The following is a 57,229-nucleotide window of genomic DNA, read 5'->3' on the forward strand; positions in this document are numbered from 1 at the left end:
AAGGTGACCAGCTCACACGGCTCATCCGCTTCGCTCAGCAGGACGCGGCGCATCATGACCGGAGCCTTCTCCGGCAGCGAGAACACCGCCGCGACGTTGGCCGGCGCAGGATGCGGCCCCACGGCGATGACCACCCCGGCATCAGGGCCTTCGACCCTGTCGAGGACCGCACGGCCAGGCCGGGAAGGGGTGTCGTCGGTGGCCGGCGGTGAGGTCTTCACATAGGAGCCCTTGCCGTGCTCCCGATCGATGATCCCGCGAAGCTGCAACACCTGAAGCGCCCGCACCACGGTAGGGCGGCTGACGGCGAACTCCCGAACAAGCTGCGTCTCGGAGGGGAGCTGCGAACCGGGGGGATAGGTGCCGTCCGCGATCTTGCGCCGGATCGCCGTGACGATCTGCGCATACTTCGGAGGGGCGTATTCACCATCAGAAACGGACATGACAACAACCCAACTACTCGACTTATCGTCAGCATAGATCAGTTCCGACTTGCAAAAGCTGACCGCATCATACGAATGGAGAGTGCGGCGGTGCGGGACTTTGAGGCCCCTCCTGCCTCGTCAGCCGCACCGCCGCACTCGTTCTACCGAGCGTGCCCGGACAGGATGTCCGTCCAGACCGCCCGAGCTTCAGCGATCGACCACCGATGGGTCTCATGGATCTTGTAACCGTCATCGAGCTGGAGGGTCCGCCGGATGAACGCCCGTCCCCCGCCCTCGCACAGCTCGTACACCGTGGCCCGGCACGCGCACGTCCACCTCGTGGAGCGAACGCGCTCAAGCGTCTGGTACGGCTCCCGCCAGTCCAGCCGCACGTGATCGCGTTGCGCCATGGCCACGTGCGGGCTCAGGCACTCTTGGAGTGGAAGCACCGCGCACCTTCAGCGGTCACCCCGGACGACGGGTGCGCGTCGTGAAGATCTTCGTAGCGGAACGCGATGCGGCGCGCGGCCCGAGCGGGCTCGATCGCCGGGTGCCATGCGTAGGTGAAGCGCTCACGCCGGTCATCCCATCCGGTGCGCCACCAGAACCGGTCACCGTCACACCACACGACGAGTCCGACCACGACCGACACCAGGGCCAGGCCGTACCCGGCATGGACCTCGGAGGAGATCCCGTTCAGCTCAAGCTCAGCGTGCAGGAACCTGGCCGTGTCCAGTGGGGAGAGGCCGTCCGCCGGCATCGCTACGTCGCTCACGGCGTCGTCTCCCGCACGGCTTCCGGAGACTGGGCGCCCCAGCACGTCGAGCAGACGGCGCGCACCCGGGGAGAGGGCTTGGCCTCAGATGTTCCGGCGAGCAGTTCCCGCCGCGGGCTCACGTACTTCCACCCCCGATCCCCGCAGGACACACATTGACCGGTCACGAGATCCCGCCCTTTCCAAATCGCCGAACCCTGCTAGCCTGGGATGAAATTACATACCTAGCATGTTCCGCTAGACCTGGTATGTCAATCCATACCAGGCAATTAATTGGGACGGGAGGATCGCATGAGCCGCAGCAGCACAGACAGCACCGGGCAGCCGAAGAAGCCGGCATATGTCCGCATCGCCAGCACGATCAGAGAGCAGATCAAATCCGGGACGTTGCAGGCCAACGACCCGGTACCGAGCGCGGCCACGATCTGCGAGCAGTACGACGTCAGCATGATCACCGCAAAGAGCGCGCTGAACCTGCTTCGCACCGAGGGCCTGGTCTACGGCATCGCCGGTAAGGGCACGTTCGTCGCCCCGAACCGGCGCATGATCCGGACGGCTCCACATCGGTACTTCCAGAGCAAGGAACGCACATACGTCCAGGAGGCCGAACGAGCCGGCCTCAAGCCGGAGGCCAACCACTCGACCCGCGTGGTGGCCGCCTCCGAGTCCGTCGGGCAGCGGCTGGAGATCGCCGCGGGAGAGGACGTGATGGCGACGGAGTATCGGATCTTCGCCGATGGACGACCGATGAGCATGTCCATCTCATGGGAACCGCTCTCGATCACCAGAGGTACCGAGATCGAGCACCCGCACCGGGGCCACTACGCGGACAGCGGCCTCAACGCCAGGTTCTCCGCCATCGGCTGGACGATCGAGCAGGTCGAGGAGCATCTGATCATCCGACCGCCCACGCCCGAGGAAACCGCGGAGCTGATCATCCCCGAGAACGTTCACGTCCTGGAGGTGCGGCAGACCGTACGGGCGACCCAGAACGGCACCGACAACTTGGTGCCGGTCGAAGCGGCCGACATCGTGTTCCCGACCGACCGCTACGAGTTCACATACTTGATGGATCGGCCCCGATGACGTGAGGATGCGCCTATGACCGAAGACCCCCACCTGGTCGACGAGTTCGGCGAACCTATCCCACTCAGGCCCGGAGGATGCCCGAACTGCGGCCAGCAGTTCGCGACACGACAGGCCCAAGCGTGCTGGAAGTGCGGAACTCCGTTTGATGCTGTAGAGCAGCCCGACCCGAGTCCGGACCGACTGTCCGAGCCCGACGACTGAGGCACCTCTCTTCGGAGGGGTGCCTTTGTCGTACTGCGATCATTGCCGAATTGTTCTTATGGGTATCAAGGCGGCGGCGCGGCGCGCCGCCGCACGGCCCGCCGCCCGAACGCCGCCCGAGCGTGCGGCGTGGGCGCCGGTCTCGGCCGGCGGCGGGACTGCGGGCCGCCCGCCGTACTCACCCCACGCCGCGCCTACACGAACACGCCGACCGTGGTGCCACGCCGCCGCACCAATGCAGCCCTACGATCGCCACGTCGTGGCCGGTCGCTGTACGTGGTCGGGGGCGATCGAAGGTCCGGGGCTTCGTTCCTCAGCCCCGACCCACCGAGCATCATGGCGCGGGGGAGATCAGGCGGGAGGATCGCACGGCATGACGCCACTCATGCTTTCGGGTTTGGAGCATCGCTGGTGATCCGCGTACCGACGTCCTCACCCTGGCAGATCGCTCTCATGACACTTGTTGCCGCTACGTCGAACACGTGCATGAGAAGCCCCTGCTCATCGGCGAGCACGAAGGCGCTTTGGTCCATGACCCTTACTCCGGCCGACAGAGCTTCTCTATAGGTGAGATTGGTATAGCGCTTCGCGTCCGTGTTGAGGTTCGGGTCACTGTCGTACACCCCGTCAACGCCACGCTTGGCCACCAGCAGCGCATCGGCGTCAAGCTCCAACGCGCGCTGGACGGCTGGATAGTCGGTGGTGACGTACGGCTGACCGATCCCGCCGGCGAGCAGCACGATCAGGCCGCGACGAAGATGCCGGTCGGCACGGAGCCGGATGAAGGGCTCTGCCACGCTCTGCATGGGCACCGCGGTCATTACTCGCACGTCCGTTTCCGAGCGGGCGGTCAACACCCCACGCAACATCAGCGCGTTCATGACCGTGCCGAGCATGCCAATGTTGTCGGCTTCGGCCCTGCCGATGCCCCATCCTTCGGCCATCCGGCCACGGAAGTAGTTGCCGCCCCCGATCACTACGGCGATCTCGATACCAAGCTCGTGCACTGACAAGATCTCATCCGCCAGCTGAGCCAGGCTGGCCGGATCCGTCCCCCAGCCGGCCTCTCCCGCGAGCGCCTCACCGCTGAGCTTGACGACGACACGTGAATAACGACGCACACTCGTTCCCTTCACGGCCGCACGGTCGGCGACCTGATCAAGGATACGAGGAGCCATCCTCAACCAGAAAGAAGCGGTCACAGACTTGATCAGCGTGCCACAGGCGTGCCAGATCTCACGGGAAACGGCGGGGAATCACGGGGACTCAGAGGCAGAGAACGAAGAAGGCCCCGCACCGCGTTTCCGCTGGTGAGAGGCCTCTTCCTGCTGGTGTGGCAGGTGCAGGACTTGAACCTGCGTAGGCTGAGCCGACGGTTTTACAGACCGCTCCCTTTGACCACTCGGGCAACCTGCCGCGTCATCCGCTCCAGGCGGCGACATGAGAAAGAATAGCGGACTTCGGGGTGTGACGTGACATCGGCGGGATCCAGCCCGTACGGGCCCGCCACGCGGGGATCCGGGTCCCTGTACGGACGCCCCGCCATGCGGGGGTCCCACCGCCACGGGATCCCGGATGCGGAGGCCTCGCCGTACGGGGCTCTGCCGCACGGGATTCCGCGGGGGCGGGCCGACCGCGACGGAAGGACGATCACTGTCACCTTCGTCGGGGTGTTGACGGTGACGTTCGATGTGTGCCGACCGGTGAAAGCGCTAGTGTCGGCGGGAGACTTAGAGAGGACAGCCAAGGCATGGCCGACAGCAGTTTCGACATCGTCAGCAAGATCGACCACCAGGAGGCCGACAACGCGCTGAACCAGACGGTCAAGGAGGTCGGGCACCGGTTCGACTTCAAGGGCACCGGCGCGAGCATCGCCTGGGCGGGCGGGCAGAAGGCCGTCGAGATCCGGGCCAACAGCGAGGAGCGGGCCAACGCCGTCCTCGACGTCTTCAAGGACAAGCTGATCAAGCGCGGGCTCTCCCTCAAGGTGCTGGACGCCGGTGAGCCCAAGCTCTCCGGCAAGGAGTACCGGCTCATGGTCAACCTCAAGGAGGGCATCGACCAGGAGCACGCCAAGAAGATCTCGAAGATCATCCGGGATGAGGGTCCCAAGGGCGTCAAGGCCCAGATCCAGGGCGAGGAGCTGCGGGTGAGCTCCAAGAAGCGGGACGAGCTGCAGGAGGTCATCGCCCTGCTCAAGGGCAAGGACCTGGAGATCGCCCTGCAGTTCACGAACTACCGTTGACGCCCGGGGAACCAAGGCCCTGATCTTCGGCGTCAGGGCCTTGCGCTCCCGGGAGGGCGCACCGGACGCACCCAGGCCACGCGGGCAGCGCACCTGACAGAGTCCACCCTCCCGCTTCCCGTCCGCCGTGGGAGAAGGCACACGCCGTACAGAGCCCACTCTCCCGCTCCACGCCCACCGAGCAGGAGGGCACGCGCCGTCAGAGGGCGCGACGCCACCGGCCCGTCTCCGCGTCGGTCGCCCGCGCCGCTCGCAGTCCCTCCTGGGCGGCTTGATCGCGCGCCTCGGCCTCGGGGGGCCGGGCGAGCGTCACTCCGGCGTTCGTCAGAACGCCCAGGTCGAGTTTCCAGGTGAAACGCGAACGGTGCCGCCAGAGCTCGAACGCCTCATCGACATGACGCCGGGCCTGGACGGAGGTCATGCCGGTCACCGTACAGAGGTGGGCCAGGGCCTGCGCGTCCACACCGCGAACGGTGGCCAGCCCGAAGTGCGTGGCCGTGTGGCAGTCGCTGCAGAGGCAGATCAGCCGGCGGAGGTGCTGCGTCAGGGTGGCGTCGTCGTAGGCCCATCGTTCATGGGCTTCGAGGTAGCGGCGTGCGCCGCGGTCCTCTCCGCGGCCGCACGCCTCGCAGCGCCGTCCGGCGCGCTCGGTGATCATCCGGCGGAGTCGTTCCCAGTCCTTCTCGCTGACGCAGGTCCGGACGTTCGTGAACCAGCACGAGGAAGGCACGAGATCGGCGAACAGCCCCGTTCCCCATGAACGGTCCTCCCCCGGCAGCAGGTCCGGCACCGGAGGCATGGCCGTCCATCGGTCGAGGGCGGCCATGCCGTGGCGAGGGGCGTACCAACGGCGTGCCTGCGGGTCCCATCGCGCCCCGAGCGCCTTGGCTTCGTCTTTCTGACCGTAGGGGACGTCGAGCCAGATCCGCTCCACCATGTCCGTCCTCCCTGCGACACAGGCTTCCAGGATGAGTTTTTACCGTGGAGCGGAATCAGGATACCGAGCGCATCCCTCCGTGAGGGAGAACCCCGGCGAAGGGAGCCGACGCGACGAAGCGGACGGTGAACACCGAGACCGGCGTCGCTCGTGAGCCGGACTCCTTCAAGCCCCGGCGGGATTCGCGGAACCGGCGAGTGCCTGGAGAACAGCCACTCGCTATCTTCCCTTTTATGGGGAAAATTCATGACAGGATCGACGATCGGCTGCGCGCGTTCATCGAGGCGCAGCCGGTCTACTTCGTCGCCACCGCCCCCGAACAGGGCGGACACGTCAACGTCTCCCCCAAGGGATACGCCGACACCTTCGCCGTCCTCGGCGACACCACCGTCGCCTACCTCGACCTGGACGGCAGCGGCGTGGAGACCATCTCCCACCTCCGCCAGAACGGCCGCATCACGATCATGTTCTGCGCCTTCTCCGGGTCGCCCAACATCGTCCGCCTGTACGGCACCGGCAGGGTCGTCGTCCCGGGCGACCCCGACTTCCCCGAGCTGATCCGGAACTTCGGCCCGCACCCGGGCGTCCGGACGATCGTCGTCGTCGAGTGCGACCGCATCGCCGACTCCTGTGGCTACTCGGTGCCGTTCATGTCCTTCGACCAGGACCGGACGCTGCTGGACGAGTGGACCGGACGTAAGGACGTCCAGCGCAGACGTGCCTACCGGGCCAAGCACAACCGCGAGAGCATCGACGGCATCCCCGGCCTCGCCCCCGAGGAGACCGACCCTGTCGCCCACCATTCCTGAGAGCGGGGTTCCAACCCGGCGGTCCTCATCCGCGTTCATTACGGGTGAGAGGAGACCGCATTGGATCGCTATGACGGCTTCCGTGAGTTCGTCCGCGCCCGTCAGCAATCGCTGGCCCGCAGCGCGTACCTGCTCACGGGAGACGCCCATCTCGCTGAGGACCTGCTGCAGAGCGTCCTCGCGAAGGTGGCCGGACACTGGCCGAAACTCCGACTGAACGGCAACCCAGAGGCGTACACGAGAAAAGCACTGGTCAACGAGTACCTTTCGTGGCGGCGCCGTATCAGGAGGGATCTGCCGAGCGCCGATCTCCCCGACCATGGATGCTCCCATGACGATGCCACGCTGAACCGGATCGTCCTCGGCCAGGCCCTCCGGCGGTTGACCGCCCGGCAACGCGCCGTGATCGTCCTGCGCTTCTATGAGGACCGGACGGAACGTGAGACCGCCGAGTTGCTCGGCTGCTCGGTCGGCACGGTCAAGAGCCAGACCCACCACGCCCTGGGCCGCCTACGCGCGCTCGCGCCCGAACTGGCCGGGCTGTTCTCCGACGCCGCCCCCCAGGAGGTGACCTGATGACCCGGCTGCACGACGTGCTCGCCGAGATCGCCGACGAGGTCCCGGCCATGGATCTGGCCGACCGCGCCATCACCCGGCACAGACGCAGACGGCGGATCACCGTGGCGCTCACCGCGACCGCCACGGTGACGGTGGCTCTGCTGGGCGTCGGGGTGGGTACCGCCCTGTCGCCCTTGCCGCGGTTCCGGGAGAGTCCGATCACCGCCGCCTCCCAGGCTGAACCGTACTGGTGGGAGATCAAGTCCGTACCGCTGCCGGATCGGGGCGCGGCCCAGGTCCGTTACGCGTACCTGGGGTCGTGTGCCGGAGGAGCGGCGACGCCGGATTGCAAGGGCGGCTGGCGGGTCGTCACCCAGGACGGCAGGACCTACGACGTGGTTCAGGCGAACGGAGACTCCGCGGTGGACACCGGCCCGTTGGCGATCACCCCGGACGGCCGGACGATGGCCTACTACAACCGGCAGAAACAGGCATTCGAGGTGCGTGACCTGAAAAGCGGGAAGGTGCTCACCGCCCCGCTCAAGGTTCTCCCGAGACAACTGCAGGGCGATGTGTTCCTGCGTCTGTCGGGCAACGGACGTTACCTGGCGTTCGCCGCCTTCTCCGGCGGGAACGAGCCCGGTGCGCTGGTCGACATGCACAACGGCCGGGTGACGACGCTTCCCGCCGACTGGATGCCGGTGAGCGTCGGCGACGACGGGACCGTGCCGGTGGCGAACTGGTGGGACATGTCGTCCCGGATCCGGCTGGTATCCCCGGCCGGTAGGGGGCGCAAGGTGACGATCCCCGAGTACGGTCAGAACTTCAGTCCCCTCGCCCCGGACGGCCACACCATGGCCATGGTCGGAAAGGCGACGGGCAGCGGACCGTCCTGGAAGGACAGCACGCTCCTGCCTTTCGACGCCGTGACGGGCGAAATCGGGAACAGGGTGACGGTGCGCGGGCTGCCGGAGGGCACCGGCGCGTCCAAACTGGGCGCCTGGTTGAACGACACCGAGGTCACGGCGCTGGTACGCCGAGTCGACGGGATGGGAGGGAGACCTGGCGCAAAAAGCCCGGAGGTTCTCTACGCAGTGGACATCCGGACGGGTCATGCCCGTCCGCTGGCGACCTACCGGCCCCCGGGCTTAACCGCCGCTCTCTTCCTGCCCGGCGTCGTCTACTGAAGGACGGGGGCACCGATCACGGTCTCCCGAGGGGCGGGACAACGCCCATGCCCCGCTCGGTCGCCCCGGCTCCGGTGCTCCGAGCCGGGACGGCATCGGTGCTCCGGGCCGCCGGGCCGGGCCGGCGCCGGGTCGGCTCATCGGCCCGGAACATGGGCTTCGAGGTTCGGCTTCCGGCGGTGACGTGCCATCGGCCCGGTGGTCGAGCCCCGGAAGCCAGGCTGACCCCCGAAGGTGGTCAGCCTGGCCCCGGAGACTCAGCGGCGGTAGCCGGCCATCCGCTCCAGGCGGGCGACGCGGTCGGCGGTGGGCGGGTGGGTGGAGAACAGGCGGCCGATGCCCGCCCCCCTGAACGGGTTGGCGATCATCAGGTGGGAGGCCGAGGCGATGCGGCCGTTCTCCGGGAGCGGCAACTGGCGGGCACCCATCTCGATCTTCCGCAGGGCCGAGGCGAGGGCCAGCGGGTCGCCGGTGAGCCGGGCGCCGGACTCGTCGGCCTGGTACTCCCGGGAGCGGGACACAGCCATCTGGATCATCCCGGCGGCGACCGGGCCGAGCACCATCATCAACAGCGCGCCGACGAAGCCGGGGCCCTCGTCGTCGTCCCCGCCGCCGAAGAACATACCGACGTAACCGAGATAGGTGATCACGGTGGCCAGCGCGGCGGCCACCGAGGAGATCAGGATGTCGCGGTTGTAGACGTGGGACAGTTCGTGCCCGATGACGCCGCGCAGCTCCCGCTCGTCGAGGAGCCGGGTGATGCCGTAGGTCACGCAGACTGCGGCGTTGCGGGGGTTGCGGCCGGTCGCGAAGGCGTTGGGCTGCATCGTCGGCGAGACGTACAGCCGTGGCATGGGCTGACGGGCCTCGGTGGAGAGCTGACGCACGATGCGATAGAGGGCCGGCTGCTCGACCTCGCTCACCGGGCGGGCGCGCATCGCCGACAGGGCGATCCGGTCGGAGAAGAAGTAGGCGAAACCGTTGGAGGCCAGCGCGATGAGAACGGCGATCTGCACGCCCGCGCCGCCCCCCAGCCAGGCGCCCACCGCGATGATGATCGCCGACAGCGTGCCGAGGAGGACCGCGGTACGCAGACCGTTGTGGCGCACTGCACCATCCTTCCGGTTGATGCGATCCGGCTGATGCCGATTCACCAGTGCCAACGTTTTCGGCCAGGTCGAACGTTCCCCTGCCAGGCCGGACGTTCCCCGAGCCGTCCAGCCGACGGTGGTGAGGCGGTCTCCGGGGAGATCCGGCCGATGGCGACGGACGGTCTGCCCGCAGGCCCGGCGAAGGCGATGGGCGTGCCCCGCACGGGCCCGGTCGACGACGATGCGGAGTCCGGAGCACTCCACCGGCGGCGGCGATGCGGGAGCCGGAGCACTCGCCCGCCCACGGCGATGCGGGAGCCGGAGCATTCACCTGCCCACGGCGACGCGAGAGCCGGAGCATTCACCTGCCCACGGCGACGCGAGAGCCGGAGCATTCACCTGCCCACGGCGACGCGAGGGCCGGAGCACTCACCCGGCGGCGACGAGCGCCTCGGGCAGAAGAGCGAGCACCGTCTGCGGGGCGACGGAGAAGAGCACGGCGACGGCGGCGGCCAGGGCGATCGCTACACCCGCCGTCACCTGTCCGGTGCGGCCCCCGTTCCCGTCGGCCGGAGCCGGGGCGGTGGGCGCGGCGGGAACGGGGGCCGGGGTGAAGATCCGTACGACCCAGGCGATGTAGTAGTACAGGCCGATCACCGTGTTGACGGCCATCACGGCGGCCAGCCAGCCCAGCCCGCCGCCGACGAGCTCCCGGAACACCACGATCTTGGCGAACAACCCGGCCAGCCCCGGCGGAAGACCCGCCAGGCAGATCACGAAGAAGGCCAGCAGCGGGCCGGCGATCCGGCTGCGGGCGGCGAACCCGCGATAGCCGTCCAGCTCCCCTGATTCACCGCGTCGCGCCGCCAGCATGACGACCGCGAAGGCGCCGAGGTTCATCACCGCGTAGAACACCAGGTAGGCGACGGAGGCGTTCATCGCCCGCTCGTCGCGGATCGCGAGGGGGGCGAGGATGTAACCCGACTGGGCGACCGACGACCAGGCGAGCAGCCGTACGGCACGGCGCTGCCGCAGGGCCAGCAGGTTTCCGGCGGTCATGGTCAGCGCCGCGACGACCGCGACCAGCGGCGCCCAGACCGGCGCCAGGCCCCGCAGGCCGCCGATCAGGACGAGGATCAGCCCGGCGAACCCCGCGGCCTTGGAAACCACGGAGAGAAGAGCCGCCACGGGGATGGGGGCGCCCTCGTAGACGTCGCCCGCCCAGGCGTGGAACGGCACCGCGGCCACCTTGAAGGCGAACCCGGCGAGCACCAGGACCGCGGCGACGGCGAGCACGGGCGGCAGGTCGTAACCGATCTGGAGCGAGGACACGTACGCTCCTCCGGCGTCGCCCGCCGTGACGGCGCCCGGCCCGGCCGCCCCCGCGCCGGAGCCGGATACGGGGCCCACCGCGGCCCCCGGCACCGCGTGCAGCGCCCGGGACAGCCGTTCGAGGTAGACGGTGCCGGTCAGGCCGTACAGCAGGGATACCCCGAAGAGCATCACGGCCGTGGAGACCACCGAGACGAGGAAGAGCTTGACGGCGGCCTCGGAACCGCGGCCGTCGTAGCGTCTGAGCGCGGTGAGGGCGAAGACCGGCAGCGAGACCAGCTCCAGCGCGATCACCAGCATGACCAGGTCACGGGAGGCGGGCAGCGCGACCGCGCCGGTCAGCGTGCAGAGCAGCAGGAAGTGCCACTCACCGGCGGGGATGTCACCGAACGACAGCTCGCTCATCGACAGCAGCACCACGATGATCCCGGCGGCCAGCGCGAGCCCGGCGAAGACCAGGGTGAAGCCGTCCACCACGAACGAGCAGGGGGGCGCGGCGCCCGCCTCCGGCACGGTGACCGGGAACGACGCGCCGGGTCCGGGGGCGGCGGCGCCCGGCAGGCCGGGGGGCACGCAGAAGGTGCGCAGCGGTCCCGTCGCCCGCACGGCCTGGGAGACCACCACGGCGAGGGCGCCGCCCACCCCGGCCAGCGTCACGATCCCGAGCAGCGGCCTGGCGTACGGCCTGCGGGGCAGGAAGACGTCCAGAAGCAGCACGAGCCCGGCGGCGAGCGCCAGGATCAGCGGCGGCGCGACGGCGTAGTAGTCGATCGGCTGGATCACGGCGCCCCCAGGAGGCTTCGGGCCACCGGGCCGATGACGTCGAGCAACGCCTTGGGCCACAGGCCGAGCAGCAGGATCAGCGCCATGAGCGGCACCCAGGCGACGAGTTCGTGGGGCTCGATGTCCCGGATGCCCCGCATGCCCCGCCGCCCGTGCTCCCCTCCGCGGCCGGCGTTGTCCACGGCCGCCGAGTCCTCTCCGTTCTCGGCGTCCGCCGGGGCTCCGGCCGTTCCCACGTCTGTCGTGCTCTCACCGCTTCCGGAGGCTCCGGCGGCCCGGGAAGCTCCGGCGGCTCCGGAAGCGCCCTCGTCCGCCGCGCTCATCTCTCTCCCCGCGTCCTCGGTGCCGGCGCGCCCCGCGTCGCCGGCGCCGCCCACGTCCGCCGGGCCGACGGCGGCCAGCACCGGGGCGTGGACGGTCTCGACGGGCCGGCCGTGGGTGACGCGGGAGAGCATGGACAGGAAGTACGCGGCGGTCAGGACGGTGCCGAGGCCGCCGAGGGCCATGAATACGAGGTAGAGGAAACGCGGCAGGCCCGCCGCCGGCCGGAACGCCCCCAGAAGGGAGAGCATCTCCCCCCAGAAGCCCGCCAGACCGGGCAGCCCCAGGGAGGCGACCGCGGCGAAGGTGAGCACGGAGCCGAGCCGGGGCAGGCGTGCCGGCATCCCGCCGCCGAGCGACGGGATCTCGGCGGTGCCGTAGCGCTCCTTGATCGAGCCGACGACGAAGAACAGCAGCGCGGTGATCAGGCCATGGGCGACGTTGCCGAACAACGCCCCGTTGAAGCCGGCCGGGGTGAGCGCGGCGAAGCCCAGGAGGACGAAGCCCATGTGGCCTATGGAGGAGTAGGCGATCATCCGTTTGAGGTCGCGCTGGGCGAGGCAGGCCAGGGAACCGTAGATGATGCCGATCACCGCGAACGCGCCCAGCCACGGGGCCAGGACGGCGGCGCCGCCGGGGAGCATCGGGATGGCGATGCGGGCGAAGCCGTACGTGCCCATCTTGAGCAGGACTCCCGCGAGGAGGACCGAGCCGACGGTGGGCGCCTCGGTGTGGGCGTCGGGCAGCCAGGTGTGCAGCGGCCACATCGGGGTCTTCACCGCGAGGCCGGCGCCGACCGCGAGGAAGGCGAGGATCTGCGCGGTACGGGACATGCCGGTTCCGTGGGCGCGGGCGAGGGCGGTCATGTCGAGGGTGCCGGTCTGCGCCCAGATGAGCAGCAGGCCCAGCAGGAGCACCACCGAGCCGAGCAGCGTGTAGAGGATGAACTTGGTGGCCGCCACCCGGCGGCGACGGCCGCCCCAGACGGCGATCACGAAGTACATCGGGATGAGGACGACCTCGAAGAACACGAAGAACAGCAGCAGGTCCAGCGCCAGAAAGGCGCCGATCATGCCCACTTCGAGGACGAGCAGCGTGAACACCAGGGCACGCGGGCGGCCGGAATGATCGGAAAGGCCGGAACGGTCGGAGCGGCCTCGGCAGAGGTAGGCGAAGCAGAGACAGGTCAGCAGCGTGGTCAGCAGGACCAGCGGCAGTGAGACGCCGTCCACGCCGAGGTGGAACCTGAGGCCCAGGCCGGGGATCCACGGCAGGTCCGTGACGAACTGCATCCGGGCCGGGTCGTCGTGGTCGAAGGCGACGGCCAGGGCGGCCGACAGCGCGAGCGTGATCCCGGACACCACCAGGCCGTACCGGGGGAACCACCGCTCCCGGGCCGTCGGACCCTGAGCCGTCGAGCCCCGGGCCGTCGAGCCCGCCGGAACGGCCAGCAGGGCCGCTCCGGCGAGTGGGATCGCGAGCAACGCGACAGGCAACCAGCTCATCTCAGCATCACCGCCCCCACCGCGAGAAGCAGGACGCCCGCGAGCAGACCGGTGACGTAGAGCTGGGCGTTGCCGTTCTGCGCCCGGCGGACCAAGCCCGCCAGTCCGGTGATCGTCCGGCCGGAACCGCGCACCGCTCCGTCCACCACGCGGCCGTCGGCACGGGCGACCACGTACGCGAGGAGCAGCGTGGGACGGACGAACACCGCGCGGTACAGCGCGTCGACGGAGAACGCCCGCTCGCAGGGTCCTCGCAGGGGGCCGAGCAGCCGGGCCGGGTCGCGCCGGGGGGCCGCGCGCCACACGGCGTGGACCGCGCCTGCGCCCAGCAGCGCGAGCGCGACGCTGAGGACGGCCGTGCCCCAGTGGATGTGGAGCACGCCGGGCAGGCCCAGGAGCAGGGCGGGAACGGCGAGGATGATGATCGGCCAGCGCATCACGGCCGGCGCCTCGTGGACGGCGGGCGGTGCGGCCTCGGAGACGGCGGACCCCGGAATGGCGGGCTCGGGGACGGCGGACCCCGAAACAGCGGACGATGCGGGCCCGGGAACGGCGATACCGGATGGGCCGGACGGTGCGGGCCCGGGAACGGCGGTATCGGGCAGACCGGAGGGGGCGTGCTCACCGAAGAACGTCCGGAGCCACGCGCGGGCGGCGTAGGCGCCGGTCACCGCGACGGTGGCGAGCGCGCAGCCGTACAGGAGGAGGGCAGCGGGGGTGGCGAGGGTGCCGGCGGACAGGGAACGCTCGACCGCCGCCAGCACCTCGTCCTTGCTGAAGAAGCCGCTGGCCGGTGGGAGACCGGCCAGGGCGGCGAACCCGATCGTCATCGCCGTGAAGGTGACGGGCAGCTCCCGGCGCAGGCCGCCCATCGCGCTCATGAGGTTGGAGCCGACCGCGTGGATCACCGCCCCCGCGCACAGGAAGAGCAGGGCCTTGAAAGCCCCGTGGGTGATCAGGTGGAAGATCGCCGCGTCACGGGAGCCGGCGGCCAGGGCCCCGGCCATGTAGGCGAGCTGACTGATGGTGGAATAGGCCAGCACCCGCTTGAGGTCGTCCTGCGCCAGGGCGGCCAGCGCGGCGCCGAGCATGCCGAGCGCGGCCATGACCGCCAGCACGTCCAGGGCGGGCCCGGCGGCCAGGAAGACCGGGTAGAGGCGGGCGACGACGAAGATGCCGGCCGCGACCATGGTGGCCGCGTGGATGAGGGCGCTGATCGGGGTCGGACCGGCCATCGCGTCGGGGAGCCAGGTGTGCAGCGGCACCTGGGCGCTCTTCCCGGCGACCCCGGCCAGCAGCAGGAGGGCGGCGGCGAGGATCGTGCCGGGAGGCAGCTCCGGGAGCCTGGCGAGGACGTCGGCGATCCGGAAGCCGCCGGCCGCCGTGCCGAGGACGAAGACGCCGAACAGGAATCCGACGTCACCGATCCTCGTGACCAGGAACGCCTTGATCGCCGCCCGCGAGTTGGCCCGGTCCTCCCACCAGTGCCCGATCAGCAGGTAGGAGCACAGGCCCATGACCTCCCAGCCGACGTAGAGGACGAGGAGGTCGGCCGCGTAGACGACCAGGAGCATGGCGCTGGTGAACAGGCTGATGAACGCGCTGTAGGAGGGGTAACGCCGGTCGCCGCGGAGGTAGCCCACGGAGTAGACCTGGACGGCGAGCGCCACCACGGTGACCAGCACCGCGATCGTCGCGGCGAGACCGTCGACGAGCAGCCCCACGGAGATCGGCGCCGAGCCCGTGTCGACGGTCACGGACGCCGTGGCGACACGGCCGGTGTCGGCCGAGCCGGTGAACCGGGAGAGCCAGTCACCTCCCCCGGCGGCCCGGCCGGTCCGTATGGAGTACGCCAGCCAGATCGTGAGCAGCGTCGAGACCGCGGTGGGCACGATCGCGATCCAGGCGGCCCTCCGGTTCGCGGCCGTGTCCGCCGCCGCTCCGCGGAGCCCCTTCGGGAAGCGGGAGCCCAGCAGGCCGATGGCCGAGGCGGCGAACGGCAGCAGGACGGCGAGGACGGCGGCGGTGCTCACGGGCCCTCACCGGACCTGGGGGAAGACGGGGACGGAGAGGTGGCCGGAGACGACGGAGGCACGGGTCTGGTGGGAGACGGAGGCCCGGTTCTGACAGGTTGGGAGCCCGGGGAGGACCCGGCGGAGGCCGGTCCGGCGGTGGGTGCGGACTCGGCGGGAGAGGCGGATCCGGCGGGGTCGTCGGCCAGGAGGCGGAGGCGGTCGAGATCGATGGTCCGGCGGTTGCGGTAGAGGGCGAGGACGATCGCCAGGCCGAGACCGACCTCCGCCGCGGCGATCACGATGACGAACAGGGTGAGGACCTGGCCGGCGTGCAGGCGGTCGCGCAGCCACACGTCGAACGCGACCAGGTTGAGGTTGACCGCGTTGAGCATGAGCTCGACGGACATCAGGACGAGGATCGTGTTGCGCCGGGCGAGCACGCCGTACACGCCGATGGAGAACAGCAGTGCCGAGACGACCGCCGGATAGACGATGTGCACGTCAGTCCCTCCCCCGGATGTCGGTGCGGGACAGCACGATGGCGCCGACCAGGGCGGCCAGCAGGAGGACGGAGAGCGCCTCGAAGGGCAGCACCCAGTTGCGGAAGACACTGGAGCCGAGCTCACCGGCCGAACCGCCGCCGGCCCGGAGAGGGGCGTAGGCGGTGCGGAAACCGTCGACCACGACGGTGACCAGGACGGCGGCCGTGGCGAGTGCGACGAGCGCGGCGGCGGGACGGTTCCCGCTGTCGAGGTCGGCCGACCTGCCGATGGGGGCGCGGGTGAGCATGATGCCGAACAGCAGCAGGACCACGATCGCGCCGACGTATATCAGCACCTGGACCCAGGCGACGAACTCCGCCGTCAGGACGAGGTAACACCCCGCGAGCGCGCCGAACGTGACGACCAGCCAGAGCGCCGCGTGGACGAGCTGCCTGGTGGTCACCACCAGCAGCGCCGCCCCGACCGCCACCGCGCCGAGCAGCAGGAAGACGATCTCCTGCCCGGTCGGTGACAGATAGGACGGCGCGTCGGTCACTTCTCCTCCTCGGACTCCTCAGCCTGGTCCGTGGCAGAAGTCTGCTCCGCCGGGCCTTCGTCCGGGGGCACACCACCCTGTTCTGTGGATGACTTTCCGGCGGGCGAGCCGCCTGTGGACGAATCGTCGCGCCCGGAACCACTCCGCGGAGGCTCTCCGGGCGGCTCTCCGGCGGGAGGCGCGTCCTTCTTCGGGAGCGCGCCCGGCGGACGGATCGACCGGACGTCCGCGCGCCGGGTCGAGGTCCTCCGTTCGGGACGGCGCGGCTCGGACGCCCCGCCCGGCTCGGAGGACGCGGACGGTCCAGACGGTCCAGACGGCCCGGAGGAAGCGGACGATCCGGAGGAAGCGCCCGGCCCGGGAAGCCCAGACGGCTCGGATGGCCCGGAGGGCCCGGGAGACGCGGACGCCTCGGACGGCGCGGGGGACGCGGCCGGCCCGGAGGGCGCCGGCGGCGTCCCGGTCGCGCCCGCTCCCGGCCGGGCCGGCCCCGCGGTGGTGCGGGGACGCGCGGGACGCGAGGAGGCCGCCAGCTCCTTGGGCGGTTCGGCGTTGGGCTCGTGGGCCGGGGGCGGCGGAACCGTCTGCACCCAGGCCGCCAGCCTGTCCTTCTCGTGGAGGAGGTTGCGGATGTCACCGTCGGCGTACTCGAACTCCGGTGACCAGAACAGCGCGTCGAACGGGCACACCTCGATGCAGATGCCGCAGTACATGCACAGCGAGAAGTCGATCGCGAACCGGTCGAGCACGTTACGGGCACGGGGCCGGCCGCCCTCAGGAGCGGGGAGGGTCTCCTTGTGCGAGTCGATGTAGATGCACCAGTCGGGGCACTCACGGGCGCAGAGCATGCAGACCGTGCAGTTCTCCTCGACCAGGGCGATCACCCCGCGGCTCCGGGCGGGCAGGTCGGGCCTGACGTCGGGGTACTGCTGGGTCACCGACCTGCTCAGCATGTGGCGAAGGGTGACGGAGAGCCCTTTCGCCAGCCCCACTCCTGGTATCCGTGCCACAACACCACATCATGACGCATGGGAGCGCGCCCGGGAATGCGGCGCCCAGCAAAGCGCCCATATCGGACACCGATCCGGCCCGGAAAGTTATCCACAGAAGTTATCCACAGACTGTGTGTTCGAGTATCGGACCCCATCCGAAGGCCGATACGGAAAGGACACCCGCGGAGACTGCGACTGACGGTGGAAATACGTATTGTTCGCGGCATGTCCCACCAGTACGGCCCCGGCCGGTACCCGCAGACGCCTCCGCGGCCCTCCACGGGATGGAGCGTGGCCTGGGCCCTGGTGCCCCTGTTCACCTTCGGGATCGGCACGCCGTTCGTCATCGGCCACGCGGCGCGCCGCCTGCGCAGCCCCGGGCTGGCCTTCGCCACCGTCCTGTACGGCATCGGCGTCGCGACGTTCATGGTCGGGGCGGGCACCTACGGCGACTCGGAGCTGATCCCCACCTGGCTGGACGCCACGATGATGGTCGGCTTCTTCGGCGCGTGGATCGGCGGCCTGGGACACGCGCTGATCATCCGGGGCACGGTGTTCCGGGGGGACGGCTCCGCGCGGCCGGTGACGCCGTACAGGACGTACGAACCGTACGGCGAGCGGTACGGGACGGCGCGCGGCGCGCGGCACGGGTCCTCGCACGAGACGACGCGTCCCTCGCGGCACGGGTCTCCGTCCGAGGCCCCGCGCCGGTCACCGCACGGATCGCACGGATCACACGGATCCCCCGCCCAGCCACCGCCCGGATCGCCGTACAAGCCGCACGAGCCGCGTGAACCGTACGAGCCGTACGAACCGTACGGGTCGCGTGAACCGTACGAGCCGTACGGGTCGCGTGAGCCGTACGAACCACACAAGCCGCGTGAACCGTACGAGCCGACTTCCCGCGGGTCGCGGTACGGCTCGCCGCCCGGCCCGTACGCGCCACCGAGGACGCCTGCGGGACCGGCGGGACCACCGGCCGGGCCGGTCCCGGCTTCGCACGGAGCGGGCCCCATGGCGCACGGGCCGGCCCCGGCGTCACACGGACCGGTCCCCGAGACGCGCGGGCCGGTCCCCGGCTCGCATCGACCGGCATCGGCACCGCACGGGACCGGCCCGGCGTCGCACGGGACCGGCCCGGCATCGCGCGGAGCGGCCTCGGCGTCGCATGGAACGGGCCCGGGGTCGCACGGAGCAGGCCCTGTGACGCCGTACGGGCCGTCGGGGTCGCACACCCCGGTCCACACCCCGGCCGCCGCCGCGCCGTACCCGACTTCCCCCGCCCCCGGCCGGGAGCCCGCCGCCCCGTGGGGGTCCCGGTCCGGCGAACCGCGGGGCGGCCGCGACCGCGAGGAGGGCCGGCTGGGGCCGTACCGGCTGATCGGCACCCTCGGCAGGGGCGGTCAGGGCACGGTCCACCTGGCGCTCACCCCCCAGGGGGAGAAGGTGGCGATCAAGGTCCTGCACGAGCACTTCACCGGCGACCCGATGGTCATGGAACGGTTCATCCGGGAGGTGGAGGCGACGCGGAGGGTGGCGACGTTCTCCACGGCCCGGGTGCTCGACGTGAACATCACCGACGACCAGGCCTACGTCGTCAGCGAGTACGTCGACGGGGTCTCCCTGGAGGAGCTGGTCCGCGAGCAGGGGCCCCGCACCGAGGACGGCCTGACCCGGCTGGCCCTGGCCACGGCCGGAGCGCTGGCCGCGATCCACCGGGCGGGCGTGGTGCACCGTGACTTCAAACCGGCCAACGTGCTGATCGGCGGGGACGGGCCGCGTGTGATCGACTTCGGCATCGCCCGCGCCCTGGACCAGGCGACGGCCACGGCCACCGGCAGCGTCATCGGAACCCCGGCCTACATGTCCCCGGAGCAGATCTCCGGCAAGCCCGTCGGCCCGGAGTCCGACGTGTTCAGCTGGGCGTCCACGATGATCTTCGCCGCCTCCGGCCGGGCGGCCTTCGGCGCGGACACCATCCCGGCGATCCTGAACCGGGTGATCACCCACCACCCCGACCTGTCCTCGCTGCCGTCGTCGCTGCGCCCGCTGGCCGCCGCCTGCCTGGACAAGCGGCCCGAGGGCCGGCCGACGGCCGCCGACATCATGCTGCGGATCGTCCACTAGCGATCACCGGACGACGGGGCGGCGGACGGTCGGAGGCCGGAGCGCGGACGGCGGGGCGGCGGACGGAGCGCGGGCGGCGGGAGGGCCGGTGACGGTCCGGTTCCGGGTCAGGGCACCGCGTCCGCGACCCGGCTCGTCAGGTCGAGATACTCCTCACGGCTCAGCGTCCGGGTCTCCAGCTCCAGCCCGTTCCGTACGGCGAAGCGGCGCGCCGCCTCCGGGTCCCAGCGTCCCGGCAGGTGGAACCGGTCGTCCCCGACGATCAGCCCGGTCGTCCCGGAGTCGGTCGAGTAGAGAAGCAGCCGGTCGGCCTCGATCTCGCGGGTCCTGCGCTCGGTCTCCAGCAGCAGCCGGTCGTGCGTCACCGCGAGCCGGCAGTGCGGCTTGCCCTGCCGCTGCAGCTCGCGGCTGTCGGCGGTCTGCCTGCGGGTCCGCCGCCTGCCGATCCCGACCAGGAAGACGGCGGCGGCGCCGGTGGCGGTCAGTCCGGCCAGCACCAGGGAGGTGATCCCGAGCGTGTCCATGCCCCGGGTGACGTCGGTGAAATTCGTCATGTTGAGGACGACGAGGGCGGCGAAGGCGGCGCCGTAGGCGAGCACCAGCCACATCAGCGCGTACAGGAGCTGCTCGCGCCACCAGACCTGCGCGGGCCCCTTGGGGGGCCGCAGGCTCCGCGGGCCGGGGACGCGCAGCCGGGGCAGGGCGGGGGGCGCCATGCGCCAGCCCACCATGCGCCACCCCGGTGACCGGCGGGCGAGCGCGACGCGGGCCTCCTCGCCGGTGGTGAACCGCCGCTCCTCGAACGTCAGGCCGTTCCGCCGGGCGAACGCCTCCAGGTAGGAGCGCGAGCGGGGACCGGGGGCCTGCATGATCACCAGGCCGGACTCGTCGAGCAGCGCCAGGCCGTACCTGGTCCTGCTCCGGCCCGGGTAGCCGAAGAACAGCAGCGTGCACACCCGGGTGCCGCCCGCGAGCGGCAGCCGTACCGGCGGGTGTTCCGGAACTTCGACGACGAGGTCGTCGTGGTCCACGGCGAGTGCGAGGGTCATCGGTTCCGTCCTATTGCCGTGCCGTCTCACATGCGGGTCCTCCCCCTGCCCAGCCTGCACGTTTTGAAATCCCGGCGGCCGTATCCGGTGGCGCGACACGTGGCCGGAACCGGCCACGGCGCCCGGGAACCGCCGGACGCACCGGGATCAGCCCGCCAGGACACGGACGATCCCGGTCAGCGTGAGCTGGACCAGCGCCAGCGGCACCAGTCCCACCCAGGCGAGTCTCTGGAGCTGGTCCTCACGCAGCCGGGGGTAGCTCACCCGGACCCAGATGACCACGAAGACCAGGGCGGCCATCTTCAGGAGCGTCCAGACGGGCCCGGGGAGCAGCGGGCCGTGCCAGCCGCCCAGGAACAGGACCGTGGTCAGCGCGGACAGCACGATGATCCCGGCGTACTCGGCCAGCATGAACAGGGCGAACCGCATGCCGGTGTACTCGGTCATCGGGCCCATGATGATCTCGGACTCGGCGATCGGCATGTCGAACGGCGGGCGGCGCAGCTCGGCGAGCCCGGCGGTGAAGAAGACGACCGCGCCGATCGCCTGCCAGGGCAGCCACCACCACCGCCACGCCTCCACGATGCCGGGCAGGGAGAGGGTCCCGGCGGCCATCGCGACACTGGAGGCGGCCAGGACCAGCGGGAGTTCGTAGGAGACGAGCTGGGCGGCCGAGCGGATGCCGCCGAGCACCGAGTACTTGTTGCCCGACGCCCAACCGGCCATGATCGAGCCGAGCACGCCGATCCCCATCACGGCGAGGACGAAGAACAGCCCGGCGTCGAGGTCCACCCCGACCAGGCCGGGCCCGACCGGGACGACCACCAGCACCACGAGGTACGGGATCAGCGCCACCGCGGGGGCCAGGGCGAACACCCGGCGGTCGGCGGCGGCCGGGACGATCTCCTCCTTCTGCGCGAACTTGACCCCGTCGGCGATCAGCTGCGCCCAGCCGTGGAAACCTCCGGCGCGCATCGGGCCCAGACGCGCCTGCATGTGGGCCATGACCTTGTGCTCGGCCTGCCCGGCGATCAGCGGGAGCACCAGGAACGCCGCCACGATCACGGCCAGCCGGACGGCGACGTCGAGCACCACGGCCATAACGCCTCCCAACGCCACGCCCCGGGGGCCGGGGCCGGGCCTCTCGCCCTGCGCGCCCGCGGGCGGGGGCGGCCGGGTCTGCGGGTCTCCCGGTCATCATGCCCCGGCGGGGCCCGCGGCACCCCCGCCGCCGCGAGAATCGCTTCCGCCGCCGGGATTCCCGGTCATCGCGACCGGCCGGTTCCCCCGGCGGACGGCCCCGTCGCGATGACCGGGGATCCCGGCGGACGTCCTCGCCGCGACCGGTCACCCCGGCACGGCCCGGCTACCGCTCCCCGGCGTCGCGGCCCCAGCCTGCGGCGGGCACGCCGGGCGGGAGCGTCTTGCGGCGGCTCGGCGATCCGTGGCCGGACTCGCCCGGCTCCTTGGCGCCGGGCCATGCCTTGGCGACCCGGGCGGCCAGTACGAAGTCCTTGCGCAGCGGGTGTCCCTCGAAGCCCTCGGGCAGCAGCAGAGGCACCAGGCCGGGGTGGTCCTCGAAGACCACGCCGAACATCTCGAAGGTCTCGCGCTCGTGCCAGTCGGCGCCCCGGAACACCCCGACCGCGCTGGGCAGGCGGGGGTCGGCGCGCGGCACCCGGGTGCGGGGCAGCAGGTGGGCGCGGGTCACGGGGTCGTAGAGGTGGGCGACCACCGAGAAGGCGTCGGGCGGCTCGTCCACGGCGGTCAGCCAGTCGAAGAACACGTAACCCCGGGTGCGGGCGAACCCCAGCAGGTCGGTCCAGTCGCCGGGCGGGACGTCGGCCGTGGTCTCGCCGAAGGACTCCGACACCTGGACGCGCTCGCCGTACCGGGCGAGGAGGGCGTCCCGCACGGGGGTCGCGGCCCGGTCGAGGGAATCGCCCCGCACGGGGGTCGCGGCCCGGTCGGGGGAGTCGCCGGGTTCCCGGCGAGCGGGTCCAGGGCGCGCGGGCGGCTCGGGGGTCGACGGCCCGGCTCCGGCCTCCGGGCGCGCGGGCGGCTCGGGGGTCGACGGCTCAGACATACCGGTCACCCAGATTCTCGGCGGCGATCTTCTCCTGGAGCATCATGATCCCGTGCAGCAGCGCCTCGGGCCGGGGCGGGCAGCCCGGGACGTAGACGTCCACCGGGATGATCTGGTCGACGCCCTTGGTGACGCAGTAGGAGTCCCAGTAGGGTCCGCCCGAGTTGGAGCACGCGCCGAAGGAGATCACGTACTTCGGGTCAGGCATCTGCTCGTACAGCCGCTTGACCGCCGGCGCCATCTTGTCGGTCACCGTGCCGGAGACGATCATCAGGTCGGCCTGGCGGGGGCCGTTGGCGAACGGGATGACCCCGAACCTGATGAAGTCGTGCCTGCTCATCGAGGTCGCGATGAACTCGATGGCGCAGCAGGCCAGACCGAAGTTGAACGCCCACAGCGAGTAGCGCCGGCCCCAGTTGAGGACGAAGCGCATGGGTTTGGGAGCCAGCCGGGAGACCGGCCCCACGGTGGGCATCGGGAGATCAGCCATGTGATGCATTCTCCCTTCCGTGCCGGGCGGCCGGCGACCGGCCGTCAGGCCCAGGTGAGCACACGCTTACGCCAGGCGTACAGGATGCCGAGCGCGATGAACCCCAGGAAGACGAACATCTCCACCAGCGTCGTCATTCCGAACCCGGGGGCGGCGAAGACCGTCGCCCAGGGGAAGAGGAAGACCGCGTCCACCGCGAAGATCACGTAGAGGTAGACGAAGACGTAGTAGCGGACCTGGGACTGCGCCCAGCCCTCACCCACCGGGTCGACGCCGCACTCGTAGGTCGCCAGTTTCTCGGGGGTCGGCCGGGCGGGCCTGAGCATCCGGTTGACGGACAACGCCCCGGCGACGATCAGCACCCCGGCCACGAGCAGGGCGAGGACCACGGCGTAGGAGCCGAGATACCCGAGAGATACGGTCACGGCCTCCCCTCCCCTTTCCTCGTCGGCGCGCCCGGCGCGGACCCTGCCGCACGCACCGCTCCATCGGCCCCGGACGCTCGCGCCGGGCCCTCCCGCACGCGCTCCTCCACCGGCTCGGGAGCCCGCGACGGTCCCGCACGCACGCCCTTCCGACCAGCTATATCAGCATCCGCGGCGTCGGTCACCCCGTGGCGAACTGAAACCTCCGTGCGGCCAAAACCTCTCCGTTGTTATCCCAAAAAAAGGCAAACGGGTATTTATCACCCCTAGCCTGGCACGCATGCCCAGTCTCCGACTCACCGGAGGAATCGCACTGGTCGTCGCTTCCGTGGCGGGTTGCGGCGCGGTCACCTCCCCCGCTGCCGAGGGTCCCCTTCCCTCGGAGCCCACGATGATCGACTACGTCTCCCCCGCCCGGGTGCGGGGGCTCGACGTCCGCACCGTCTCCCGGCGCGACCCCGGCGGGCCGGAGATGCACGCCGCCTACCCCGCGGTCGCGGACGCCCCCCGCCTCACCGAGGAGCTCCGGCGTACGGTGACCGAGCGGCTCGGCCTGTTCGACCGGAGCGTGCGGGCGAGCCGCAAGGGCACCGCGGGGCAGCCTCCCCGCGGCGAGTTCAACGTGGGCTGGCAGTTCGCCGCCGCCTCCGGCGAGGTGCTCGGCGTACGGCTGCGCACCGGCGAGTCCGCCGGCGGCGGCTGGACGGAGTCCCGCACCACCCTCTGGTACGACCGGGTGGACAAGCGCGCCATGGGCTCCGCCGCCCTCCTGCGGGACCGCGCGGCCCTGACCGAGCTGGCCCGGCTCGCCAGGCGGAGCCTGCTGGCCCGGGGAGCGGCGGTGAACCCGCAGGCGGTCACCCCGGACCCGAAGATCTTCGACTCCATCGCCTTCAACATGCACGGCGACCTCGTCGTGGAGTTCGACGACTCGCAGGTCGGCCCGGCCTTCCTCGGCAGGGTCGCGGTGTACGTACCGGCCGGGACCGCCGGGCCCATGCTGTCGCCGACCGGTCTGCGGGCGCAGCGGGCGGCCGTCGAGGAGGCGGAGAGCCGGGCAGCGCCGCCACCGGTCTCCGCCCTGAAGGAGGCGAACGACGGCCGGCCGGACGCGGTGAGCTCGGGCGGCGGCGTCGACTGCGCGAGGACCAAATGCGTCGCGCTGACCTACGACGACGGCCCCGGCGCCGGCACCACCGGGGTGCTGGACGCCCTGGCCGCGCAGGGCGCGAGGGCCACCTTCTTCTGCGTCGGCTCCAGCGCGGTGGCCCGCCCCGACCTGCTCCGGCGCATGACGGCCGAGGGGCACCTGGTCGCCGGTCACACCTGGTCGCACCGCGACCTGACCACCTTGTCCCGGAACATGATCACCGACCAGCTCGTCCGGGGACGGGACGCGGTCGCCCAAGCCTCCGGGCAGGTCCCCACGCTGGTGCGCCCGCCGTACGGCAAGGTCGGCGACCAGGTCACCGCCGTCGCACGTGAGCTGGGCATGCCGGTGGTCCGGTGGAGCGTCGACACCGGCGACCTCAAGGACCCCACCCCCGCGGACGTCGCCGCGCGGGCCGTCGCGGGGGCCGCGCGCGGCGCGATCATCCTCATGCACGACACGGGCAGGTCGACCGCCGAGGCCACGGCCGAGGTCCTGCGGCGTCTCAGGGCCGAGGGTTATACCTTCGTCACCGTCCCCGAGCTGTACGGCTCGCACGGGATGCGGCCGGGCGCGGTCCACGACTCCGCCGAGTCCGGCGACCGCGCCCGGGCCCTCGCCCGGCAGACGATGCTCTGACCGGCGGCTCCGTCCGCGGCCCTCCGCCCGGCGGGCACGCCGCCGCCGTACGGCCGGCACAGCGGTCGCCGGAGCCGCCCCGGCCGGCGGGCGACGCCGTGACCTGGAGCCCCCGGGAGACGGCCACGGGGAAGAAAGTCCGACTCGAGGCGGGACATATAGTTGAGGATCGTGACCACAACCGTCCTCTTCGGCCGCCTGCACGTCGACCTGTGCCGGATCACCGCCGGGCTGTGTCGGGGTCGCTCGCGGTCGTGACCGTCCCCCAGGCCCTTCACGACCCCCTCCGAAGCCCGACTCCGCGACCCGCAGAGGACGTGTGACGCGAGCACGCGTCTTTCCGCCGTGCGGGACGCGGAACACCCGAAGCGTGACCCCGAGGGATCTAGCATGGAAAGAAGAACGTGCCACCAGCGACGGCGCCCCACCGCGTCGAGGAGGACTGAGCTGTGACCAAGCAGGTTCAGCAACTCGACCGCGTGATCATACGCTTCGCCGGAGACTCCGGCGACGGCATGCAGCTCACCGGTGATCGCTTCACGGCCGGGACCGCGGAGTTCGGCAACGACCTGTCGACCCTGCCCAACTTCCCCGCCGAGATCCGCGCCCCCGCAGGGACCCTGCCGGGCGTGTCGAGTTTCCAGCTTCACTTCGCCGACCACGACATCCTCACCCCCGGCGACGCGCCGAACGTCCTGGTCGCGATGAACCCCGCGGCACTGAAGGCCAACCTGCCCGACCTGCCGCGCGGCGGCGACATCATCGCCAACACCGACGAGTTCACCAAGCGCAACCTCCAGAAGGTCGGCTACACCGCCAGCCCGCTGGAGGACGACTCGCTGGCCGAGTGGCGGGTGCACGCGGTGCCGCTGACGTCCCTGACGGTCAAGGCCCTGGAGGGCTTCGACCTGTCCAAGAAGGACGCCGAGCGTTCCAAGAACATGTTCGCCCTGGGCCTGCTGAGCTGGCTGTACCACCGGCCGACCGAGGCGACGATCCAGTTCCTGGAGACCAAGTTCGCCAAGAAGCCCGACATCGCCAAGGCCAACATCGCGGCCTTCCAGGCGGGCTGGAACTACGGCGAGACCACCGAGTCGTTCTCGGTGTCCTACGAGGTCAAGCCGGCCAAGCTGGCCCCGGGCGTCTACCGCAACATCTCCGGCAACCAGGCCCTGGCCTACGGCCTGATCGCCGCCTCGGTGCAGGCGAGGCTGCCGCTGTTCCTCGGCTCGTACCCGATCACGCCGGCCAGCGACATCCTGCACGAGCTGTCGAAGCACAAGCGGTTCGGCATCCGCACCTTCCAGGCCGAGGACGAGATCGCCGGCGTCGGCGCCGCGCTCGGGGCGGCGTTCGGCGGCGCCCTGGGCGTGACCACCACCTCCGGGCCCGGCGTGGCGCTGAAGGCCGAGACCGTCGGCCTGGCGGTGACCACGGAGCTGCCGCTGATCGTGGTCGACGTGCAGCGGGCCGGCCCGTCCACCGGCATGCCGACCAAGACCGAGCAGACCGACCTGCTGATGGCGATGTACGGCCGCAACGGCGAGTCGCCGGTGCCGATCGTGGCGCCGGCCACCCCGTCCGACTGCTTCGACGCGGCCGTCGAGGCCGCCCGGATCGCGGTGAAGTACCGCACCCCGGTCATGCTGCTGTCGGACGGTTACCTCGCCAACGGCTCCGAGCCGTGGAAGGTGCCGAGCGCGGCGGAGCTGCCCGACATCTCCGTCGACTTCGCCACCGCGCCGAACGGCGAGGACGGCACGACGTTCCTGCCCTTCGCCCGTGACCCGGAGACCCTGGCCCGCCCGTGGGCGATCCCGGGCACCGCGGGGCTGGAGCACCGGATCGGCGGCATCGAGAAGGCCGACGGCACCGGCAACATCTCCTACGACCCGAACAACCACGACAAGATGGTCCGGCTGCGCCAGGCCAAGATCGACGGCATCGCCGCCGACATCCCGCCGCTGGAGGTCGACGACCCCGACGGCGACGCCCGGGTCCTGGTGCTGGGCTGGGGCTCCACCTACGGCCCGATCGCCGCGGCGGTGCGGCGGATCAGGAAGGCCGGCGGCAAGGTCGCCCAGGCCCACCTGCGCCACCTCAACCCGCTGCCCGCCAACACCGGCGAGGTGCTGCGCGCCTACGACAGGGTGCTGCTGCCGGAGATCAACCTCGGCCAGCTGGCGCTGCTGCTGCGCGCCCGCTTCCTGGTCGACATCATCAGCTACAACCGCGTGCGCGGACTCCCGTTCAAGGCCGAGGAGCTGGCGAGCGTGATCCAGGATGTGATCGACAGTGAGTGACCTCATCACCAACGGCAGGGGCCTGTCCCTCGTCCCCAAGTCCGACGTGGCGCAGGGCATGAAGGACTTCAAGTCCGACCAGGAGGTCCGCTGGTGCCCCGGCTGCGGCGACTACGCCATCCTCGCCGCGGTCCAGTCCTTCGTGCCGGAGCTGGGCCTCAAGCGCGAGAACATGGTGTTCGTCTCGGGCATCGGCTGCTCGTCGCGGTTCCCGTACTACATGAACACCTACGGGTTCCACTCGATCCACGGCCGCGCCCCGGCGATCGCCACCGGCCTGGCCGCCTCCCGCCCGGACCTCAGCGTGTGGGTGATCACCGGTGACGGCGACTCGCTGTCCATCGGCGGCAACCACCTGATCCACGCGCTGCGCCGCAACGTCAACCTCAACATCCTGCTGTTCAACAACCGGATCTACGGGCTGACCAAGGGCCAGTACTCCCCGACCTCCGAGGTCGGCAAGGTCACCAAGTCCACGCCGATGGGGTCGCTGGACAAGCCGTTCAACCCGGTGTCGCTGGCGCTCGGCGCGGAGGCGTCGTTCGTGGCCCGCACCCTCGACTCCGACCGCAAGCACCTGCAGTCGGTGCTGCGCCAGGCCGCCGAGCACCGCGGCACCTCCCTGGTGGAGATCTACCAGAACTGCAACATCTTCAACGACAACGCCTTCGAGCCGCTCAAGGACCCGGCGCAGCGCGACGACATCACGCTGCGGCTGGAGCACGGGCAGCCGATCGTCTCGGCCACCAAGGCGGTCCGCCGTTCGGCCGACGGCGGCATCGAGGTCGTCGCCCGCTCGGAGGTGCGCGAGGAGGAGATCCTCGTGCACGACGCCCACCGTGCCGACCCGTCGCTGGCCTTCGCGCTGTCGCGGCTGGACGAGCCGGCGTTCGAGCACGTGCCGGTCGGCGTGTTCCGCAGCGTCGACCGCCCGAGCTACGACGAGCTGATGAGCTCGCAGCTGGAGGAGGCCACCGCCCAGGGCGGCCCCGGCGATCTGGACGAGCTGCTGCTCGCCGGGGACACCTGGCGCATCGGCTGACCGCGTCCGGCGCGAAGGAGCCGCCGAGGGCGGCTCCGGAGCCCGGGGCCGGCGGAAGGCCGGCGGAAGGCCGGCGGAAGAAGGCACAACCACGGGGCTGCTCCCATGCGGGGGCGGCCCCATGGCTTTTCTCACTGAAGAACCAGGGAGAACTTCCCGATACATCAGTTACCCGGCACATCGCCGGGTCCGTTGCGGTATGAAACGCGTGTGCCCCTCCGAGGCCCGGCCGGAGCGTCCGGCGGCGCCGTCATCGACCCCTGGGAGACGCCCATGCCGACCGTCCCGGAATCCGAACGGCCGAGCGCGCCCGGGGATGAGGGCCCCGGCGGTTCCACGGGCTCCGGGGGCCCAGGCTCCGAGCGCCCCGGGGGCTCCCCGGCCTCCCTGGGCTCCGGAGGCTTCACGGGTTCCGGGGATTTCACGGGCTCCGGTGTCTTCACGGGCTCCGAAGGTCCGGGAGGCTCCGGGTCCGCCGGGTCCTCCGGCTGGCACGATCGCCGCGTGCTGGTGACGGGCGCCACCGGGTTCATCGGGACCCGCCTGGTGGAACGCCTGGCCGCCCTCGGCGCGCAGGTGCACGCGGTCAGCCGCAGACCCGGCCGGACGGCCGGGCACGGCCGGACCTGGCACGTCGCCGACGTCGGCGACACCGAGGCGGCCGGGGCGCTGGTCCGCTCCGTCCGGCCCGACGTCGTCTTCCACCTCGCCAGCGAGGTCGCCGGAGCCCGCGACCCCCGGCTCGTCCCGACGATGCTCCGCTCCAACCTGGCGAGCGTGGTCAACCTGCTGACCGCGGTCGCCGAGGACCCCGGGGCGCGGGTGGTGCTGGCCGGGTCGGTGGAGGAGCTCCGCCCGGACGAGGGCGACGCCGTGCCGTCCTCCCCCTACGCGGCCGCGAAGTCGGCCGCGCGCGGCTACGCCCTGATGTTCCACCGCCTGTGGGACGTCCCCGTGACGAACCTGCGCGTCGCGATGGTCTACGGCCAGGGCGAGCGGAACCTCGCCCGGCTGGTGCCGTACATGGCGCTGTCGCTGCTGCGGGGGCGGGAGCCGGCCCTGAGCAGCGGCAAGCGCGAGATCGACTGGATCCACGTGGACGACGTCGTCGAGGCGTTCCTGGCCGCGGCCGCGACCCCGGAGGCGGCCGGCCGGAGCCTGGACGTCGGCTCGGGCACGAGGACGACGATCCGCGACACCGCCGAACTGCTGGTCCGGATCACCGGCGGCGTGGCGCGCCCCCGCTACGGCGCGCTCCCCGACCGGCCGCTGGACAGCGCCCGGATCGCCGACATCGGCCCCACCGCCGACGTGCTCGGCTGGCGACCCGTCATCGGGCTGGAGGACGGCCTGCGCCGTACCGTCGCCTGGTACGCCGACCGGTTGCGGGCCGGCGAGTTCCGGGACACGCCGGGTCCGTCCTGATCCACCGGCTCCTTCCGGGGCCCACCCGGCCCGTCCGGCGGCCGGTGCCGTCCGGCGGTCGGCGCCACGCGACAGCAGACGTCCTGCGACGCCCGGTGCCGCGCAGCGTCCGAGGTCGCCCGGTCCGCCTCGGCCGCGTCGGCCCGGTGCCCGGCCAGTCCCGCGTCCGCCGCCTGTAACGGGGGACGCGGGCGGCCCCGATAACCCGGACGGAGCCGGAAGACCGCACGCCGCCCCGCCGTCCGGTGTGGCCGGGGACCCCGGCCGGAGAAGGGGACGCTGGTGGAGTCGGTCGTCAACCTCACGGTCCACGGCGTCGGCCCGGCCGTCCGCCCGCTCGACGAGGGCGAGGACGAGACCTGGGTGGATGTGGAACGGTTCGAGCGGGTGCTCGACGCCGTGGCGGGCCGCTCCGACGTCCGCATCACCTTCGACGACGGCAACGCCTCCGACGTGGAGATCGCCCTCCCCCGGTTGCTCGAACGCGGCCTGACCGCGGAGTTCTTCGTGCTGGCCGGGCTCCTGGGCGAACCGGGCAGGCTGGACGCCGACGGGGTCCGCGAGCTCGCCGCGGCGGGCATGCGGATCGGCTCGCACGGCTGGGCCCACCGCGACTGGCGGCGGCTGGACGCCGGCCGGGCGCGGGAGGAGATCGACGGCGCGAACCGCCTGCTCGGTGAGCTGGTGGGCGGGCCGGTGACGAGGGTGGCCATCCCGTTCGGGTCCTACGACCGCCGGGTGCTCGGCATGCTGAGACGGGCCGGGGTGACCCGCGCCTACACCAGCGACGGGGGGCGGGCCCGCCCGGGTTCCTGGCTCCAGGCGCGCAACAGCCTGCGGCACGACATCGACCCGGGCTGGGCGTCCCGTGTCGTGGACGGCACCCCGCCGCTGCCGCTGCGCGCCCGCAGGGCGGTCGCCCGGGTGGTCAAGCGGGTCCGCGGCTGACCGGCTTCCGGCGGCACCGGTCACACCGATCACACCGGCCGCGCGGAGCCTCGCCACGCCCCCGGCGTCCGGCGGCGCCGGCCGCGCAGAACCTCACCACGACCCCCGGCGTCCGGCGGCACCGGTCCCACGGAGCCTCATCACGACCCCGGCGTCCTCCGGGATCCCACGGGCGGGCCCCAGCGCCTTTTTGGAACGCGGTAACGGCGTCCCGCTGCGGCGCGATGAGCCGTACATGACGTCTGGTGCCCCCAGGATCGCCGTGGTGGTCGTCACCTACAACAGCGCGGAGGTCCTCCCGGGCTGTCTGCGCTCCCTCGCCGAGGGTGCGCGCGGGACGAACCTCGTGCGCGTCGTCGTGGCCGACAACGCCTCCCGGGACGACTCGCTGCGGATCGCCGGGGAGGCGACGGACCTGCCGATCCGGACCGTCCAGCTCGGTCGCAACGCCGGGTACGCCGCGGCGGTCAACGCCGGGGTCGCGGAACTCGCGGAGCCCGCGGAGCCCGCGGAGCCCGCGGAGCCCGCGGAGCCCGCGGAGCTCGACCTCGCCTCGCTCGACGCGGTGCTGGTGGTCAACCCCGACTGCCGGCTGCGGCCGGGCTCGCTGGCCCCCCTCGCCGAGGCCCTCCGGCGGCCCGGGTGCGGCATCGCCGTACCGCGGCTGGTGAACCCGGACGGCAGCCTGCAGCCCTCGCTGCGCCGTACCCCGACCGTACGGCGGGCGCTGGCCGAGGCGGTGATCGGCGGCGGCCTCGCGGGCCGGATCGGCACCCTGGGGGAGCTGGTCACCGACCCCGCGGAGTACGAGCGGGCCGGTCCGGCCGCGTGGGCGACGGGCGCGGCCATGCTCGTCTCCACCGACCTCATCCGGGAGATCGGCCCGTGGGACGAGTCGTTCCTCCTCTACAGCGAGGAGACCGAGTTCGCGCTGCGCGCCGCGGACCGCGGATGGACGCTGTGGTACGAGCCGTCGTCGGTGTTCGAGCACATCGGCGGCGACTCCGGCGTCAACCCCACCCTGGCCGCGCTGCTCACCGTCAACCGGGTGCGGCTGTTCCGGCGGCGCCGGGGCCCTGCCGCCGGGTCCCTCTTCTTCACCGTGGTCGTCCTCGGCGAGGCGGTCCGCGCGCTCGCCGGCCGCCGTACGGCGCGGGCGTCGGTCATGGCGCTGCTGCTGCCGTCACGCCGGCTCCGCAAGCTCGCCGACTGACCGGCGGCGGGAGACCACGATGACCATGCCCTCGGACGCGGCGCCGCCCGCGCGAACCGCTCAGGCCGCTCAGGCCGCTCAGGCCGTTCGGGCCGCTCAGGCCGTTCGGACCGTCCGGACGGTGGGCTTCGACGCGCTCACCGCCGAGGAGCTCGACGTCTGGCATTCGCTGCGGGCGGCCAACCCGCTGCTGGACAGCCCCTACTTCCACCCGGGCTTCACCGCCGCCGTGCACGCGAGCGGCTTCGAGGTGCGGGTCGCCGTCGGCCGGGACGGCGGCGGCGCGGTCCGCGCCCTGCTGCCCCACCACCGCGAGGGGTCGCTGGCCAGGCCCGTGGGCTGGCCGGGCGCCGACTTCCAGGGGCCGGTGCTCGCGGCCGGGTCGTCCTTCCCTCCTTCGGCCCTGCTCACCGGCGGGGTGCGCGGCTTCGCGTTCGACCACCTCGTGGAGAGCTGCCCGGACTTCGCCCCGTGGGTGGAGTCGCGGCGGGCGTCGCCGTACATCGACGTCACCGGGGGGCTGGAGGGGTATCTGAGCCGGGCCTCGCGCAGCGGCCGGGACAACATGGCGCAGGCCCGGCGCCGCGCGAGGCGGGCCGAGCGGGACCACGGCGCGGTGCGCTTCACCGCCGACGTGGCCGACCCGGAGATCCTCGGGCGGGTGGTGGCGCTGAAGCGGGCGCAGTACGCCGCCACCGGCGTCCGCGACCACTTCGCCGAGCCGGGCCGCCGCGAACTGCTGGAGCGGCTGCTGCGGGTGCGGGACCCCTCGTTCGGCGGGATCCTGTCCGCGGTGCACGCGGGTCCGCACCTGATCGCCGCGCATTTCGGGATCCGCTCGGGAAACGTGCTGCACTGGTGGTTCCCCGTCTACGATCCGGCCTTCGCGGGCCTCGCCCCCGGGTGGATCCTGCTGCGTGAGATCGCCGCCGCCGCCCCGTCCCTCGGCATCACCCGCGTCGACCTCGGGCGGGGGGACGACGAGTACAAGCGGCGGGCCAAGACCGGTGAGACGACGGTGTGCCAGGGGCTGGTCACCCGGAGCGCGGCCCGGCGGGCGCTGCGGCGGGCGCGCGACTCGGCGGTGGCCGCGGCCAAGGCGTCTCCCCTGGGACCGGGGTTACAAAATATGACCCGAAAAATCCGCACATTAATGAGAAATTAATGCCATAAGAGCCAGAGCTTCCATTTTTCACTTCGTAACGCTCGCAGAAAATCACCTGATCAAAGAACGAGCAGTGCGGGGCGCGGAAAACGCCTCCCGCCCGCGGACGGCGGACGACCCCATGGAGGCGGTCCCCAGTGAGAATCAGCGTTTTCGGGCTCGGCTACGTCGGCTGCGTCTCCGCCGCCTGCCTCGCCTCCGCCGGGCACGAGGTGGTCGGCGTCGACGTCAACCCGTCGAAGGTCGACCTGGTCGCCCGCGGCCTGGCCCCGGTCGTCGAGGAGCGCATCGGCGAGCTGACCGCGGAGGCCGTGCGGAGCGGCGCGCTGCGGGCCACGGCCGACGTCGCGGAGGCGGTCGCCGCGACCGACGTCTCGCTGGTCTGCGTGGGCACGCCGTCCGCGCCGAACGGCAGCCTGTCCACCGCCTACCTGGAGCGGGTCGCCGAGCAGATCGGCCGCGCGCTGGCCGCCAAGGCACCCGCCGCCGGGACGCCCGCCACCCGAACGCCGGCGGCCGGGACCCCCGTGGACGGAGCCCGGCGGCACACCGTCGTCTTCCGCAGCACCATGCTCCCCGGCACCTGCGAGGACCTGCTGGTCCCGATCCTGGAGCGGGAGTCCGGCCTGGTCGCCGGGACCGGCTTCGGCGTGGCGGTCAATCCGGAGTTCCTCCGCGAGGGCACCAGCGTGCGCGACTTCTTCGACCCGCCCAAGACCGTCATCGGCGAACTCGACCGCGCGAGCGGCGACGTGGTCGCCGCGCTCTACGAGGGGCTGCCGGGCGAGGTGTTCCGGGTGCCGATCACGGTGGCCGAGATGACGAAGTACACCGACAACGCCTTCCACGGCCTGAAGATCAGTTTCGCGAACGAGATCGGCGCGATCTGCCAGGCGCTCGGGCTCGACTCCCACCGGGTGATGGACGTCTTCCTCGCCGACCGCAAGCTCAACATCAGCCCGGCCTACCTGCGGCCGGGCTTCGCCTTCGGCGGCTCTTGCCTGCCCAAGGACCTGCGGGGCCTGGTGTACGCGGCCCGGCGGGCCGACGTCTCGGTGCCGCTGCTGGCGCACGTCCTGCCGTCCAACGAGGACCACCTGCGCCGCGCCTTCGAGCTGGTCACCGCCGCGGGCGGCCGCCGGGTCGGGTTGTTCGGGCTGTCGTTCAAGCCGGGCACCGACGACCTGCGGGAGAGCCCCATGGTCGAGCTGGCCGAACGGCTCCTGGGCAAGGGCTACGACCTGCGCATCTACGACGCCAACGTCTCCCTGTCACGGCTGATGGGGGCCAACCGCGACTACATCGCCGGCAGGCTGCCGCACCTGGGCGACCTGCTGAGCGGCTCCGCGGACGAGGTGCTCGCGCACGCCGACGTCTGCGTCGTCGGCTGCAAGGACCCCGCCGTGCTGGACGCGCTGGCCGGAGCAGGAGACCGCGCGATCATCGACCTCGTCCGCCTCCCCGACGCCGCCGCGCGCCGGGCACACCCTGGATATGTGGGCCTTGGCTGGTAGGAAAGCACTCATCCTCGTCGAGAACCTCTCCGTGCCGTTCGACCGCCGGGTCTGGCAGGAGAGCACCGCGCTGCGCGACGCCGGCTGGGAGGTGCACGTCATCTGCCCGCGGGGCGCGAAACGGGACACCGAGCCGTACGCCGAGGTGGAGGGGGTGCGCATCCACCGCTACCCGCTGCGGGCCGCGACCGGCGGCCCGCTCGGCTACCTGCGGGAGTACGGCACGGCTCTGTGGCACACCTTCCGGCTGGCCCGGCGGGTCGGGCCTGTGCACGTCGTGCACGCCTGCAACCCGCCCGACCTGCTGTTCCTGGTGGCGCTGGCGATGCGGCGGCGCGGCGCCCGGTTCGTCTTCGACCAGCACGACCTGGTGCCCGAGCTGTATTTGTCGCGCTTCGGCCGCGGCGAGGACCTCCTCTACCGGGCCGTCCGCCTCCTGGAACGGCTCACCTACCGCGCGGCCGACGTGGTCATCGCGACCAACGAGAGCTACCGCGACGTCGCGATCCGGCGGGGCGGGAAACGGCCGGACCGGGTGTTCGTGGTGCGCAGCGCCCCGGTGGTCGAGCGGTTCCACGAGGTGCCCGTCGAGGAGGGGCTCAGGCGGGGCAAACCGTACCTGCTGTGCTACCTCGGGGTGATGGGCCCGCAGGACGGGGTGGACTACGCGCTGCGGTCGCTGGCCCGGCTCCGCGACGAGCTGGGCCGTACGGACTGGCACGCGGTGTTCGTCGGCGCGGGCGACACCTTCGACGACATGGTGGCCCTCTCCCGCGAGCTGGGCCTGGCCGGCCAGGTGGAGTTCACCGGCCGGATCCCCGACGACGACCTGCTGCGCTACCTGTCCGCCGCCGACGTCTGCCTGGCGCCCGACCCGCTCAACCCGCTCAACGACGTGTCGACCATGAACAAGATCATGGAGTACATGGCGATGGCCCGCCCGGTCGTCTCCTTCGACCTGCGGGAGGCGAGGGTGTCGGCCGGGGACGCCGCGCTGTACGCGCCGGCCAATGACGAGTCGGCGTTCGCCAAGCTCGTCGCCCGCCTGCTCGACGACCCGGAGGAGCGGCGGCGGATGGGCGAGATCGGCCGGGCCCGGGTCGCCGGACCGCTGTCCTGGGAGCACTCCCGGGCGGCGCTGCTGGCCGCCTACGAGGCCGCCCGTCCCCGGCGCGCGGGGTCGTGACCTCACCCATGACGACGAAGGAGTGGTCATCGTGAGCGTGCTCGTCGAGACCGTCGTGTCCACCGAGGCCGCCCCCGTCGCGGAGGCCGTCGCCGACGCGGCGGCGGCGGTGACGGGCGCCCTGCTGGGCGGGTTCGGGCGGGCCCACCGGTGGCTCCGCCGCGCCGCGGGGCGGCTGCTCTTCGAACGCCGGTACGGCGTGCGGACCGCCGAGGTCGTGAGCCTGGAGGACTTCGGGCTGGCCCGCGACGACCGGGTCTACTACTCGGCGGCGAACTGGCGGACGCTGCGCCGGGCGCTGCCCGGGGACGAGGTCGGCGAGCGCGACGTGTTCGTCGACCTGGGGTCCGGCATGGGCCGCATGGTGCTGGAGGCCGCCTCCCGGTACCGGTTCGGGAAGGTGATCGGCGTCGAGCTGTCGGAGCAGCTCAACGACATCGCCCGGCGGAACCTCTCGAGCACCCGTCTGCGCCTGCGCTGCCGGGACGTCGAGCTGGTCCGGTCGGACGTGCTCGACTACCGGATCCCCGACGACGTCAGCGTGGTGTTCCTCAACAACCCCTTCCGGGGGGAGACCTTCGAGACCGTGATCGAGCGGCTGCTCGCGAGCGTGGACCGCAGCCCGCGCCGGGTCACGGTGATCTACTTCAACCCCACGGAGGAGGAGTTCCTCCTGGGCACCGGCCGTTTCCGCCCTCTGCGCACGGTGACGCACGGGCGCGGGACCCGGCAGGAGGGCCCGTTCGGCCTGACCCGGGTCTACTCGATCACCGAGAGGCCCGATGCCCCCTACGCCTGAGCCCGCCGAGGCGGGCCCGCGGAGCCCGGTCCGCCCGGCGACGGCGGCCGCCGTACGGCACGGCACGGCACGCGGAACCGGGGCGGTCGCCGCGCGGCGTGGCGCGGTGCGCGGGTCAGCGGGCCGGGCGGGCGCGGCTGCCGCCGTCCGTGCCCCACTGGACCCGGCCGTCGCGGCGGGCGCGCACCCGGGTCAGCACCCGGTCCGCGAGCAGGACGGCGAGGTAGCAGGCCGCGTCGAGCGGGCTCACCCGGCGCCCCCGCACCAGGGCGGCCAGCGAGCCGAGCCGCAGGCGTCCCTCGGCCGCGGACCGGCCCAGCCCGGCGAGCTGCCGGTTGCCGAGCCGTACCCGTACCCGCCGCCTGAGGTGCGCCGCGACGGTCGGGGCGGGCCGGACGACGGTCCGGGCCTCGGGCACGGTCACCCGCTCGTGCGGGGCGAAGCTCCCGTGCACCCAGCCGTCGTCGGAGATCACGTCCGGCATGGGGAAGACCCTGGCGTGCCCCCGCTCGGTGAGGAGGTAGGCCCCGGCCCCGGCCAGCCCGCGCAGCGGCGCGATGAGCCGGTCGTGCACCCGGTGCACGCGCCGGGCGACCGGGCCGGTCCCGGTGAGGTCCCAGTCGGGCACCGGGGCGCAGGCGAGCACCCCCGGCCGGGCCGCGGCCGCGACGAGCGCGCGCACCGCCGCGGCGTCCAGCTCGACGTCGGCGTCCAGGTAGAGACGGGGGAACGTACGGCAGGCCGCGTCGCCGAGCCGCAGCGCGTGGGCCTTGCCCGGGACCGGCGTCTCCAGGACCCGCACGCCCGGCCGCCGGGCGGCTTCCGCCGTACGGTCGGAGCAGGCGTTGGCCACCACCACGACGTCGAACTCACCGGGCGCCGAACCGTCGAGCAGCCGGGCGAGGCCGCCCGCGATGACGGCCTCCTCGTCGTGCGCCGGGACCACGATACTGACCACCGGGGCCTCCGGACCGCGCGCCGGGGCGTCCGGGCCGTGCGAAGCGTGCGCCGGAACGGCCGGATCGCGCGAAGCGTGTGCCGAGGGGTCCGGACCGTGCGAACCGCGCGCCGGGGCGCCTGGATCGCGCGAAGCGTGTGCCGAGGGGTCCGGACCGTGCGGACCGTGCGCCGGGGCGTCCGCCGTACCCGGCGCAGGATCGTTCACCTGGTCGCTCACCGGAACGCCTCCCGACCGACCGTGAAACCGCGAAAGGGGATGACGCCTTGAGAGTAGAGCGAACCGCCATCGACGGGGTGCTGTTGTTCGTACCGACGCCGCACCGTGACGACCGGGGTCTGTTCACCCGGACCTTCGACACGGTCGTCGCTGAGCGGGCCGGGCTCGACCCCGCCGCGTTCGTCCAGGACAGCCAGTCGCGCTCACGCCGGGGCACGATCCGCGGCATGCACGGCCGTTCCGGCCGGGGCGAGGCCAAGCTGGTGCGCTGCGCGCGCGGGGCCGTGCACGACGTGCTGGTGGACGCCCGCCCGCACTCGCCCACCTTCGGCGAACGGATCTCGGTGCTGCTCGACGACGAGAGCTTCGTGACCCTCTACGTGCCGCCGGGGCTGCTGCACGGGTTCCAGGCGCTGACCGGGCAGACCGACGTGTGCTACCGCATCGACCGCGAGCACGACCCGGCCGAGGACCTGTCGGTCCGCTACGACGACCCGGCGCTGGGGATCGACTGGCCGCTTCCGGTCTCCGCGATCAGTGACCGGGATCTTTCCGCGGGATCGTGGGAACGACTCCGGGACCGGCTCGGAACCCCGGAAGCGACGAGGTGAACGACGCGATGCGATGGGGCAGGCTGCTCGCCGCCGTCCCGGTGGCCGCCGTGACGCTGCTGGCCGGATGCGGCGCCCCCGCGCAGGCTCCTCCGGCGAGGAGCGGCCCCACCCCCGGGCCGGCCGTGTCCACCACCGGCCCCGCTCCCGGGGCCGCCGGCCGCTGCCCCGGATATCCGACGCCGGCGTGCACGGGCGTGCCGTCCGGTGTGAAGCTGCGGACCCTGGCCCTGAACGAGGACGGCGCCGCCTACCGCGTCACCAAGTCCGGCACCGTCCTCGACGGCGTGCACATCCCCGGCGTGCTGCTCGTCCACGCCGACGACGTCACCGTCAGGAACAGCCGGATCGACGGATACGTCGTCAACGCCGACGGTGACAAGACCTTCCGGTTCACGATCGCCGACTCCACGGTCGGACCGGCCTCCGGCTGCCAGACCCTGCCCGGCATCGGCCAGGACAAGTACACCGCCCTGCGCGTCCACGTCCGCGGCCACGGCGACGGCTTCCGCGCCTCCGGCGACGACGTCACCATCCGCGACTCCTACGTCGACCTCTGCTCCAACCCCGGCGACCACTCCGACGGCATCCAGACCTACAACACCGGGAAAAACCTCACCTTCCACCACAACACCGTCGACCAACGCCACGCCAAAGACATCACCGCACCCATCTTCCTCACCGACGACCAGATCGTGAACGCCACCGTCACCGACAACCTCATCATGGGCGGCACCTACAGCATCCAACTGAGGAACGGGCGCGGGAAAATGGTCATGCGGGACAACAAGCTGGTCGACAGGTCGTGGGTCTACGGGCCGGTCGACTCGGAATGCGCGAAGATCGACTGGTCGGGCAACTCTCTGGTCACCATCGACGAGCAGTACCGCGTCACCTCGACCGTCGGCCCGCTGCCCTGCGCGGGCTGACCCGGCGGGGAAGGCGGGGCGCCGTCCACGCGGGCGGGACGGCGGAAACGACCTGGTGCGAGCGGCCCCGCCTCCCCGCACGGACCACCGCCCCGGGCGCTCCGGCGCCGGGGGCCGGCGCGATGATCGGAAAATCGCGCGACATGTTCACCTTTTCCGGCGCCGTTTTCGATGTCGTTTCCGGTTCCATTTCCGGCCTGTCGGATAACCGTTCGCCGGTCCGTCCACATGGACGCTCACCGAGCATTCCCGGACCGTTCGCAGACCAATACTCGTGAAAACGGTGCGTATCTGTGACCCCAGCCGCAACAATGTCCCCTGTGCGAGGACCAAGCGGACACATCATCGAGCCGGGCGAGAACCGGCGCGGAGGTCACAGGAATGTCCAGTACGAGCCCCCCGCGGCACGAGGGGAATAGCGAGAGCGCACCACCCGCACCATCCCGGCGGCGACCGCCGGTTCTGACGACGGCGCTGGTCGCCGTCCTCGCGGCGGCGACCGGCCCGGCCGTCTGGGCCCTCACCCGCGACGGCGTCGCCTTCCGGGAGGCGGCCGCCGGACGTCCCGCCCCCGCCGTCTTCACCCCGGTCCCCGGCGACGCCTCCGATCCCGGCGCGTCCGGCTCCGGCGGCGCGGACTCCCGCGCGTCCGGCTCCGGGACCTCCGACTCCGGCACCGGCTCCGGCTCCGGCTCGAAGGAGACGAGCCTGTGGCGGCCGGACACCCCGGTGCGGGCCGGGACGCACGCCGACCGCTCGCCCGTCGAGCTCGGGACGCGCTTCACCGCGGCCCGCGGCGGCTGGGCGACGGGCGTGCGGTTCTACAAGGCCCGGGGCGAGCAGGGCGAGCACACCGGAAGCCTGTGGGACGCCCGCGGGCAGCGGCTGGCGCGGGTCACCTTCGATGACGAGACCGCGTCGGGCTGGCAGGAGGCCCGCTTCGCCTCACCGGTACGGCTGGCCGCCGGGCGGACGTACACGGTCTCCTACCACAGCGTCCACGGCACCTACGTGGGCACCGACGGCTCCCGCCCGGCCCGCTCCGGCCCGCTGGCCACGACGCGGCGCGACGCGGGCGTGTTCGGGTACGGCTCCAGCGCCTTCCCCCGGCGGTCGAACCCGAAGCAGTACAACTACTGGGTGGACGTCGTCTTCCGCTGGCGTCCCCAGACCGGGGAGCAGCGGGACACCGGGGCGTCCACCCCCCGGCCCTTCCCCGGGAAGACGACCCCGGCGCCGGACCGGGGAGGCTGGGAGGACAGGGGCTACTGGCCGGACCAGATCCCGTGGGACGGCGAGACCGCGTGGCCCGGAGACGACCCGTGGCCCGGCGGGAGCCCGGCACCGGACGAGGGCCGGGGGCCGGACGACGACCGGCGCTCCGGCGACGCCCGGCGCTCCGGTGGCGACCGGTGGCCGGGCGTCACGCCCTCCCCGTCGCCCGAGCCGGACGGCACCGCCACATCCGGCCCGTCCCCCGATCCGGGCGGGGACGCCACGTCCCTTCCGGACGACGGCTCCGGCTCCCCGGGCGGCAGGACCCCCCGGCCCGAGCCGACCGGCAAGGGCTCGGACGGACCGGGCGACACGCCCGGAACAGGCGGGCCCACGCCCACGTCGAAGCCGGTCCCGCCGCGCGACCCGGACCCCGTCCCCGACCCCAGGGTGTGCGCGGGGTATCCGACGCCGGCGTGCACGGGCGTGCCGCCCGGTGTGAAGCTGCGGACCCTGGCCCTGAACGAGGACGGCGCCGCCTACCGCGTCACCAAGTCCGGCACCGTCCTCGACGGCGTGCACATCCCCGGCGACCTGCTGATCAACGCCGACGACGTCACCGTCAGGAACAGCCGGATCGACGGATACGTCGTCAACGCCGACGGTGACAAGACCTTCCGGTTCACGATCGCCGACTCCACGGTCGGACCGGCCTCCGGCTGCCAGACCCTGCCCGGCATCGGCCAGGACAAGTACACCGCCCTGCGCGTCCACGTCCGCGGCCACGGCGACGGCTTCCGCGCCTCCGGCGACGACGTCACCATCCGCGACTCCTACGTCGACCTCTGCTCCAACCCCGGCGACCACTCCGACGGCATCCAGACCTACAACACCGGAAAAAACCTCACCTTCCACCACAACACCGTCGACCAACGCCACGCCAAAGACATCACCGCACCCATCTTCCTCACCGACGACCAGATCGTGAACGCCACCGTCACCGACAACCTCATCATGGGCGGCACCTACAGCATCCAACTCAAGAACGCCCGCGGGCAGCTGGTCGTCCGCGGCAACAGGCTCGTCGACCACTCGTGGGTCTACGGGCCCGTCGAGGCCGACTGCGCGAAGATCGACTGGTCGGGAAACTCGCTGGTCACCATCGACCAGAACTACCGCGTCACCTCGACCGTCGCCCCGCTGCCCTGCCACGGATGACGGCGACCGGACGGCGACCGGACGGCCTCAACGGCCGCCCGCGCCGTCCGGACGAACGCACCGTCCGGCCGTGAACCGCCCGCGCCACCCCCGGACACGAACCACCCGCGCCACCGGGCATGAACCGGTCGCCCCCGGGGGTGCTCAGCGGCCGCCGGTGCCGCCGGGAACGCGCAGCGACTCCCTGGCCGCGCCGCCGGTGCGGGCGGGCCACCGTACGGCGCCGGTGTCCTGGCCCGCGTCGTGGCCGGAGGCGCGCGGGCGCGTCTCCCCGGCCGCGGTGCGCAGCAGCGATCCGGAGGCGCCGATCAGCAGGAACGACAGGCCCGTGACGGTGGCGAAGGACAGCAGGTCGAAGGTGGCCGCCCCGACCAGCGGGACCACGAGGCAGGCCGCGAGGGTCAGGCCGAGGTCCCGGGTTGCGGGGTCGGCGCTCAGGTGACGGGCCCGCAGCCCCGAGTAGATCGCGCACACGAACAGCGCGACGACCACCGTGACGCCGATCAGCCCCGTCTCCACCGCCGACAGCAGGTACTGGTTGTCGAAGACCTGGTACTTGGGGGCGTACCAGGTGCCGGCCCCGCGTCCCAGCAGCATGTGCCTGGAGACCTCGTAGGCGGCGACGTCGTAGTCGTGCGTGCGGTAGCGGACGCTGTCGTCGGTGCCGGCGTTGGCGAACAGGTTGTAGAAGGTGCTGATGAGTCCGGGCGCCGTGAGCCGCATCAGCGCGAGGAACGCCAGCCCGACGAGCACGGACTGGATCCGCCGCCGGGCCGGCCAGCCGAGGAACAGCACGACCCCCACGGCTCCCAGGCTCAGCACCGCCGACCGGGAGACGGAGAACATCAGGCCCGCCCCGATCAGGGCGGCGCACGCCCACCAGCGCAGCGCTCTCCGTCCCAGCCGCCGGGCCTGGAAGCCGTAGTGGGCGGCGAGCGGGAGGAGCATCGCGCACACGACACCGAACTCGATCGGGTGACCCGTGGTCGCGGCGACCCGGCGGAAGTCGGACCTGGCGGTGACGAACCCGTCCTCGGAGGTGTAGCGGAGGATCGGGAGCTGGAGGTACCGGGTGAGGTCGAGGTCGAGCAGGAACTGGCAGGCGCCGATGACCGCGATGACCGCCCCCGCCACCACCGCGGTCTTCAGCACGAGGTCGAGGCGGTCGGCGCCGCGCACCCCGTCGCACACCATCAGCGCGAGCCCGGCGCCCGCCACCAGCAGGATCAGGGCGCGGTCGGCGAGGTTGAGCTCGTCGGAGGGCAGGTAGCCGTAGGTGGCGTACCCGTAGGAGACCACCATCGCGGTCAGGTGGACGAACAGCGCGGTGCGCACCGGCGTGCGGCCCTTGGCCATCCCCAGCGTGAGGGTGAAGTGCGCGCACAGCCAGCAGACGGCGGCGACCAGGGCCAGGATGTTCGCCGGGGTCAGCGACAGCGGCAGCCCCCGCAGGACCAGCCGGGCGGGGACGATCATCAGGGCCACGACGAAGAAGCAGACCAGGGTCGCGCCGTCGGCGCGGCGGCGGGCCGGCGGAGCGTGCACCGACGCGTCCGGGACGGGTACGGCGGGCACGGCCGGAGCGGAGGCGGCGCGCACCCCCGGAACGGACCCGGCGGGAGCGGACCCGGCGGGCGCTTCCGAAACGGATCCGGCGGGACTGGAGGCTGAGGCGGGGACGGTCGTCACGAGGCCGGTCCCCGCCGCCGGGCCGCGCGGGCCCGGGCGAAGCTCTCGGTCCCGAACGCCGCGCACAGGCTCGCCACGACGCCGATGCCCACCGCGGCGGCGACGCCCCGCAGCTTGCGGGTCCGCTGCGGCTCGGGGGTCGTCGCCGGCACCGCCTCGTAGGTGGTGATGTACGTCGCCTGGGGGGCCTTCACCGCCCGCTGCCGGTTGGCCAGTTCGAGCTTGACGCGCGCGAGGACCCGGTTCACGATCTCCCGCGCGCCGTCCGGCGACGGGCTCTCCCCCTCGACGAAGAGGTACGGGCCGGTGGCCAGCGACTCCAGGTTGTTGCTGCCGTTGGTGACCTTGTAGGAGGTGTCGGCGTCCTCGGCGACGCCCAGCTCGGCCGCCATGTCGGGTGTCGCCATCACCGCGATGAGGATCGAGGCCGAGACGTTCAGTCCCTGCTCGAAGTTGAGCATGGGGTTGGTCAGGCCGTTGGGGTAGCGCGGGTTGCTCGGCAGGCTCCCGCCGGTCACCGGCGTGGTCAGGATGAGGACCGCGCTGGAGATGTAGGTGGTGGGAATCGTCGAGTAGACGCCCGCCGCGATGGCGAGGGACAGCACGAAGGCCGGGGCGGCGGCGTACCAGCGCCGGAACAGGACGAGAACCGTCCCCCAGAAGTCCATGCGTTTCCTCTCGAACCGGGACGGCGGCGGGTGGCGTGGGGCCCCACCGGCTCGTCCCTCCTACTCCTCGCCGCGACCGCCGGCGCGCGTGAAGACGACCGTGTCCGTCGCCCGCTCACCGTGGTCGTCGTCGAGGTCCCCGTCGAAGTCCTCGGCGAAGTCCTCGTGGTCTCCACCGAGGCCCCCACGGCCCGCGTGGCCCCCGCCGGGAGGCTCAGGCGGTTCCTCCTCGTCCAGTACCACCACGAGCTGCGCGGGCTCGTCGTGGAACGGTCCTTCGGCGGAGCCGCGGACGTCCTCCGGCGGATACGGCGAGTACGGCGGGTACGGCGGATAAACGGTCAGGGACGGCTCCGCGCCGGCCACCGGGGCCGCCGCCTTCGGGGAGGGCGGGCCCGCGGAGAACGGGCCCGCGGGTGCGGCGGCACGGCGCCGTCTGCTCGCCCGCGCCTCCGTCACGCCGTACGCGACGCCGAAGCCGACGGTCAGCACCGCGAACAGCACCCCGCCCGCGGCCATCAGCTTGCTCGTGATCTTCGCTTCCGGGGTGGACGAGGGCACGACGTCGACGACCGAGATGAAGGTGGAACGCGGGGCCCTGAGCGCCTGCTGGCGGGTGAGCAGTTCCTTCCGGATGCGCTGCTTGGCCTTGAGGACCACGCTCTGGGCCTCGGCGGCGGACCGGCTCCGCACCTCCACGTAGACGAACGGGCCGTTGGTGCTGATGCCCAGCAGGTCCGGGTTGGTGCGTCCGTCATTGATCGTGATCTCGGTGGTGCCGCCCTGCACCAGGCCCAGTTCGGCCGCGACCTCGGGGGTGTTCATCGACAGGATGAGGATGCCGGCCGTGACACGCAGACCGTCACTGAACTGCAGCAGCGGGTTGGTCAGCCCGATCGGCCTGGTCGGGTCGGCCGGGAGCGTCCCGCCGGTCGCGGGGGTGGTCAGCACCATCGACGTGGTCGAGACGTAGGTGGTGGGCACGAGGTTGAACGCCAGCGCGGCGGCGACGAGCGACAGGACGAGCAGCGGGGGGCCGATGAATCTCCGTCTGACCAGAGCGAAAACGGCCTTCCAGAAATCCATAGGTCTCCGCCCCTATTTGTGCCGGGGCGTCACCGGGCCCCGAGACAATACAGTCACCAATCGGAAAACGCGGGTTCCTCGTTACGTCGGTCGGCTGGGAGACCATTCCGGTCGGCATCCCCTTCCCGGATGTTACGTCTGGCGACCATACAGCGATAGACCCGTCGACAGGCCAAAAAAGGCCCAGATAACGGGGCCGTGCCGCCCGAGACGGGGGTTGATCGGATGGGGGCCTCGCCCGGGGACGACCAGGACGGATCGACCGGGCCGGGTCCGGCCGGGGCGTCGGTGGCACCGGTCCGGGCGGTGAGCCGGGGAGGCCCGGGACCCTCGGAGGCCGCGACCCCCACGGAAGCCACGGAAGCCACGGAAGCCACGGAAGCCACGGCGGCCCGGCCCGGGGAACGCGGCCGGCTGCCGGGGCTCGACGGGATCCGCGGCGTGGCGGCCCTGTTCGTGCTGGTGCACCACTGCCGGCTGCTCGCCTTCCCCGGCTATCCCGCCGACACCGGGCCGGGCTGGCTCTCCTGGCTCGTCTACGGCCACTTCGCGGTGGTGGTGTTCATCGTCCTGTCGGGTTTCTCGCTGGCGGTCTCCCCGGCTCGGTCCGGGTGGCGGCTGGGCGGCGTGCGCCGGTTCGCCCGCCGCCGCGCCTGGCGCATCCTCCCGCCCTACTGGGCGGCCCTGGCCTTCAGCCTGGTGGTCGCCTGGACCCTGGTCCCCCAGCCCGGGGAAGGGACTCCCACCGCGAAGTCGGTACTGGTCTACGGCCTGTTGCTGCACGACGTCTTCGGCGCGCCGAGCCCCAACGGCGCCTTCTGGTCCATCGCCGTGGAGGCGCAGCTCTACCTGGTCTTCCCCCTCCTGCTGCTGGTGCTGCGCCGGGCCGGCGCGTTCGCGATGCTCGCGGCCGTCACCGCCGTCGTGGTGGCGGTCGGACTGCTCGCCCCCGTGTCGCACCCGGTGGGCCTGCTGCTCCGGCTGACCCCGCAGTTCGCCGGGCTGTTCGCGGCGGGTGTGGTCGCGGCGGGCGTCCTCGCCGCCGGGGAGCGCGTGCGGCGGTTCCCCTGGCACCGGGTGGCGGCGCTCGCCTGCGTCCCGGTGCTGGCGCTGGTCGTCGCGCGCGGCCCCGCCTGGACCGTGGAACGTTACTTCTGGGTCGATCTCGCGCTGGGTCCCGCCGTGGCCCTGCTGCTGGCGGGGGTGGCGACGGGCCGCCCGGCCGCGCTGGTACGGCTGCTGGACACGCGGCCGGTGCGGAGCCTGGGTTCCTTCTCCTACACGCTCTACCTGGTCCACGCGCCGATCGTCGTCACGATCCACCGGCTGGTCGTCGCCCCGCACGTGCCCGGCGGCGTCCCGGCGTTCCTGGTCACCCTCGCGGTGGCCGGGCCGGTGAGCCTGGTGGCGGCCCGCTCGTTCGCGGCGGTCTTCGAGCTGCCGTTCCAGCGTCACCGCGGCTGGCCCGCGCTGCGCGAGGCGATGCGGGGCCGGATGTCACGGGCGCGCGCGGCGCTGCGTCCCGCCCCCGAGCGCCCCTGACGCCTTCGTCCCGACCACCCCGCCGGTCCTTCCGGTCCGTCCCGCCGGTCCTTCCGGTCCGTCCCCGCGCCGAACGCACCCGGCGTCCTCGCCGGCCCGGACGAGCCCGCCGTACGGCGGCGCCGTCACGGGTGCGGGCCGGCCGCCGGACGCCCGGCGACCCGGCCGGAGGTGACCAGGTTCGCCGCCATCCGTGCGAGTCTGCGTCCACGCCGGGCCGCGACCACGCGCTGGCGGCGCGCGTACATCCGGTGCACGGCGGCCCGCGCGCGGCGGAGCCGGTCGTCGGTGAGGCCGCTCCGGTCGAGCCAGCGCAGCAGCTCGCGGTACTGCAGGGTGGAGGAGAACCGGGCCTGCCAGGCGGGCACGTCCAGCCGGCGGGCGATCGTCCCCATCCGCTCGTGCTTCCAGTTGCGGTGGGCGAGCAGCTCGGGCACGTGCCCCCACGGCCCGGCCAGCGCCAGCTTCGCCGCGAACACCTCGTCCTCCCGGAGCATGTTGCGCCGGGGGATGCCGACCGCGACGGAGCGGCGCATCAGCCCGTAGAGCGGGTCGATCAGCAGGTGGCTCTCGTTGAGCAGGCGCAGCATCTCGGCGAACCGCTCGACCGGGTCGTCGGAGCGCAGCCCGGTGCCCTCGTAGACGCCGGTCCGGGTGGTTCCGTCCGGGTCGGTGTAGGCGACCTGAGTGGTGACCAGGATGAGCCGCTCGTCCTCGGCGAAGGCCCGCAGCGACCGGGAGACGCATCCGGGCTCCAGCCGGTCGTCGTCGCCGACCCAGCGCAGGAACTCGCCCCGGGCGAGCCGCCCGACGCCGATGAAGTTGTTGAGCAGCCCCACGTTCTCCGGCTGCCGGTGGTAGACGATCCGGTCGTCGGCGCGCGCCAGCTCCCGGCAGATCTCCTCCGTGCCGTCCGTGGAGGCGTTGTCGCAGATCACCAGCTCGATGTCCGGATGGTCCTGGGCCAGCACCGACCGGACCACCCCCTCCAGCCGCGCGGCGCCGTTACGCACCGGCAGCCCGACGGACACCAGCGTGCCGGGACCGGTCATCGCTCCTCCTCAACTCGATGGGTTCGGGGCCCGGCGTCACCGGGCGGGGTCCGGGGGTTCGGCGTGGGTCAGGGGTCGGGCGTGGGCCGGCGCTCCCGGACGGGAGCCGGATGATCGGACGGGCTCGGCGTGGTCGGAGGGTTCGGCGTGGGCCGGCGTTCCCCGGCCCGGACGGCGGGACCCGGCGGCCGCCGGTCCGGCCACCCGGGCGGCGAGCCTTCCCAGCTCGGCCCGCGGCACGACGAGGAGCACGAAGACGAGCGTTCCCGCGCCACCCGCCACGCAGAGCCGTACGAACGGGACGTCCGGGGTGACGTGCGCCAGCGCGGTCATCACCGCCGCCGCCAGCGCGCCGCTCAGCAGCGGCCGCACCAGGGCGGAGGCGATCGGGGCGATGGCCACTCCGGCCCGGTGCAGGACGAGCGCGGTCAGCGGCAGCGCCACCAGCAGCGCGACCGCCGCGTGCGCGACCGCCGCCCCCCGGATGCCGTCCAGGCGCGCGCCCGCCATCAGGGCGGGCACCAGCACCACGGCCCAGCCCAGGTTGAGCCACACGGTGGACCGGGTCGCGCCCATGGCCGCAAGGATGTCCACCGCCAGGGCGGCCAGCATCCGCACGACCATGAGGATCGCGAGGAACCGCAGCACCTCGGCGGCGGGCGCCCAGCGCTCGCCGTACAGGAGGACCACCACCGAGGGGGCGAGCGTGCCGAGCACCACGGCGATCGGCAGGACGACGGAGACCAGCAGCGGTACGGCCCGCCCCACCCCCCGCGACAGCGACTCCCGGTCCTCCTCGGCCAGCCGGGAGAAGCCGGGCAGCGCGACGTAGCGGATGGCGGTGCCGACCAGGCCGGGCACCCAGCTGGAGATGTTGAAGGCCAGCAGGTAGAAGCCGAGCGGGGCGGCGCCGAGGGTGTCGCCGACGATGACGGAGTCGGCGTTCAGCAGCACCCCCTCGATGCCCAGGCTGACGCACAGGGGGAGTCCGAACACCAGGAGCCGGCCGGCGGCCGCGCGGTCCAGCCCGACGCTGATCCGCACCCGGGCGAAGACGACCACCAGCACCCCGGTGACGGCGGCGCCGGCGAGCTGGCCCCAGGCGAAGCTGTAGGCGCCGGCGCCCGCGGCGGCGAGCCCGATGGTCACCGGGGCGTTCACGCAGAAGCCCGCCAGGTTGGCCCGGGTGAGCCGGTCCTGCTGGAACCTGCGCATCAGCGCCGCGCTGCGCACGGCGGTCAGGCCGTAGACGAGGTTGGTGGCGCTGAGCACCCGGATCACCCCGGTGGCGCCCTCGTTGCCGGACATCTCCGCGAAGTACGGCGCGACCACCCAGAAGACCCCGTACAGGGCGACGCTTGAGGCGATGGCCACGACGGTCGCGGTGGGCGCGATGTCCTCCAGCCGGCCCCGCCACTGCACGACGGCCGCGATGACGCCCGCGTCGTTGACGTAGAGGACGAACTGGCTTGCGGCCAGCGCGATGGCGTAGACGCCGAAGTCCTCGGGCACCAGCAGGCGGGCGAGGACGAGGCTCATGGTGAACGAGCCGGCCTTCATCACCAGGTTGCCGAGCACGCTCCAGCGCAGCCCGCGCCCCGCCTGCCTTCCGATCTGCCCGGCCTGGCCGCCGCCCGGATCCGCAGTGTCCGAACCGGGGTGAACCTCCTCCCGGAGCGCGGGGCCGCCGTCCGAGTCCGCGGCTCCGCCGGGCCGCCCGGGGGCGACGCCGGTGGCCGGCGTCGCGCCCTGACCGTCTTCCATCTCTCGCCTCTCACCGTCCGCCCACCGGCCGACGCCCTTCTCCGGCGTACGGCGGGCCAGGCGGATCGCTCCCGGGCCGGTTCCTCGCAGGCCGACCCCTTTCCGATCGGATCCTCCCGGCCTGTTCCTCCCAGGCCGGTTCCTCCCAGGCCGGTCCCTCACGGGCCGGTCCCTCTCAGGCGGGTTCCTCGACCCGTTCCAGCCAGATCTCCCGCCAGAACGGGATGAACGCCCGGGGGCAGCTCACGGTGTAGGCGCCCGCGCAGACGATGCCCTCGAGGACGATGCAGGGGCTCTTCATCGTGAGCATCCGGCCGGTCCGCTCGTCGATGCAACGGTCCACCCGGGACAGCACCCGCGCGGTCCGCCCGCAGTACCGCGACATCTCCTCGTCGAACCCCATCCCCCGGTTGAGCCGGTCCTGGTTGAGGGTCCTGAGGATCTCCGCCTTCGACTTGATCCGGACGAGCTCGCCCGGTCGCAGGCCGAGGGTGGCGCCCGGCGTCGCGCCGGTGAGCCGCCCCGCGACGAACCCCCACCGCATGCCGTCCCGGAACCGCAGCCATCGGGGCAGCTTCCGGCTGCGGTCCTGGACCCGGTTGAAGATCCCGATGAGGAGGGCGCGGAGCACGAACAGCGGTCCCGCGTTGCCGGTGCGCACGTCCATGACGTACTGCCGGACGTCCTTGAGCGGCAGGCAGGACGGCGCGGCGCGCAGCATCTCGGTCCCCTGGCAGGAGAACCGTTCCTCACCGTCGGGACCCGGCTCCTTCCTGGCGGCCGCCTCAAGGAGCGGCAGCAGGCGACGCCCCGGCGCGGGACCGGGCGGCACGGCCGGCCCCGAAGCGGCCCCGGACGGCGCGGGCCCGGACGGCACGTCCGAGCCCAGGGCGCCGAGCGCGGCGAAGGAGCCGTCCCCCCGCTCCGGTACGGCGGCGCCGGGCGAGGCCCCCACCGGATCGGCGGGGGCCCCCGGTTCCGGAGGGGCGTCGGGGTCGATCCGTCTGAGCCACGCCTCCTTCCAGTACATGAGGCAGGCCGTCTGGCAGCCGCCGTGCGCGCCGCCGTCGCAGCGCGCGCCGGTGAGGTGGACGGCGCGCTCCATCCGCCGCATGCCGCTGCGGCCGATGGTGTCGCACACCTTGTGCGCCACCTTGTGCACGGTGAGCCGCCGCCCGCAGTAGGCCAGCATCTCCGGCATGAAGGGCAGGCCCTCCAGCTCGCCCCGCTCGTCCAGCGTGGCCAGGATCTCGGCCTCGCCGCGCACCTCCACCAGATCCCCCACCCGGAGGCCGAGGGCGCCCGCGTCCGGGGCGGTCCGTGTCGCCGTCATCCCAGCTCCTTGAGCAGTCCGGCGTCGCGGAGGTCCCGCGCCGCGTCCTCCACCACGTGGAACGGCAGGCCGGACCGTTCCGCGACGTCCAGCAGGCCGTGGTCGCCGTCCGAGAGGTTCAGCACCCACAGCATCGCCATCTGCGCCTGTTTCGCGTCACTTCGCCCGCCCAGCGAGCCGTACAGGCCCCTCCTGCCGAGCTGCGGCTCGCCGTACGGGCTGAGGTTGAGGTACCGGCGGTCGCCCTCCAGCACCCGGGTGATCTCCCAGCAGGCTTCGAGGGTGTCGGCCATGGCCTCCGGCGTCACGAAGCCGGGGTCGTCGCCCGAGGTGTGGTACTCGGGGTAGCCGGCGTACGGCGTGCGGGTCAGGCAGCCCACCGGCAGGTCGAACCCCGGGGAGCAGAACTGCCGTTCGTCGTAGCCGTACGGGGAGAAGTCCACGACCTCGTGGGGCCGGTCCGAGGCACGCAGCACGTGGGCCGCGGCCCGGTCCACGGCGGCGCCGCCCCGCCTGCTGCGCTTGTAGGTCAGGTGGCCGCGGTCCCCGGCGCAGGCCAGCACGAGGCCGTGCCGGATGTTTCCGGCGCGCTCGCGGTTGAGGGCCAGCCAGGTGATCGCGCCGATGGTGCCGGGCGCGAACAGGAAGCGGTAGGTGTGGCGGGGGTCGGTCCCGGCCAGCCGCCGGGCGAGGCGGGTGGCCACCGCGATGCCCGCGAGGTTGTCGTTAGCCAGCGACGGGTGGCACACGTGGCAGGAGACGAGCACCTCCTCGGAGGTGCGGCCGGGCACCACGTGCTCGCCGTAGGTGAGGTGGCCGTCGGCGAGGGTCGAGTCGATCCGGACCTCGTAGCGGCCCTCCGGCAGGGCCGCGAGCGTGTCCTCCGGAAGGCAGAAGCCCCAGGTCTCGGCGTAGTAGCTGGTGCGGTACGGGGTCAGGCCGGGCTGCTCGGGCAGCGTGTGCAGGTGGGGGCGCAGCTCGGCGAGGGTCATGGAGGCCGACACCGGGACGCTGTATCCGACCACGTGCAGGTTCGACGCGGCGAAGTCGACGACCCTCCTGCCGGAGGCGTCCTTGACGTAGGCGTCGCGGATGTTCCACTCCTTCGGCACGGTCCAGTCGAGGACCTGCGTCCCCGTCGGGACCTCGCGGATCCGGAGCGGGACGCTCTCGCCGACGATGTCCAGGGTCCGGCGCACGCCGTCGCCGGTGATGCTCCGGCACAACGGATAGAGCCGCTCGACCAGGGCGTGCATCTCCCGGCCCTCGTCCCCGGCCGTGCCGGGTGCGTCCGGCCGGGCCGGTCCCGCCGGATCGGATGAGCCGGTCCGGGTCGTTCCGGCCGTCCCCCCCTCGTCGTCGGCCTCCCGCCGGGTTTCGGGCCCGGCGGTTCCGGGGGCTCCAGGGGTTTCGGGCCCGGCGGTTCCGGGGGCTCCGGGCCCGGAGGTTCCGGCGGTCATCGGCGGCCGTCCCTCGGCCGGAGCGCGTCGCCGGCGACCGGCCGGAGCGTGTCGTCGACGGTGCCGGCCGTCCGCCGGTCCGCCAGCCGGGACAGGCGGGTGAAGCGCCGCTGGAAGTCGTGCCCCGTCAGGCCGTGCCGCTCGTAGGACTCCACCAGCTCGGCCGCGCCCGCCTTGACCGTCCAGCGCGCCTGGTAGCCGGGCAGCGCGGCGCGCACCCGGGAGAAGTCGACCCGGTAGGACCGCGGGTCCGCCCCGGCCTCGCCGGTGATCACCAGCCGGGAGCCGGGCACCGCCTCGGCGACCTCGGCGGCGATCTCCGACACCCGCACGTTGTTCTGCTCGGTGCCCACGTTGAACGCCCTGGCGTGCACCGCGTCCCTGGGGGCCGTCAGCGCCAGGACGAAGGCGTCGGCGATGTCGCGGGCGTGCACCAGCGGCCGCCACGGGGTGCCGTCGGACAGCACCCGGACCTCCCCGGTCAGCAGCGCGTGCCCCACGAGGTTGTTCAGCACGATGTCGGCCCGCAGCCGGGGCGAGAAGCCGAACGCGGTGGCGTTGCGCAGGAACACCGGGCTGAAGTCGCCGTCGGCCAGCTCGGCCAGGTCGTCCTCGACGCGGACCTTGGACTCGGCGTACGGGGTCACCGGGCGCAGCGGCGCGTCCTCGCCGACCAGGTCGTCGCCGCCGGAGGCGCCGTAGACCGAGCAGGTGGAGGCGTACAGGAACCGCCGCACGCCCGCGTCGCGGGCCAGCCGGGCCAGCCGTACCGACGCGTGGTGGTTGATCTCGTAGGTCAGCTCCGGCGCCAGCGAGCCGAGCGGGTCGTTGGACAGCGCGGCCAGGTGGATCACAGCGTCCACCCCGGCCAGTTGTGCGGCGGTGACGTCCCGCAGGTCGGTCAGGTGCCCGCCCGGGTCGGCGGGCGCGGGGCCCAGGACGCAGTCGGCGAACAGCCCGGAGTCCAGGCCGGTGACCTCGTGACCCGCCCCGGCCAGCGCCGGGGCCATCACGCTCCCCAGGTATCCCTGATGCCCGGTCAGCAGCACCCGCATCGCGTCTCTCCTCCAGCCAGATCAAGGGTCAGCTTGTTTACGTGGAACGCCTCGGCGTAGCGGGCGTGGCATTCGATCCCGCGGATGCGGGCCAGGCCGAGGAACGCCTCCCTGTCGTACCAGGGCCGCCGGCGCTGGGAGGGGTAGTGCTCGTGCAGCAGGGACGCCTTCGCCTCGGCGACCTCCGGGGCGAGCGGCTGGTAGACCGACGGCCGCCCGAGGTCGCCGTCCCATTTGACGATCTCGTAGCCGAGCACCTGGTGGTCGCGGAAGGCCGTGGGCACGAGCTTCGCCAGGCCCCGGTGGTCCTGGTGGGCGTCGCCGGGGTGCGGCGCGAACAGCAGGTCGGGGTCGGTCCGCGCGCGCAGGTCCTCGACCGCGTCCTTGGCCTCGTCCCAGTGCGCGGGCAGCCGCCCGTCGGGCAGTTTCAGCACGGTCAGCCGCAGGTCCGCGCCGGGGCAGAAGGCCGCGAGGGCGGCGTGCTCCTCGTCCTCCCGCTCGGTGCCGCCGCCGGAGAGCACCAGCGCGTCCACCCGCAGGCCGGGGCGGGCCGTACAGAGGGTGAGCAGGGTGCCGCCGGCGCCGATGGCGAGGTCGTCGCAGTGCGCGGCGAGCAGGGCGATCGCGCCGTGGCCCGGCGGCGTCCGGAATCCGATCACGGGGTCCGCGCCTCCGGTACGGTCCCGGCGGCCGGCCCCTCCGGGGCCTCGGCGGCCGTACCGGCTGTGGCTCCGACCCCCGCCGGCACGGCCGCCGCGGCCCGTGGGACCGTTCCCGGCGGAGGCGGCGGCGTGCCGGGTTCGCGCTCCCACAGCGCCCACGGCCGATCGCCCCGCGAGTACGCCTCGTCCAGGGCGACCCGCTCCCGCACCGTGTCGGTCGGCCGCCAGTAGCCGCGGTGCGGGTAGGCGAGCAGCCGGCCGCGCTTGGCCAGCTCGGCGCAGCCGTCCGTGACGAGGTCGCCGCCCGGCGGGATGTGGTCGAAGACCTCCTGCCGGAGCACGAAGTACCCGCCGTTCACCCACAGCGGCATCCGGCTGACCGGGGTGATGCCGCCGACCAGCCCGCGCTCGCCCATCTCCACGCAGTGGAAGGTGTCCGCCGGCGGGACGACCATCATCGAGGCGCCCGCGCCGGAGGCGGTGAAGCGGTCGATGATCTCCGGCAGCGGCGCGTCGGTGAGGACGTCGGCGTAGTTGGCGAGGAACATGTCGTCGCCGCCGAGGTGGTCGCGGACCCGGCGCAGCCGTTCGCCGATGGGCGAGTCGATGCCGGTCTGCACGAACGAGATCGACCACTCGGAGATGTCGGTGGACAGCAGCTCGACCCGGCCGCCGCGCAGCACGAAGTCGTTGGAGGTGGTCTCCTCGTAGTTCAGGAAGAAGTCCTTGATGTGGTGTGCGCCGTAGCCCAGGCACAGGACGAACTCGGTGTGCCCGAAGTGCGCGTAGTACCGCATCACATGCCAGATGAGCGGGCGGGGACCCACGAGCTGCATGGGCTTGGGCACGTCACCGGGAGTCCCGCTGCGCATCCGCGTGCCGTACCCGCCGCAGAAGAGGACGACCTTCACGGCTTCACCTCGACGATCTCCAGTCTCGGGATGGGGAAGACCAGCCGGCCGCCCCACTCGCCGACGAAGGACAGCTGGCCGGTGAGCTCCTCGCGCAGGTTCCACGGCAGGACCAGCACGTAGTCGGGCCGGTCCTCGGCGATCCGCTCGGGCGGGTGGATCGGGATCCGCGCGCCCGGGGTGAACCTGCCGTGCTTGTAGGGGTTGCGGTCGACGGTGTAGCGGAGCAGGTCGGGGCGGACGCCGCAGTGGTTGAGCAGCGTGTTGCCCTTGCCCGGCGCGCCGTACCCGACGACCGTGCGGCCCTCCTCCGCGGCCCGCAGCAGGAACCCCAGCAGGTCGCGCCGGACGCGGGCCACCCGGTCGGCGAACTCGGCGTACCCGGCCAGCTCGTGCAGGCCGGCGGCCTTCTCCTCGGCGAGCGCCTCGGCCACCCGCTCCGACGGCTCGCCCGCCGCCTCCTCGGGGCGGGCCCACAGCCGGATCGAGCCCCCGTGGGTCGGCAGCCGCTCGACGTCCACCAGGGCCAGCCCGCCCGAGGCCAGGGCGCGGCGGGCGGAGGCGACCGTGTAGTACTGGAAGTGCTCGTGGTAGATCGTGTCGTACTGGTTCAGCTCCATCAGCGTCAGCAGGTGCTGCACCTCGATCGAGACCCACCCGTCTTCGGCGACGAGCGCGCGCAGGCCCCTGGTGAAGCCGACGACGTCGGGGATGTGGGCGTAGACGTTGTTGGCCACGACGAGGTCGGCCGGCCCGTGCCCGGCGCGCACCTCCGCGCCGGTCTCCGGGCCGAGGAACGCCTCCATCGTCGGCACGCCGCGCTCCCTGGCCGCCCGCCCGACGTTCGCCGACGGCTCGACGCCCAGGCAGCGGATGCCCCGGTCGACCACGTGCCGCAGCAGGTAGCCGTCGTTGCTCGCCACCTCGACGACGAACGAGCCGCCGTCCAGCCCCAGCCGCTCCGCCGCGTCGTCCACGAACCGCCGCGCGTGCTCCACCCACGACGTCGAGTAGGACGAGAAGTAGGCGTACTCGGTGAAGGTGTCCTCGGGGGTGATCAGCGGCGGGATCTGCGCCAGCCAGCAGACGGTGCACACCCGCAGGTGCAGCGGGTAGGTCGGCTCCGGCTCGTCGAGCCGGTCGGCGGTCAGGAACCGCTCGCAGGGCGGCGTCGCCCCCAGGTCGACGACGCCGGCGAGGCTCGTCGAACCGCACAGCCGGCAGGTTGTCATTCGTTACGCTCCCTCGCCGCCTGACGCGGCTCGACCGATGTTCGCCAAGATCACTTCAGCGGGCGGGGACCCTTGAATTTCGCCCGTTTCCTCCGCCGCGTTACACCGCCGTGGCATGCTTCGGCCCATGAAGCCGCTGAGCATCGACGGCGCGTGGGTCCATGCGCCGCGGGTCCACGCCGACCGGCGCGGCACGTTCGCCGAGGTCTTCCTCTCCGACGGCCTGCGGGAGGCGACCGGGCGCGGACTCGGCCTGGCCCAGGCCAACTGCTCCGTCTCCCGGCGCGGGGTGGTGCGGGGCGTCCACTTCGCGGACGTGCCGCCCGGCCAGGCGAAGTACCTCACGTGCGTCTCCGGGGCCGTCCTGGACGTGGTGGTGGACATCCGGGTGGGTTCGCCCACCTTCGGCCGGTGGGAGACGGTGCGCCTGGACGAGGAGTCGCGGCGCGGCCTGTACGTCGCCGAGGGGCTGGGCCACGGCTTCATGGCGCTCACCGAGGAGGCCACGGTCGTCTACCTGTGCTCGGAGCCCTACACCCCGGCCCGCGAGCACGGCGTCCACCCGCTCGACCCGGCCGTCGGCATCGAGTGGCCGGCCGGCGTGGAGCCGATCCTGTCGGACAAGGACGCCGCCGCGCCCACCCTCGCCGAGGCGCTCGCGGCGGGTCTGCTGCCCCGCTACGAGACCTGCGTGGCGCACTACCGCCGCCTGGCCGCCGTGGACCGTGCCACCGCCGCGGACGGGGCCGCCCGGGTTCCGG

The 57,229-nt window shown here is 72.5% G+C and carries 49 protein-coding genes, 1 tRNA gene and 1 pseudogene (2 of these 51 cut by a window edge); 21 read left to right on the forward strand and 30 right to left on the reverse strand.

All coding sequences use genetic code 11. From position 1 onward, the window contains the following. The 3 genes from ACFYSC_RS18305 to ACFYSC_RS18315 all read right to left on the reverse strand — a co-directional run. Positions 1–443: the 5' portion of a GntR family transcriptional regulator gene (locus ACFYSC_RS18305; RefSeq protein WP_389962562.1), read on the reverse strand. 295 nt of this gene lie to the left of the window's left edge; only the first 443 of its 738 coding nucleotides appear in the window; the start codon lies at positions 441–443; the stop codon falls past the left edge of the window. Between the two features lie 143 nt (positions 444–586). Next, positions 587–874, reverse strand: a complete 288-nt coding sequence (locus ACFYSC_RS18310) for a hypothetical protein (RefSeq protein WP_389962565.1) — start codon at positions 872–874, stop codon at positions 587–589. Continuing rightward, on the reverse strand, positions 850–1,200 hold the full coding sequence (locus ACFYSC_RS18315) for a hypothetical protein (protein ID WP_389962568.1): 351 nt from the start codon (positions 1,198–1,200) through the stop codon (positions 850–852). Before ACFYSC_RS18315 ends, ACFYSC_RS18310 begins: the two co-directional genes overlap by 25 nt. Positions 1,201–1,491: 291 nt before the next feature. On the opposite strand from ACFYSC_RS18315, the gene ACFYSC_RS18320 reads away from it, so the two are divergent. Then, a complete protein-coding gene (locus tag ACFYSC_RS18320; protein ID WP_389962571.1) occupies positions 1,492–2,286 on the forward strand; it encodes a GntR family transcriptional regulator in 795 nt (264 codons plus the stop codon). Positions 2,287–2,873: 587 nt separating this feature from the next. On the opposite strand, the gene pyrH is transcribed toward ACFYSC_RS18320, so the two are convergent. Both pyrH and ACFYSC_RS18330 read right to left on the reverse strand, forming a co-directional pair. Further along, entirely contained in the window at positions 2,874–3,692 is an 819-nt protein-coding gene (pyrH, locus tag ACFYSC_RS18325) for a UMP kinase (protein WP_389962574.1), read from the reverse strand. A gap of 132 nt (positions 3,693–3,824) precedes the next feature. Continuing rightward, a tRNA-Tyr gene (locus ACFYSC_RS18330) sits at positions 3,825–3,906 on the reverse strand. A 334-nt stretch (positions 3,907–4,240) separates the two neighbouring features. On the opposite strand from ACFYSC_RS18330, the gene ACFYSC_RS18335 reads away from it, so the two are divergent. After that, complete coding sequence (locus ACFYSC_RS18335; protein WP_362941771.1) at positions 4,241–4,735, forward strand: YajQ family cyclic di-GMP-binding protein; 495 nt, start codon at positions 4,241–4,243, stop codon at positions 4,733–4,735. Between the two features lie 199 nt (positions 4,736–4,934). On the opposite strand, the gene ACFYSC_RS18340 is transcribed toward ACFYSC_RS18335, so the two are convergent. Beyond that, positions 4,935–5,672 carry a DUF5710 domain-containing protein gene (locus ACFYSC_RS18340; RefSeq protein WP_389962578.1) on the reverse strand — a complete coding sequence of 246 codons (738 nt, stop codon included), beginning with the start codon at positions 5,670–5,672 and terminating at the stop codon, positions 4,935–4,937. A 233-nt stretch (positions 5,673–5,905) separates the two neighbouring features. Between ACFYSC_RS18340 and ACFYSC_RS18345 the strand changes: the two genes are divergently transcribed. From ACFYSC_RS18345 to ACFYSC_RS18355, 3 genes are read left to right on the forward strand one after another with little or no spacing between them, the layout of a single operon-like run. Continuing rightward, positions 5,906–6,481 carry a pyridoxamine 5'-phosphate oxidase family protein gene (locus ACFYSC_RS18345; RefSeq protein ID WP_389962581.1) on the forward strand — a complete coding sequence of 192 codons (576 nt, stop codon included), beginning with the start codon at positions 5,906–5,908 and terminating at the stop codon, positions 6,479–6,481. A 60-nt stretch (positions 6,482–6,541) separates the two neighbouring features. Then, positions 6,542–7,057 carry a SigE family RNA polymerase sigma factor gene (locus ACFYSC_RS18350; RefSeq protein WP_389962584.1) on the forward strand — a complete coding sequence of 172 codons (516 nt, stop codon included), beginning with the start codon at positions 6,542–6,544 and terminating at the stop codon, positions 7,055–7,057. After that, entirely contained in the window at positions 7,057–8,226 is a 1,170-nt protein-coding gene (locus tag ACFYSC_RS18355) for a hypothetical protein (RefSeq protein ID WP_389962587.1), read from the forward strand. Before ACFYSC_RS18350 ends, ACFYSC_RS18355 begins: the two co-directional genes overlap by 1 nt. 257 nt (positions 8,227–8,483) lie before the next feature. Here ACFYSC_RS18355 and htpX read toward each other — a convergent pair whose 3' ends face one another. From htpX to ACFYSC_RS18390, 7 genes and pseudogenes are all read right to left on the reverse strand, one after another. After that, a complete protein-coding gene (htpX, locus tag ACFYSC_RS18360) occupies positions 8,484–9,335 on the reverse strand; it encodes a zinc metalloprotease HtpX (protein WP_389962590.1) in 852 nt (283 codons plus the stop codon). Positions 9,336–9,746: 411 nt separating this feature from the next. Next, complete coding sequence (locus ACFYSC_RS18365; RefSeq protein WP_389962593.1) at positions 9,747–11,432, reverse strand: NADH-quinone oxidoreductase subunit N; 1,686 nt, start codon at positions 11,430–11,432, stop codon at positions 9,747–9,749. Next, entirely contained in the window at positions 11,429–13,258 is a 1,830-nt protein-coding gene (locus ACFYSC_RS18370; RefSeq protein ID WP_389962596.1) for a NuoM family protein, read from the reverse strand. Before ACFYSC_RS18370 ends, ACFYSC_RS18365 begins: the two co-directional genes overlap by 4 nt. Beyond that, positions 13,255–15,291 (reverse strand): NADH-quinone oxidoreductase subunit L, encoded by a 2,037-nt coding sequence (locus tag ACFYSC_RS18375; protein WP_389962599.1) that lies wholly within the window; start codon positions 15,289–15,291, stop codon positions 13,255–13,257. Before ACFYSC_RS18375 ends, ACFYSC_RS18370 begins: the two co-directional genes overlap by 4 nt. A gap of 185 nt (positions 15,292–15,476) precedes the next feature. Next, a pseudogene (gene nuoK, locus ACFYSC_RS18380) lies at positions 15,477–15,773 on the reverse strand (NADH-quinone oxidoreductase subunit NuoK); the annotation flags it as partial. 1 nt (position 15,774) lies between these two features. Next, positions 15,775–16,311 carry an NADH-quinone oxidoreductase subunit J gene (locus ACFYSC_RS18385; RefSeq protein ID WP_362941747.1) on the reverse strand — a complete coding sequence of 179 codons (537 nt, stop codon included), beginning with the start codon at positions 16,309–16,311 and terminating at the stop codon, positions 15,775–15,777. Next, positions 16,308–17,264, reverse strand: a complete 957-nt coding sequence (locus tag ACFYSC_RS18390; RefSeq protein ID WP_389962602.1) for a 4Fe-4S binding protein — start codon at positions 17,262–17,264, stop codon at positions 16,308–16,310. Before ACFYSC_RS18390 ends, ACFYSC_RS18385 begins: the two co-directional genes overlap by 4 nt. A 264-nt stretch (positions 17,265–17,528) precedes the next feature. Between ACFYSC_RS18390 and ACFYSC_RS18395 the strand changes: the two genes are divergently transcribed. After that, positions 17,529–19,430, forward strand: coding sequence for a protein kinase (locus ACFYSC_RS18395; RefSeq protein ID WP_389962605.1), 1,902 nt, complete (start codon positions 17,529–17,531; stop codon positions 19,428–19,430). Between the two features lie 107 nt (positions 19,431–19,537). Here ACFYSC_RS18395 and ACFYSC_RS18400 read toward each other — a convergent pair whose 3' ends face one another. The 5 genes from ACFYSC_RS18400 to ACFYSC_RS18420 form a co-directional block, all read right to left on the reverse strand. Further along, the gene (locus ACFYSC_RS18400) at positions 19,538–20,479 is read right to left on the reverse strand and encodes a hypothetical protein (RefSeq protein WP_389962608.1); all 942 of its coding nucleotides are present in this window, start codon (positions 20,477–20,479) and stop codon (positions 19,538–19,540) included. A 147-nt stretch (positions 20,480–20,626) separates the two neighbouring features. Then, positions 20,627–21,580, reverse strand: a complete 954-nt coding sequence (nuoH, locus tag ACFYSC_RS18405) for an NADH-quinone oxidoreductase subunit NuoH (protein ID WP_362941735.1) — start codon at positions 21,578–21,580, stop codon at positions 20,627–20,629. A gap of 265 nt (positions 21,581–21,845) precedes the next feature. Then, a complete protein-coding gene (locus ACFYSC_RS18410; RefSeq protein WP_389962611.1) occupies positions 21,846–22,565 on the reverse strand; it encodes an NADH-quinone oxidoreductase subunit C in 720 nt (239 codons plus the stop codon). Next, positions 22,558–23,040 (reverse strand): NADH-quinone oxidoreductase subunit B, encoded by a 483-nt coding sequence (locus ACFYSC_RS18415; protein WP_218912147.1) that lies wholly within the window; start codon positions 23,038–23,040, stop codon positions 22,558–22,560. The genes ACFYSC_RS18410 and ACFYSC_RS18415 overlap by 8 nt, the downstream gene beginning before the upstream one ends. A 59-nt stretch (positions 23,041–23,099) precedes the next feature. After that, positions 23,100–23,480 carry an NADH-quinone oxidoreductase subunit A gene (locus ACFYSC_RS18420; protein ID WP_389962614.1) on the reverse strand — a complete coding sequence of 127 codons (381 nt, stop codon included), beginning with the start codon at positions 23,478–23,480 and terminating at the stop codon, positions 23,100–23,102. Positions 23,481–23,760: 280 nt separating this feature from the next. Here ACFYSC_RS18420 and ACFYSC_RS18425 point away from each other — a divergent pair, with 280 nt between their 5' ends. From ACFYSC_RS18425 to ACFYSC_RS18470, 10 genes are all read left to right on the forward strand, one after another. Then, entirely contained in the window at positions 23,761–25,269 is a 1,509-nt protein-coding gene (locus ACFYSC_RS18425; RefSeq protein ID WP_389962617.1) for a polysaccharide deacetylase family protein, read from the forward strand. Positions 25,270–25,718: 449 nt separating this feature from the next. Continuing rightward, a complete protein-coding gene (locus ACFYSC_RS18430; protein WP_389962620.1) occupies positions 25,719–27,572 on the forward strand; it encodes a 2-oxoacid:acceptor oxidoreductase subunit alpha in 1,854 nt (617 codons plus the stop codon). After that, positions 27,565–28,614 carry a 2-oxoacid:ferredoxin oxidoreductase subunit beta gene (locus tag ACFYSC_RS18435; protein ID WP_389962623.1) on the forward strand — a complete coding sequence of 350 codons (1,050 nt, stop codon included), beginning with the start codon at positions 27,565–27,567 and terminating at the stop codon, positions 28,612–28,614. Before ACFYSC_RS18430 ends, ACFYSC_RS18435 begins: the two co-directional genes overlap by 8 nt. A gap of 504 nt (positions 28,615–29,118) precedes the next feature. Beyond that, positions 29,119–30,039 (forward strand): NAD-dependent epimerase/dehydratase family protein, encoded by a 921-nt coding sequence (locus tag ACFYSC_RS18440; RefSeq protein ID WP_389962626.1) that lies wholly within the window; start codon positions 29,119–29,121, stop codon positions 30,037–30,039. 282 nt (positions 30,040–30,321) lie between these two features. After that, positions 30,322–30,987 carry a polysaccharide deacetylase family protein gene (locus tag ACFYSC_RS18445; protein ID WP_389962629.1) on the forward strand — a complete coding sequence of 222 codons (666 nt, stop codon included), beginning with the start codon at positions 30,322–30,324 and terminating at the stop codon, positions 30,985–30,987. Positions 30,988–31,222: 235 nt separating this feature from the next. Continuing rightward, positions 31,223–32,200 carry a glycosyltransferase family 2 protein gene (locus ACFYSC_RS18450; RefSeq protein ID WP_389962632.1) on the forward strand — a complete coding sequence of 326 codons (978 nt, stop codon included), beginning with the start codon at positions 31,223–31,225 and terminating at the stop codon, positions 32,198–32,200. Between the two features lie 121 nt (positions 32,201–32,321). Next, complete coding sequence (locus tag ACFYSC_RS18455; RefSeq protein WP_389962634.1) at positions 32,322–33,365, forward strand: GNAT family N-acetyltransferase; 1,044 nt, start codon at positions 32,322–32,324, stop codon at positions 33,363–33,365. 137 nt (positions 33,366–33,502) lie between these two features. Beyond that, positions 33,503–34,879 (forward strand): nucleotide sugar dehydrogenase, encoded by a 1,377-nt coding sequence (locus ACFYSC_RS18460; RefSeq protein ID WP_389962637.1) that lies wholly within the window; start codon positions 33,503–33,505, stop codon positions 34,877–34,879. Then, a complete protein-coding gene (locus tag ACFYSC_RS18465) occupies positions 34,869–36,065 on the forward strand; it encodes a glycosyltransferase family 4 protein (protein WP_389962640.1) in 1,197 nt (398 codons plus the stop codon). Before ACFYSC_RS18460 ends, ACFYSC_RS18465 begins: the two co-directional genes overlap by 11 nt. A gap of 31 nt (positions 36,066–36,096) precedes the next feature. Then, positions 36,097–36,864 (forward strand): methyltransferase domain-containing protein, encoded by a 768-nt coding sequence (locus ACFYSC_RS18470; protein ID WP_389962643.1) that lies wholly within the window; start codon positions 36,097–36,099, stop codon positions 36,862–36,864. Between the two features lie 115 nt (positions 36,865–36,979). Here the strand turns inward: ACFYSC_RS18470 and ACFYSC_RS18475 are convergent, their stop codons facing one another. Then, positions 36,980–37,822: a glycosyltransferase gene (locus tag ACFYSC_RS18475; protein WP_389962646.1), complete on the reverse strand. Its 843-nt coding sequence runs from the start codon at positions 37,820–37,822 to the stop codon at positions 36,980–36,982. A gap of 266 nt (positions 37,823–38,088) precedes the next feature. Here ACFYSC_RS18475 and ACFYSC_RS18480 point away from each other — a divergent pair, with 266 nt between their 5' ends. The 3 genes from ACFYSC_RS18480 (at position 38,089) to ACFYSC_RS18490 (ending at position 42,014) form a co-directional block, all read left to right on the forward strand. Next, positions 38,089–38,652 (forward strand): dTDP-4-dehydrorhamnose 3,5-epimerase family protein, encoded by a 564-nt coding sequence (locus tag ACFYSC_RS18480; protein WP_389962649.1) that lies wholly within the window; start codon positions 38,089–38,091, stop codon positions 38,650–38,652. Next, positions 38,649–39,581 carry a hypothetical protein gene (locus tag ACFYSC_RS18485; protein WP_389962652.1) on the forward strand — a complete coding sequence of 311 codons (933 nt, stop codon included), beginning with the start codon at positions 38,649–38,651 and terminating at the stop codon, positions 39,579–39,581. Before ACFYSC_RS18480 ends, ACFYSC_RS18485 begins: the two co-directional genes overlap by 4 nt. 381 nt (positions 39,582–39,962) lie before the next feature. Next, the gene (locus ACFYSC_RS18490) at positions 39,963–42,014 is read left to right on the forward strand and encodes a DUF4082 domain-containing protein (RefSeq protein WP_389962655.1); all 2,052 of its coding nucleotides are present in this window, start codon (positions 39,963–39,965) and stop codon (positions 42,012–42,014) included. A 144-nt stretch (positions 42,015–42,158) separates the two neighbouring features. On the opposite strand, the gene ACFYSC_RS18495 is transcribed toward ACFYSC_RS18490, so the two are convergent. From ACFYSC_RS18495 to ACFYSC_RS18505, 3 genes are all read right to left on the reverse strand, one after another. Next, positions 42,159–43,589, reverse strand: coding sequence for an O-antigen ligase family protein (locus tag ACFYSC_RS18495; RefSeq protein ID WP_389962658.1), 1,431 nt, complete (start codon positions 43,587–43,589; stop codon positions 42,159–42,161). A 110-nt stretch (positions 43,590–43,699) separates the two neighbouring features. Further along, complete coding sequence (locus tag ACFYSC_RS18500; protein WP_389962661.1) at positions 43,700–44,371, reverse strand: hypothetical protein; 672 nt, start codon at positions 44,369–44,371, stop codon at positions 43,700–43,702. Between the two features lie 60 nt (positions 44,372–44,431). Then, entirely contained in the window at positions 44,432–45,457 is a 1,026-nt protein-coding gene (locus ACFYSC_RS18505) for a hypothetical protein (protein ID WP_389962664.1), read from the reverse strand. Positions 45,458–45,871: 414 nt separating this feature from the next. On the opposite strand from ACFYSC_RS18505, the gene ACFYSC_RS18510 reads away from it, so the two are divergent. Continuing rightward, positions 45,872–46,999 (forward strand): acyltransferase family protein, encoded by a 1,128-nt coding sequence (locus ACFYSC_RS18510; protein ID WP_389962763.1) that lies wholly within the window; start codon positions 45,872–45,874, stop codon positions 46,997–46,999. A gap of 125 nt (positions 47,000–47,124) precedes the next feature. Here the strand turns inward: ACFYSC_RS18510 and ACFYSC_RS18515 are convergent, their stop codons facing one another. The 8 genes from ACFYSC_RS18515 to ACFYSC_RS18550 all read right to left on the reverse strand — a co-directional run bounded on the left by ACFYSC_RS18515 (position 47,125) and on the right by ACFYSC_RS18550 (position 56,468). After that, positions 47,125–48,051 (reverse strand): glycosyltransferase family 2 protein, encoded by a 927-nt coding sequence (locus ACFYSC_RS18515; protein ID WP_389962667.1) that lies wholly within the window; start codon positions 48,049–48,051, stop codon positions 47,125–47,127. A gap of 36 nt (positions 48,052–48,087) precedes the next feature. After that, positions 48,088–49,815 carry an oligosaccharide flippase family protein gene (locus ACFYSC_RS18520; protein WP_389962669.1) on the reverse strand — a complete coding sequence of 576 codons (1,728 nt, stop codon included), beginning with the start codon at positions 49,813–49,815 and terminating at the stop codon, positions 48,088–48,090. A 175-nt stretch (positions 49,816–49,990) separates the two neighbouring features. Further along, on the reverse strand, positions 49,991–51,148 hold the full coding sequence (locus ACFYSC_RS18525; RefSeq protein ID WP_389962672.1) for a hypothetical protein: 1,158 nt from the start codon (positions 51,146–51,148) through the stop codon (positions 49,991–49,993). Continuing rightward, positions 51,145–52,404: a DUF4910 domain-containing protein gene (locus tag ACFYSC_RS18530; RefSeq protein ID WP_389962675.1), complete on the reverse strand. Its 1,260-nt coding sequence runs from the start codon at positions 52,402–52,404 to the stop codon at positions 51,145–51,147. Before ACFYSC_RS18530 ends, ACFYSC_RS18525 begins: the two co-directional genes overlap by 4 nt. Before the next feature lie 200 nt (positions 52,405–52,604). Further along, positions 52,605–53,663, reverse strand: coding sequence for an NAD-dependent epimerase/dehydratase family protein (locus ACFYSC_RS18535; protein ID WP_389962678.1), 1,059 nt, complete (start codon positions 53,661–53,663; stop codon positions 52,605–52,607). Then, the gene (locus tag ACFYSC_RS18540; RefSeq protein WP_389962681.1) at positions 53,648–54,322 is read right to left on the reverse strand and encodes a PIG-L deacetylase family protein; all 675 of its coding nucleotides are present in this window, start codon (positions 54,320–54,322) and stop codon (positions 53,648–53,650) included. Before ACFYSC_RS18540 ends, ACFYSC_RS18535 begins: the two co-directional genes overlap by 16 nt. Further along, positions 54,319–55,236: a sugar phosphate nucleotidyltransferase gene (locus ACFYSC_RS18545; RefSeq protein WP_389962684.1), complete on the reverse strand. Its 918-nt coding sequence runs from the start codon at positions 55,234–55,236 to the stop codon at positions 54,319–54,321. The genes ACFYSC_RS18540 and ACFYSC_RS18545 overlap by 4 nt, the downstream gene beginning before the upstream one ends. Beyond that, positions 55,233–56,468: a methyltransferase domain-containing protein gene (locus ACFYSC_RS18550; RefSeq protein ID WP_389962687.1), complete on the reverse strand. Its 1,236-nt coding sequence runs from the start codon at positions 56,466–56,468 to the stop codon at positions 55,233–55,235. Before ACFYSC_RS18550 ends, ACFYSC_RS18545 begins: the two co-directional genes overlap by 4 nt. 127 nt (positions 56,469–56,595) lie before the next feature. On the opposite strand from ACFYSC_RS18550, the gene rfbC reads away from it, so the two are divergent. Beyond that, positions 56,596–57,229, forward strand: the 5' portion of a protein-coding gene (rfbC, locus tag ACFYSC_RS18555; RefSeq protein WP_389962690.1) for a dTDP-4-dehydrorhamnose 3,5-epimerase. It continues 74 nt past the right edge of the window; only the first 634 of its 708 coding nucleotides appear in the window; its start codon is at positions 56,596–56,598; the stop codon falls past the right edge of the window.

This window comes from Streptosporangium sp. NPDC004379, from assembly GCF_042873875.1.
Classification (GTDB): domain Bacteria; phylum Actinomycetota; class Actinomycetes; order Streptosporangiales; family Streptosporangiaceae; genus Streptosporangium.

Coding starts and splice junctions, on each gene's coding strand:
- ACFYSC_RS18515 (WP_389962667.1), bottom strand. CDS start 48,051: ATGACCGGTCCCGGCACGCTGGTGTCCGTCGGGCTGCCGGTGCGTAAC.
- ACFYSC_RS18550 (WP_389962687.1), bottom strand. CDS start 56,468: ATGACAACCTGCCGGCTGTGCGGTTCGACGAGCCTCGCCGGCGTCGTC.
- ACFYSC_RS18370 (WP_389962596.1), bottom strand. CDS start 13,258: ATGAGCTGGTTGCCTGTCGCGTTGCTCGCGATCCCACTCGCCGGAGCG.
- ACFYSC_RS18505 (WP_389962664.1), bottom strand. CDS start 45,457: ATGGATTTCTGGAAGGCCGTTTTCGCTCTGGTCAGACGGAGATTCATC.
- ACFYSC_RS18450 (WP_389962632.1), top strand. CDS start 31,223: ATGACGTCTGGTGCCCCCAGGATCGCCGTGGTGGTCGTCACCTACAAC.
- ACFYSC_RS18425 (WP_389962617.1), top strand. CDS start 23,761: ATGCCCAGTCTCCGACTCACCGGAGGAATCGCACTGGTCGTCGCTTCC.
- ACFYSC_RS18400 (WP_389962608.1), bottom strand. CDS start 20,479: ATGACCCTCGCACTCGCCGTGGACCACGACGACCTCGTCGTCGAAGTT.
- nuoH (WP_362941735.1), bottom strand. CDS start 21,580: ATGGCCGTGGTGCTCGACGTCGCCGTCCGGCTGGCCGTGATCGTGGCG.
- ACFYSC_RS18340 (WP_389962578.1), bottom strand. CDS start 5,672: ATGGTGGAGCGGATCTGGCTCGACGTCCCCTACGGTCAGAAAGACGAA.
- ACFYSC_RS18535 (WP_389962678.1), bottom strand. CDS start 53,663: ATGCGGGTGCTGCTGACCGGGCATCAGGGATACCTGGGGAGCGTGATG.
- ACFYSC_RS18520 (WP_389962669.1), bottom strand. CDS start 49,815: ATGGAAGACGGTCAGGGCGCGACGCCGGCCACCGGCGTCGCCCCCGGG.
- ACFYSC_RS18530 (WP_389962675.1), bottom strand. CDS start 52,404: ATGCACGCCCTGGTCGAGCGGCTCTATCCGTTGTGCCGGAGCATCACC.
- ACFYSC_RS18525 (WP_389962672.1), bottom strand. CDS start 51,148: ATGACGGCGACACGGACCGCCCCGGACGCGGGCGCCCTCGGCCTCCGG.
- ACFYSC_RS18335 (WP_362941771.1), top strand. CDS start 4,241: ATGGCCGACAGCAGTTTCGACATCGTCAGCAAGATCGACCACCAGGAG.
- ACFYSC_RS18500 (WP_389962661.1), bottom strand. CDS start 44,371: ATGGACTTCTGGGGGACGGTTCTCGTCCTGTTCCGGCGCTGGTACGCC.
- ACFYSC_RS18345 (WP_389962581.1), top strand. CDS start 5,906: ATGGGGAAAATTCATGACAGGATCGACGATCGGCTGCGCGCGTTCATC.
- ACFYSC_RS18395 (WP_389962605.1), top strand. CDS start 17,529: ATGTCCCACCAGTACGGCCCCGGCCGGTACCCGCAGACGCCTCCGCGG.
- ACFYSC_RS18390 (WP_389962602.1), bottom strand. CDS start 17,264: ATGCTGAGCAGGTCGGTGACCCAGCAGTACCCCGACGTCAGGCCCGAC.
- ACFYSC_RS18320 (WP_389962571.1), top strand. CDS start 1,492: ATGAGCCGCAGCAGCACAGACAGCACCGGGCAGCCGAAGAAGCCGGCA.
- ACFYSC_RS18410 (WP_389962611.1), bottom strand. CDS start 22,565: ATGTCTGAGCCGTCGACCCCCGAGCCGCCCGCGCGCCCGGAGGCCGGA.
- ACFYSC_RS18490 (WP_389962655.1), top strand. CDS start 39,963: ATGTCCAGTACGAGCCCCCCGCGGCACGAGGGGAATAGCGAGAGCGCA.
- ACFYSC_RS18415 (WP_218912147.1), bottom strand. CDS start 23,040: ATGCCCACCGTGGGGCCGGTCTCCCGGCTGGCTCCCAAACCCATGCGC.
- ACFYSC_RS18355 (WP_389962587.1), top strand. CDS start 7,057: ATGACCCGGCTGCACGACGTGCTCGCCGAGATCGCCGACGAGGTCCCG.